The sequence below is a fragment of the Xanthobacter variabilis genome (genome assembly GCF_043831965.2).
Lineage (GTDB): Bacteria > Pseudomonadota > Alphaproteobacteria > Rhizobiales > Xanthobacteraceae > Xanthobacter.
Map to the genome: position 1 here is coordinate 3,061,403 of NZ_CM195533.1, position 55,944 is coordinate 3,117,346.

55 protein-coding genes and 1 tRNA gene (2 of these 56 only partly in view) are annotated in these 55,944 nt (G+C 66.8%); 30 read left to right on the plus strand and 26 right to left on the minus strand.

What is annotated here, in order from left to right; all coding sequences use genetic code 11:
- From V5F26_RS13300 to V5F26_RS13320, 5 genes are all read right to left on the minus strand, one after another.
- On the minus strand, positions 1–698 hold the 5' portion of the coding sequence (locus V5F26_RS13300; protein ID WP_394946147.1) for an alpha/beta fold hydrolase. It extends 190 nt beyond the left edge of the window; the window shows 698 of its 888 coding nt (coding positions 1–698); its start codon is at positions 696–698; the stop codon falls past the left edge of the window.
- Positions 699–701: 3 nt separating this feature from the next.
- Positions 702–1,667, minus strand: a complete 966-nt coding sequence (locus tag V5F26_RS13305) for a TauD/TfdA dioxygenase family protein (protein ID WP_394946148.1) — start codon at positions 1,665–1,667, stop codon at positions 702–704.
- A 119-nt stretch (positions 1,668–1,786) separates the two neighbouring features.
- On the minus strand, positions 1,787–2,797 hold the full coding sequence (locus V5F26_RS13310; protein WP_394946149.1) for an ABC transporter substrate-binding protein: 1,011 nt from the start codon (positions 2,795–2,797) through the stop codon (positions 1,787–1,789).
- A gap of 16 nt (positions 2,798–2,813) precedes the next feature.
- Positions 2,814–3,659 carry an ABC transporter ATP-binding protein gene (locus V5F26_RS13315; protein WP_394946150.1) on the minus strand — a complete coding sequence of 282 codons (846 nt, stop codon included), beginning with the start codon at positions 3,657–3,659 and terminating at the stop codon, positions 2,814–2,816.
- The gene (locus tag V5F26_RS13320) at positions 3,656–4,468 is read right to left on the minus strand and encodes an ABC transporter permease (protein ID WP_394946151.1); all 813 of its coding nucleotides are present in this window, start codon (positions 4,466–4,468) and stop codon (positions 3,656–3,658) included. Before V5F26_RS13320 ends, V5F26_RS13315 begins: the two co-directional genes overlap by 4 nt.
- A 143-nt stretch (positions 4,469–4,611) precedes the next feature.
- On the opposite strand from V5F26_RS13320, the gene V5F26_RS13325 reads away from it, so the two are divergent.
- Positions 4,612–5,343 carry a Crp/Fnr family transcriptional regulator gene (locus tag V5F26_RS13325; RefSeq protein ID WP_394946152.1) on the plus strand — a complete coding sequence of 244 codons (732 nt, stop codon included), beginning with the start codon at positions 4,612–4,614 and terminating at the stop codon, positions 5,341–5,343.
- Positions 5,344–5,631: 288 nt separating this feature from the next.
- Here the strand turns inward: V5F26_RS13325 and V5F26_RS13330 are convergent.
- The 7 genes from V5F26_RS13330 to V5F26_RS13360 form a co-directional block, all read right to left on the minus strand.
- A tRNA-Pro gene (locus V5F26_RS13330) sits at positions 5,632–5,708 on the minus strand.
- Positions 5,709–5,925: 217 nt separating this feature from the next.
- A complete protein-coding gene (locus V5F26_RS13335; protein ID WP_394057061.1) occupies positions 5,926–6,315 on the minus strand; it encodes a lysozyme inhibitor LprI family protein in 390 nt (129 codons plus the stop codon).
- 135 nt (positions 6,316–6,450) lie between these two features.
- Complete coding sequence (locus V5F26_RS13340) at positions 6,451–7,647, minus strand: amidohydrolase family protein (RefSeq protein WP_394946153.1); 1,197 nt, start codon at positions 7,645–7,647, stop codon at positions 6,451–6,453.
- 120 nt (positions 7,648–7,767) lie between these two features.
- Positions 7,768–8,541 carry a ferredoxin--NADP reductase gene (locus V5F26_RS13345; protein WP_234050222.1) on the minus strand — a complete coding sequence of 258 codons (774 nt, stop codon included), beginning with the start codon at positions 8,539–8,541 and terminating at the stop codon, positions 7,768–7,770.
- A 31-nt stretch (positions 8,542–8,572) separates the two neighbouring features.
- Entirely contained in the window at positions 8,573–8,905 is a 333-nt protein-coding gene (gene fdxA / locus V5F26_RS13350) for a ferredoxin FdxA (protein WP_234050223.1), read from the minus strand.
- Between the two features lie 194 nt (positions 8,906–9,099).
- The gene (locus V5F26_RS13355; protein ID WP_394946154.1) at positions 9,100–12,675 is read right to left on the minus strand and encodes a molybdopterin cofactor-binding domain-containing protein; all 3,576 of its coding nucleotides are present in this window, start codon (positions 12,673–12,675) and stop codon (positions 9,100–9,102) included.
- Positions 12,668–13,204, minus strand: coding sequence for a (2Fe-2S)-binding protein (locus tag V5F26_RS13360; RefSeq protein WP_394946155.1), 537 nt, complete (start codon positions 13,202–13,204; stop codon positions 12,668–12,670). The genes V5F26_RS13355 and V5F26_RS13360 overlap by 8 nt, the downstream gene beginning before the upstream one ends.
- Before the next feature lie 318 nt (positions 13,205–13,522).
- Here V5F26_RS13360 and V5F26_RS13365 point away from each other — a divergent pair, with 318 nt between their 5' ends.
- From V5F26_RS13365 to V5F26_RS13405, 9 genes are all read left to right on the plus strand, one after another.
- Positions 13,523–15,019: a 6-hydroxynicotinate reductase gene (locus tag V5F26_RS13365; RefSeq protein WP_394946156.1), complete on the plus strand. Its 1,497-nt coding sequence runs from the start codon at positions 13,523–13,525 to the stop codon at positions 15,017–15,019.
- A gap of 3 nt (positions 15,020–15,022) precedes the next feature.
- The gene (locus V5F26_RS13370) at positions 15,023–15,961 is read left to right on the plus strand and encodes a UPF0280 family protein (RefSeq protein ID WP_394946157.1); all 939 of its coding nucleotides are present in this window, start codon (positions 15,023–15,025) and stop codon (positions 15,959–15,961) included.
- Complete coding sequence (locus tag V5F26_RS13375) at positions 15,954–16,538, plus strand: amino acid synthesis family protein (RefSeq protein ID WP_234050228.1); 585 nt, start codon at positions 15,954–15,956, stop codon at positions 16,536–16,538. The genes V5F26_RS13370 and V5F26_RS13375 overlap by 8 nt, the downstream gene beginning before the upstream one ends.
- Complete coding sequence (locus tag V5F26_RS13380) at positions 16,535–17,119, plus strand: amino acid synthesis family protein (protein WP_234050229.1); 585 nt, start codon at positions 16,535–16,537, stop codon at positions 17,117–17,119. Before V5F26_RS13375 ends, V5F26_RS13380 begins: the two co-directional genes overlap by 4 nt.
- A gap of 75 nt (positions 17,120–17,194) precedes the next feature.
- On the plus strand, positions 17,195–18,379 hold the full coding sequence (locus tag V5F26_RS13385; RefSeq protein WP_234050803.1) for an ABC transporter substrate-binding protein: 1,185 nt from the start codon (positions 17,195–17,197) through the stop codon (positions 18,377–18,379).
- A gap of 98 nt (positions 18,380–18,477) precedes the next feature.
- Positions 18,478–20,373 carry an ABC transporter permease gene (locus V5F26_RS13390; RefSeq protein WP_234050230.1) on the plus strand — a complete coding sequence of 632 codons (1,896 nt, stop codon included), beginning with the start codon at positions 18,478–18,480 and terminating at the stop codon, positions 20,371–20,373.
- Positions 20,370–21,152 carry an ABC transporter ATP-binding protein gene (locus V5F26_RS13395; protein ID WP_234050231.1) on the plus strand — a complete coding sequence of 261 codons (783 nt, stop codon included), beginning with the start codon at positions 20,370–20,372 and terminating at the stop codon, positions 21,150–21,152. Before V5F26_RS13390 ends, V5F26_RS13395 begins: the two co-directional genes overlap by 4 nt.
- A complete protein-coding gene (locus V5F26_RS13400; RefSeq protein WP_394057051.1) occupies positions 21,149–21,853 on the plus strand; it encodes an ABC transporter ATP-binding protein in 705 nt (234 codons plus the stop codon). The genes V5F26_RS13395 and V5F26_RS13400 overlap by 4 nt, the downstream gene beginning before the upstream one ends.
- A 26-nt stretch (positions 21,854–21,879) precedes the next feature.
- Positions 21,880–22,344: a MarR family winged helix-turn-helix transcriptional regulator gene (locus V5F26_RS13405; protein ID WP_234050233.1), complete on the plus strand. Its 465-nt coding sequence runs from the start codon at positions 21,880–21,882 to the stop codon at positions 22,342–22,344.
- A 24-nt stretch (positions 22,345–22,368) separates the two neighbouring features.
- Here the strand turns inward: V5F26_RS13405 and V5F26_RS13410 are convergent, their stop codons facing one another.
- The 4 genes from V5F26_RS13410 to folB all read right to left on the minus strand — a co-directional run bounded on the left by V5F26_RS13410 (position 22,369) and on the right by folB (position 27,166).
- Positions 22,369–23,631, minus strand: coding sequence for a mechanosensitive ion channel family protein (locus tag V5F26_RS13410; protein ID WP_394946158.1), 1,263 nt, complete (start codon positions 23,629–23,631; stop codon positions 22,369–22,371).
- 181 nt (positions 23,632–23,812) lie between these two features.
- A complete protein-coding gene (locus V5F26_RS13415) occupies positions 23,813–25,426 on the minus strand; it encodes an acyl-CoA synthetase (protein ID WP_394946159.1) in 1,614 nt (537 codons plus the stop codon).
- Positions 25,427–25,633: 207 nt separating this feature from the next.
- Positions 25,634–26,626: a class 1 fructose-bisphosphatase gene (locus V5F26_RS13420; RefSeq protein ID WP_234050236.1), complete on the minus strand. Its 993-nt coding sequence runs from the start codon at positions 26,624–26,626 to the stop codon at positions 25,634–25,636.
- A gap of 99 nt (positions 26,627–26,725) precedes the next feature.
- Positions 26,726–27,166 (minus strand): dihydroneopterin aldolase, encoded by a 441-nt coding sequence (gene folB / locus V5F26_RS13425; RefSeq protein ID WP_234050237.1) that lies wholly within the window; start codon positions 27,164–27,166, stop codon positions 26,726–26,728.
- Between the two features lie 221 nt (positions 27,167–27,387).
- On the opposite strand from folB, the gene V5F26_RS13430 reads away from it, so the two are divergent.
- The 13 genes from V5F26_RS13430 to V5F26_RS13490 all read left to right on the plus strand — a co-directional run bounded on the left by V5F26_RS13430 (position 27,388) and on the right by V5F26_RS13490 (position 37,976).
- Positions 27,388–28,086 (plus strand): HisA/HisF-related TIM barrel protein, encoded by a 699-nt coding sequence (locus V5F26_RS13430; RefSeq protein WP_394946160.1) that lies wholly within the window; start codon positions 27,388–27,390, stop codon positions 28,084–28,086.
- A gap of 315 nt (positions 28,087–28,401) precedes the next feature.
- The gene (locus tag V5F26_RS13435; protein WP_234050239.1) at positions 28,402–28,701 is read left to right on the plus strand and encodes an ArsR/SmtB family transcription factor; all 300 of its coding nucleotides are present in this window, start codon (positions 28,402–28,404) and stop codon (positions 28,699–28,701) included.
- Positions 28,698–29,762, plus strand: a complete 1,065-nt coding sequence (locus V5F26_RS13440; RefSeq protein WP_394057042.1) for a permease — start codon at positions 28,698–28,700, stop codon at positions 29,760–29,762. Before V5F26_RS13435 ends, V5F26_RS13440 begins: the two co-directional genes overlap by 4 nt.
- 15 nt (positions 29,763–29,777) lie before the next feature.
- Complete coding sequence (locus V5F26_RS13445) at positions 29,778–30,014, plus strand: thioredoxin family protein (RefSeq protein WP_234050241.1); 237 nt, start codon at positions 29,778–29,780, stop codon at positions 30,012–30,014.
- A gap of 213 nt (positions 30,015–30,227) precedes the next feature.
- Positions 30,228–31,211: an ACP S-malonyltransferase gene (gene fabD / locus V5F26_RS13450; protein WP_394946162.1), complete on the plus strand. Its 984-nt coding sequence runs from the start codon at positions 30,228–30,230 to the stop codon at positions 31,209–31,211.
- A gap of 196 nt (positions 31,212–31,407) precedes the next feature.
- Entirely contained in the window at positions 31,408–32,151 is a 744-nt protein-coding gene (gene fabG, locus V5F26_RS13455) for a 3-oxoacyl-[acyl-carrier-protein] reductase (protein ID WP_394057038.1), read from the plus strand.
- A gap of 287 nt (positions 32,152–32,438) precedes the next feature.
- The gene (locus V5F26_RS13460; protein WP_234050244.1) at positions 32,439–32,675 is read left to right on the plus strand and encodes an acyl carrier protein; all 237 of its coding nucleotides are present in this window, start codon (positions 32,439–32,441) and stop codon (positions 32,673–32,675) included.
- A 174-nt stretch (positions 32,676–32,849) separates the two neighbouring features.
- On the plus strand, positions 32,850–34,112 hold the full coding sequence (fabF, locus tag V5F26_RS13465) for a beta-ketoacyl-ACP synthase II (protein WP_234050245.1): 1,263 nt from the start codon (positions 32,850–32,852) through the stop codon (positions 34,110–34,112).
- Positions 34,113–34,194: 82 nt separating this feature from the next.
- Positions 34,195–35,349: an endolytic transglycosylase MltG gene (mltG, locus tag V5F26_RS13470; protein WP_394946163.1), complete on the plus strand. Its 1,155-nt coding sequence runs from the start codon at positions 34,195–34,197 to the stop codon at positions 35,347–35,349.
- A gap of 52 nt (positions 35,350–35,401) precedes the next feature.
- Complete coding sequence (locus V5F26_RS13475; RefSeq protein WP_394057035.1) at positions 35,402–36,328, plus strand: YicC/YloC family endoribonuclease; 927 nt, start codon at positions 35,402–35,404, stop codon at positions 36,326–36,328.
- A 92-nt stretch (positions 36,329–36,420) separates the two neighbouring features.
- Entirely contained in the window at positions 36,421–37,026 is a 606-nt protein-coding gene (gene gmk / locus V5F26_RS13480) for a guanylate kinase (RefSeq protein ID WP_234050804.1), read from the plus strand.
- Positions 37,027–37,103: 77 nt separating this feature from the next.
- Positions 37,104–37,403 (plus strand): hypothetical protein, encoded by a 300-nt coding sequence (locus tag V5F26_RS13485; protein WP_234050248.1) that lies wholly within the window; start codon positions 37,104–37,106, stop codon positions 37,401–37,403.
- A gap of 90 nt (positions 37,404–37,493) precedes the next feature.
- Complete coding sequence (locus tag V5F26_RS13490; RefSeq protein ID WP_394946164.1) at positions 37,494–37,976, plus strand: ion channel; 483 nt, start codon at positions 37,494–37,496, stop codon at positions 37,974–37,976.
- Positions 37,977–38,199: 223 nt separating this feature from the next.
- Here V5F26_RS13490 and guaB read toward each other — a convergent pair whose 3' ends face one another.
- Together guaB and V5F26_RS13500 are read right to left on the minus strand one after the other, a co-directional pair.
- Positions 38,200–39,711 carry an IMP dehydrogenase gene (gene guaB / locus V5F26_RS13495; protein WP_234050250.1) on the minus strand — a complete coding sequence of 504 codons (1,512 nt, stop codon included), beginning with the start codon at positions 39,709–39,711 and terminating at the stop codon, positions 38,200–38,202.
- Positions 39,712–39,959: 248 nt separating this feature from the next.
- Positions 39,960–40,448 (minus strand): L,D-transpeptidase family protein, encoded by a 489-nt coding sequence (locus V5F26_RS13500; RefSeq protein ID WP_509210510.1) that lies wholly within the window; start codon positions 40,446–40,448, stop codon positions 39,960–39,962.
- Between the two features lie 170 nt (positions 40,449–40,618).
- Here V5F26_RS13500 and V5F26_RS13505 point away from each other — a divergent pair, with 170 nt between their 5' ends.
- Together V5F26_RS13505 and panB are read left to right on the plus strand one after the other, a co-directional pair.
- On the plus strand, positions 40,619–41,185 hold the full coding sequence (locus V5F26_RS13505) for an NnrU family protein (RefSeq protein WP_394057028.1): 567 nt from the start codon (positions 40,619–40,621) through the stop codon (positions 41,183–41,185).
- 86 nt (positions 41,186–41,271) lie between these two features.
- Positions 41,272–42,111: a 3-methyl-2-oxobutanoate hydroxymethyltransferase gene (panB, locus tag V5F26_RS13510; RefSeq protein ID WP_394057026.1), complete on the plus strand. Its 840-nt coding sequence runs from the start codon at positions 41,272–41,274 to the stop codon at positions 42,109–42,111.
- A 94-nt stretch (positions 42,112–42,205) separates the two neighbouring features.
- Here panB and V5F26_RS13515 read toward each other — a convergent pair whose 3' ends face one another.
- A complete protein-coding gene (locus V5F26_RS13515; RefSeq protein WP_394946166.1) occupies positions 42,206–42,763 on the minus strand; it encodes a TetR/AcrR family transcriptional regulator in 558 nt (185 codons plus the stop codon).
- Positions 42,763–43,230, minus strand: a complete 468-nt coding sequence (locus V5F26_RS13520) for a nuclear transport factor 2 family protein (RefSeq protein WP_394946167.1) — start codon at positions 43,228–43,230, stop codon at positions 42,763–42,765. Before V5F26_RS13520 ends, V5F26_RS13515 begins: the two co-directional genes overlap by 1 nt.
- A 212-nt stretch (positions 43,231–43,442) precedes the next feature.
- Between V5F26_RS13520 and thrC the strand changes: the two genes are divergently transcribed.
- The 3 genes from thrC (at position 43,443) to V5F26_RS13535 (ending at position 46,901) form a co-directional block, all read left to right on the plus strand.
- Positions 43,443–44,855: a threonine synthase gene (gene thrC, locus V5F26_RS13525; protein ID WP_394057022.1), complete on the plus strand. Its 1,413-nt coding sequence runs from the start codon at positions 43,443–43,445 to the stop codon at positions 44,853–44,855.
- 7 nt (positions 44,856–44,862) lie between these two features.
- Positions 44,863–46,149 carry a M16 family metallopeptidase gene (locus V5F26_RS13530; RefSeq protein WP_394057020.1) on the plus strand — a complete coding sequence of 429 codons (1,287 nt, stop codon included), beginning with the start codon at positions 44,863–44,865 and terminating at the stop codon, positions 46,147–46,149.
- 128 nt (positions 46,150–46,277) lie between these two features.
- On the plus strand, positions 46,278–46,901 hold the full coding sequence (locus tag V5F26_RS13535) for a GNAT family N-acetyltransferase (protein ID WP_234050258.1): 624 nt from the start codon (positions 46,278–46,280) through the stop codon (positions 46,899–46,901).
- A 64-nt stretch (positions 46,902–46,965) separates the two neighbouring features.
- On the opposite strand, the gene V5F26_RS13540 is transcribed toward V5F26_RS13535, so the two are convergent.
- From V5F26_RS13540 to V5F26_RS13555, 4 genes are all read right to left on the minus strand, one after another.
- Positions 46,966–48,888 (minus strand): AsmA family protein, encoded by a 1,923-nt coding sequence (locus V5F26_RS13540; RefSeq protein WP_394946169.1) that lies wholly within the window; start codon positions 48,886–48,888, stop codon positions 46,966–46,968.
- Positions 48,889–49,180: 292 nt separating this feature from the next.
- Complete coding sequence (bfr, locus tag V5F26_RS13545) at positions 49,181–49,660, minus strand: bacterioferritin (RefSeq protein ID WP_234050260.1); 480 nt, start codon at positions 49,658–49,660, stop codon at positions 49,181–49,183.
- Between the two features lie 137 nt (positions 49,661–49,797).
- Positions 49,798–50,067: a (2Fe-2S)-binding protein gene (locus tag V5F26_RS13550; RefSeq protein ID WP_234050261.1), complete on the minus strand. Its 270-nt coding sequence runs from the start codon at positions 50,065–50,067 to the stop codon at positions 49,798–49,800.
- 173 nt (positions 50,068–50,240) lie between these two features.
- A complete protein-coding gene (locus tag V5F26_RS13555) occupies positions 50,241–52,721 on the minus strand; it encodes a PAS domain-containing protein (protein ID WP_394946170.1) in 2,481 nt (826 codons plus the stop codon).
- 198 nt (positions 52,722–52,919) lie between these two features.
- On the opposite strand from V5F26_RS13555, the gene V5F26_RS13560 reads away from it, so the two are divergent.
- Both V5F26_RS13560 and V5F26_RS13565 read left to right on the plus strand, forming a co-directional pair.
- Positions 52,920–53,459: a phasin family protein gene (locus V5F26_RS13560; RefSeq protein ID WP_394057011.1), complete on the plus strand. Its 540-nt coding sequence runs from the start codon at positions 52,920–52,922 to the stop codon at positions 53,457–53,459.
- A gap of 236 nt (positions 53,460–53,695) precedes the next feature.
- Complete coding sequence (locus tag V5F26_RS13565) at positions 53,696–54,166, plus strand: phasin (protein WP_234050264.1); 471 nt, start codon at positions 53,696–53,698, stop codon at positions 54,164–54,166.
- A 113-nt stretch (positions 54,167–54,279) separates the two neighbouring features.
- Here V5F26_RS13565 and V5F26_RS13570 read toward each other — a convergent pair whose 3' ends face one another.
- A complete protein-coding gene (locus tag V5F26_RS13570) occupies positions 54,280–55,452 on the minus strand; it encodes a vWA domain-containing protein (RefSeq protein WP_394057009.1) in 1,173 nt (390 codons plus the stop codon).
- Between the two features lie 64 nt (positions 55,453–55,516).
- A protein-coding gene (locus V5F26_RS13575) for a metallophosphoesterase family protein (protein ID WP_394946171.1) crosses the window boundary here: on the minus strand, positions 55,517–55,944 show its 3' portion. Its footprint extends 334 nt past the window's final position; only the last 428 of its 762 coding nucleotides appear in the window; the start codon falls outside the window, past its right edge — the gene reads right to left on this strand; its stop codon occupies positions 55,517–55,519.

Here is a 55,944-nt window from a genome sequence, read left to right on the forward strand (position 1 = left end):
ATGGCTGGCAGCGTCGCCAGCCTTTCCTCCAGCCCGGCATAGGCGGCATCATCGGGGGCATGCCCCCAGCGCTGCCGATAGGCATGCACCGTCACGGCGAGCCAGTCGGCACCGGCGAATCCCGCGGCAACTTCCGCGAACGCCCTGTCGGGCACCGTCCATCCCGGAGACCAGACCCGCCACAGATGACGACAGAAGGCCTCACGGTCGGCGGCGAGAGCGGTGGCCCCCTGCGGCAGGCAGAGGAACCACTGATACCAGTAATTCTGAGCCTGCTTCAGGGCCGGAGTTCCCGTTACGCCATAGCCGACCGACAAGGCGACCAGGGCGCCGACCCGTTCAGGTGCCAGAGCGCCGAGCGCATAAGCCGTGCGTGCCCCCCAGTCGTGACCGACGACGGCGAAGCGGCGGATGCCCAGCCCGTCCACCAGGGCCAGGGCATCGGCCGCAAGCGCGCTGACCTGCCCGGATCGCGCCGTCTGCGCCGAGAGAAAGCGCGTTAGCCCGAACCCCCGCAGATGGGGCCGCAACGTGCGCCAGCCCGCCGCATTCAGGGCGGCGGAAACAGGGGTCCAGCATTGCGGCCCATCAGGCCAGCCATGCAGCAGCAGCGCGACGGGACCGGACAGGGGTCCTTCATCCGCGAAGTGAATCTCCAGCCGGTCGGTGGCGAGGCGCCGCCACGTATCATCCACCATGGATCACAGGCCGTAAGCGACTTTGGAAACGCGCCCGTCGCCATCGACAGCGGCAAGGGTGTTTGCCACCCCCTCCGCTCCCGCCGTCAGCTCCGGCAGGTCGAAAGTGACGCGCTGGTTGACGCGCCGGGACGGCCAGTAATCGGCAAGGGCATAATGCTGGGTGGCGTAATTGTCCCAGATGGCGATGCCGCCCTTCTCCCATTTATGAGTATAGGTGAACTCCGGCTGGCGGATCCACTGGGCCAGGAAGGAGAGGATGGCGCGGCTCTCCGTCCCCGATAGGCCGTTGATCTGGCGGGTGAACGTCTCGTTGACAAAAAGGAATTCCTTGCCCGTGCGCGCCTGCTGCCAGACCACTGGATGCACCACCGGCTTGAACTTGCGGATGGAGTTGATGAGCACATCTTCCCCAAGATTCGCGAGATAGGAGCGCCACTGGCTCACCTCCCAGGTGTGGGTGGCATCAAGGTCCCTGAGATAGGCCTGGAGGCCCGGCGACAAGGCCCGAAAAGCCTTGCTCATGGAGGACCATGCCGTGCCGCCACCAACCTCCGGCGTCTCGGTGATCTGGATCACCGTTCCGGCCGGCGGGTTGGGCAGCCAGGTGAGATCGGCATGCCAGTGGTCCACCGAGGCCGGGTGGTCGGCATCATTGGCCAACACTTCGATTTGCGGGTGCCCATCCTTGCGCGGGAAATAGGCGCCCTGCGCCACCGGGCCGAAGACGGAAGCCAGCTCAAGATGCCGCTCGGGCGTGATGTCCTGCGGCGGCAGGAAGATCACTTCGAAGTCGTCCAGCGCCTGGCGAAGCTCTGCGCTCACCTCTGGCGACAGGGGCCGGGACAGATCCAGTCCCTCGATATGGGCGGCGAAATTGGGCAGCTGCGGTACGGGCCGGATATGCTTGTAGCGCTCTTGCGTATTGATGAGCGTGGTGGCCGATTTGGCTGTCTTGTAGGCAAGCATGGGTTTTCTCCCAATGGCGCGTCTTGAGGCGCAGCGGGTTGCGGCCCGCGCGTGGAAAACGCGTGCGTTCATGAGATTGGCGGGGGCTCCGAGTGGGGGCGAGTGCGGGGCGCGCCGGCTCAGGCAATGGCGGACAGGAAGATTTTCGGGTCGAAATAGGTTTCGGCGCGGATGGGATTCTTGATGGCGCCGACTTCCTGATTGAAGTCCGTCACCTGATTGAGCCAGCGGACGATGGAGCCATCACGGTAATATTTGGGCCATTCGCTGGTTGGGTAATACTTGATGAGCGTGGCCTGGCGCTGCAGCTCGCTGGCGGTGAAGTCCTTGTACTTGTCGCGTGCAAGAATGGCGAAGGCCTCATCCGGTGAGGAAAGCAGGAAATCATTCGCTTTCGCCCAACCCCGCACCAGCCGCTTCAACAGGGCGGGATTTTCCGAAATCAGGCCATTGCGGGCGGACCAGCCATCCACAACGGTGGCATCGGGAAAATCGATGGATGTGGCCAACAGCACGGCATCCTTGCGGCGCTCGCGGATGGGCGTATCCAGCGGCACCCAGAGCACCACGGCGGGAACAGCGCCGGAGATGAAGGCCGCGACGGCCTGATCCAGTCGCTGGTGCACGATTTCCACATCCCGCGTGCTGTCGAGCCCCGCGCCTTTCAGCGCCCGATGCAGGAAGAAATGGGCCGTGGTGCCGCGCGTGGTCGCGACCTGCTTGCCCTTGAGATCCGCGATGCTCTTGATGCCGGCCGCCGGATCCACCCAGATCTGGGCGATGCCTGTTTCCAGGCCGTTGATCAGGAAAACCTCACCCTGGCCGCGGGCCGGGAAATTGGAGATGACCGCCCCCGTGGTCACCACGTCCACGCTGCCACCGGCCAGGGCCTGATAGGCTTCAAGGCCGGTGATGAACTGCACGGTCTCAAGCTCCAATCCCTCCTGCCGGAAGGCTCCGAGATGTTCCCCGAGCCACAGATGACCATCGCAGGACAGGGTGTGCAGATAGCCGACCTTCAGCTTCTCCGGCCCGGCGGCGAAGGTACGCCGGGGCGCGAGCGGGGCGGCGGCAAGAGCAAGGCCAGCTGCGGCGGTGAGCGACAGGAGGCGGCGTCGGGAGAATTTCATCGTTTTGGTCCGGGTTTCAGGCGGTGATGCGGTCTTCGCGCTGCTGGCGGGCGTATTCTTCCATCACGCGGACGCGCAGATGGGCCTGCAGGCGGGTGAATTCCGGGGTTTCGAGCACGCGCTCGTCGCGCGGATACGGAAACGGCACGTCGATGACTTCGGCGATCCGGGCAGGGCGCGCGCTCATCAGCACGATGCGGGAGGACAGATAGAGCGCCTCGTCCACCGCGTGGGTGATGAGCAGCACCGTCTTGCGCTCCTCCTGCTGCAGGCTCAGCAAAAGATCCTGCATCACCAGGCGGGTCTGGGCGTCGAGCGCGCCGAACGGTTCGTCCATCAGCAGCGAGCGCGGATTGACCGCATAGGCCCGCGCCAGGGCCACGCGCTGGCGCATGCCGCCGGAGAGCGTGTTGGGCAGCGCATCGGCAAAATCGGCGAGCCCCATGCTTTGCAGGTAATGGGTGCAGATGGCGTCCCGGTCCGCGAGGCGCGCGCGGTTGGCGCTCAATGAGAGGCCGAAGGCGATGTTCTCCCGCACCGTCAGCCAGGGAAACACGCCATATTCCTGGAATACGACCCCGCGCTCCGGTCCAGGAGCGGCAATCGGCCGGCCGGAAAACGTCACGCTGCCCGATGTCGGCCGGGCCATTCCCGCTGCGAGCTTGAGCAAGGTCGTCTTGCCGCATCCCGAAGGGCCGATGAGCGAGACGAATTCACCCGGCCGCAGCGTGAGGCAGACGTTGCGCACCACCCATCCGCCATGGGGAATGCCGTCATAGCGAACCGAAACGTCGTTGAAGCGGATCTCGCCATCGAGGGCGGAGGCCGGGGCTGAGCCGGCCGGAGGGGGGAGGCGCGTCACGGGCGGATCCTTTCCTGCCAGCGCACCAGCCGGTTGCTCAGTCGCACCAGGGCGAAGTCCATGAGCATGGCGGTCAGGCCGATGGTGATGAGGCCGAGATAGATGGTCTCGATCTGGAAGTAGGAGGCGGCGACCTGGATCATCGAACCCAGGCCGAGCTGGGCGGAGACCAGTTCGGATGCCACGAGCGTCATCCAGCCGACACCGAGGGCGACGCGGGCCGCCGTCAGCACATGGGGCAGGGCCAGAGGCAGCACGACCCGGCTGAACAGCTCGCGGTCATTGGCCCCGAGGGCGCGTGCGGCCTGCACATAAATGGGCGGAATCCGAGAAATGCCCTCATAGAGCACCACGACCGCGGTGAAGAAGGCGGCGTATCCAAGCACCAGTGCCTTCGCCAGCTCCCCAATCCCGAAATACAGGATCATCAGCGGGATCAGGGCGATTGGAGGCAGGGCGCGAAAGAAGTTGAGCATGGGCGTGAGCACGCGCCGGGCGCCGACATACCAGCCAAGGGCAAAGCCGACCGGAACGGAAAGCGCCACCCCGGCGGTGACGCTCACCAGCACGCGCAGGCTGGATGCGGCCCAATGCAGCGGCAGCTCACCATCGCGAAAAAGCTCGAAGCCCCGCTGCAGAACGGCCAGCGGAGAGGGCACTAGGCCCGCATACTTCGCGCTCAGAGATCGCACGGCCACCCACGCCAGCAGCAGGATGACCCAGGGCAGCGCCAGGGCCAGGCTCCAGAGCAGTCCGCGAAAGCGCAATGGCCCCCGCGCCCCGGGCACGGCCACTCCGGTGGCCCTCATGACATCCCCGTCACTCATTGTGTTTGCTCACTTCTGCCGGGCCAGACCCGTTCGATGCGGCTTCATGTTAGAGTCGCTGAAAGCCGCAATCTGTCGCCTGCGCGACATTTGTCATTAAAATGATCAATTTTATAGATTTTAATATGGCCGAAGCCCCGCAGGTTCCCTGGTACTGGCAACCCTTCGACCTGTTTGCCGGGGTGGCCACCGAGGCTCGCGCCGTGATGGAGCGCGCGAGCGAGCGGCGGATCTATCTGCGGGGAGAGAGCATCATCGCCGCCGATGATCCGGCGAGCCATGTGTTCTGGCTCGAAACGGGCCTCGTGAAGATCTTCCATCTCTCCGCGCAGGGGGAGGTCACGATCTTCTGGTTCTGCATGCCGGGAGACTGGTTCGGCGCCGGCGGCATATCGGGCGCGCTTGAGCAGGCGGTATTCGGCCAAGCCATGGAGCGCAGCATCGTGCGGGTGTTGACGCGCACGGATTTCGAGCAGGTTCTGCAGGCCTATCCCGGCCTTGCCCTGAACATGATTCGGCAGGTCAGCGCGCGCCTGCGCATCGCCTGCGACACCATGGTGGACCGCACCGTGCAGCACACGGATGCCCGTCTCGCCAGCACCCTGCTGCGGCTGGCCCGCAATTGCGGGGAGCCGCGCGGCACCGAGATTCCCTTCCGCGTGTCGATCACGCAGCAGGAGCTCGCAGACATGGTTGGCGCCTGCCGGCAGACGGTCAACCGCATCCTGAACCGCTTCCAGCAGGAGGGCCTGCTACGCCTGGAAGGCCGCAGGCTCGTTCTGATGAGGCCGGATGCCCTGCAGACGTTGCTTGAGACGCGCGCCAGCATGCCGCCACCGCCCGCGATGAATCTTTAGGCGCTCAGGCGTGCCGGCGTTTCAGCTCTGGGAGGGCGGGTGACCGCTATCGAGGGCTTGGGTCGCAGGCCCTGCGGCGGTCGGGGAGCCTGCAGCGTTCCCGAGTGGCCTGGGCATGCCGTGCGTGGAAAACGCTTGAATGCGATGCGCCGGGGCGCTGCCATAATGGCGTCAGATCGCAAAGGAGAGCTTCACCTCTCCCCGCCAGGGATTCAGGAGAGTGGGTGATCTCGCAGCCGGCTTTCGCGGATGGCACGGGCTCGGACGCGCACCGAAACCGGTGAAATTTGGTCGGAGCAGCAGGATTTGAACCTGCGACCCTCTGCTCCCAAAGCAGATGCGCTACCAGGCTGCGCTATGCTCCGACATCAGGGATGAACGGCGCCATTCCTACATTTCGCGAAGGCGATGCGCAAGGGCGGCGAACGCGAGAGGGGAACAGAAGGGAGACGAACGGCATGCTCCGGGACGCGAATCCCCGAAAAATCCCCGAAGTGCGTCCACGATCTGTTCTCGTCAGGCTGAGCGGATGCGCGGGGGTTTTTCGCGGTCGCGACCACCCAACGCGCTCGAGGAAGGACTTCAGTCGTGTTCAAGCTCAGCCGCGCGGCGCATGATCTGCTTGATCTGACACAGCAATGAATCCGTTGCGCCGGCAGAGCCGGTTCCTGGGGTAGGACGGCATTCGTCGTCGCGCCACTTGATCCAGGCCCGTTCCGCTTCTTGCAGATGATGTCGCCCCTCAGGCGACAAACGCGCCATGGCATCATGGTAAGCCATGGTCAGGCGAGCATCTTGATGCTTCACCTCCTGTCCCATGCACCTTCTGATGTCGGACATGCTCTGAGCATCATCCAGGCAACGGCCATACTGCAGGCTTTGGTCCGTGAACTGATAGGAGTGGCTCAATTCGCCGGCTTTAGCTGGCAGTATCGTAAGGGCAATTGATACGATAAGGGCACGTGCGCGCATGAGGCAGCCGAGAGATCGTTTGCACCCTGACCCTATGCCGTGGCCATCTTAGCTCCAAGGGAGCCAGAATCACCCGGTGATCGCCCGACGAAGGCATCATTATACGTAATGCCTTCGTCGGGGAGGCGCTGGGCGTTACTTCACGATGGTGGGCATCCGCGTGGCGGGCGGGGTGTTGCGCGAGCGTTCGGTGCGCACCATGCCGTCGATAATGGTCATGCCGATGCCGGGCAGGTCGCCGAGGGACACGCTCTCCAGCAGCGTCTTGCCGGCGGAGTGCTGGGCCGTGTCCATGATGACGAAATCGGCGGTGCGCCCCACTTCGATGATGCCGCAGTCGAGATTGCGCATGCGTGCCGTGTTGCCGGTGGCGAGGCAGAAGGCCTGCTCGGCCGGCAGGTCGCCCATGGAGGAGAGCAGGGAGATCATCCGCAAAATGCCCAAGGGCTGCACGCCCGAGCCGGCCGGCCCATCGGTGCCGAGAATCACCCGGTGCAGCTCGCCCATCTCCCGCGCGGTGCGCAGGGTGAAGAGGGCGGAGCGCTCATTGCCGTTGTGCACCAGCTCCAGGCCGCGCTTGCAGCCCTCGCAGATGCAGCGAATCTGGCTGTCGGGTAGCGCGGTGTGGCCGCCATTGATGTGGCCAACCACATCGGCGTCCGTCTCCAGCACCACGTCCTTGTCGATGAGGCCCGAGCCGGCGATGGAAGGGCCGCCCGTGTGAATGGTGGACTGGATGCCGTACTTGCGGGCCCAGTTCACCATCTTGTTGGCGGTGGGCCCATCCTTCACGCCGCCGAGCCCGATTTCGCCCAGGAGCTTCACGCCGGCGGCGGCCAGCTCCTTGAAGTCGTTCTCTTCCATCTCGTGCTCGATGACGGGGGCTCCGGCATGGAGTTTCACGCCGCCGGGGCGGAAGGCGGAAAAGGTGCGCTGGGCGGTGATGGCGAGCGCCTTGATGCCGATGACGTCACGCGGGCGGCCGGGATAATGCACCTCGCCCGCCGAGATCATGGTGGTGACGCCGCCATGGAGCGAGGAATCGATCCAGTTCATCTGGCTCTGCCGGGGGGTCCAGTCGCCCGCCACCGGGTGCACATGGCTGTCGATGAGGCCGGGCGTCACCGCCGCCCCGCCCGCATCCACCGTGGTGGTGGCGCCCTCGGTGTCGACGTCCTTCAGCCGACCGATGGCGGTGATGCGGCCGTTCTCGGCGACGATGGTGTCGGCATCCAGGAGCGGCTTTTCAAGGTCGCCGCTGATGAGAAGGCCGATATTGCGGATGACGAGCTTGGTCGGGCCCTTGGGGCCGGCCGGGGCGTCGTGAGCCATGCTTTATTCTCCGGAAGGTTCGAGCCGGAGAGGCAAGGTCGACCCCGGCCATTTGTTTGTAAGCATATGAATTCTAGGCCCGGCGGAGGCGGATGGGAACCGCCCCCGCGGGGAAAATTTTCAGCGTTCGGCGAAGGCTTTTTCCAGCACGAAGTCACCCGCCTCGCCGTGATTGCCTTCCACGAATCCAAGGGTTGTGAGCCGGCTTTTCAAATCCACCATCATCTGGGGCGAGCCGCACAGCATCACCCGGTCGCGGGCCTTGTCGAGGGGCGGCAAGCCGATGTCTTCATAGAGCTTGCCGCTGTCCATGAGGGTGGTGATGCGGCCCTGGTTGCGGAATTCCTCGCGCGTCACGGTGGGGTAATAGATGAGCTTGGCCTTTACTTCCTCGCCCAGGAATTCGTGATCGCGCAGCGCATTCACCATCTCCTCGCCATAGGAGAGCTCGCCCACCTGCCGGCAGCCGTGGACCAGCACGATCTTTTCGAAGCGGTCATAGGTCTCCGGGTCGCGGATGATGGAGAGGAAGGGCGCGAGGCCGGTGCCGGTGCCGAGCAGATAGAGGTTGGCGCCGGGATTCAGATTGTCGATGACGAGGGTGCCCGTGGCTTTGCGGCCGACGATGATGGGGTCGCCCTCTTTGAGGTGCTGCAGGCGCGAGGTGAGGGGGCCGTCGGGCACCTTGATGGAGTAGAACTCCAGCGTCTCCTCATAATTGGGGCTCACCACGGAATAGGCGCGCATCAGCGGGCGGCCATCCACCTTGATGCCGATCATGGTGAATTCGCCGTTTCGGAAGCGGAAGCCCGCGTCGCGCGTGGTGGTGAAGCTGAAGAGGCGGTCGGTCCAGTGGCGCACGCTGAGCACGCGCTCTTCCATCAGGTTGCTCAAGTGAGGGCTCCGGAGGTTCTGATTTGAGGGGTCAAGCCGCGGCCGGCGTGGGGGAGAGCAAAGGGCGCTTGCCCTCCTTGCCGTTCCATTCCTCGGCGTCGGCGGGCGGGTCGATCTTTTCGGTGATGTTGGGCCACTGGGCCGCATATTCGGCATTCAGCGCGGTCCACTCGGCGGCGCGCGGGTCGCTGTCGGGGACGATGGCGGAGGCGGGGCATTCCGGCTCGCACACCCCGCAATCGATGCACTCGTCGGGGTGGATCACCAGCATGTTCTCGCCGGCATAGAAGCAGTCCACCGGGCACACGGCCACGCAGTCCGTGTATTTGCAGCGGATGCAGTTCTCGGTCACCACATAGGCCATGGAAAGCACGCCTTTTCGCTGGGTTATTTTTGTTTGTGTACGAATGAAATTAGGCGCGCTCACCGTCACCTGTCAACGCAGGAAAAGCCTTTCGGTGCGGACATTTCAGGCAGGTGTGCCGCGCTCTTGTGCACAGCGCGGCGCAGGGCCCTGGTGAAGCCCCGCGCCGCGCTCATGCTCTTCGCCCGAAGGCGTCAATGGCTTCCGGGATTGGCCCGCAGCCGGGCCACGGTTTCCTCGATCCCGGACCAGACCGGTGCCTCGGGCGCGAACTTGGCCCGCAGATAGCGCACCAGCGCGGTCACCTGTTCGTCGCTCATGCTGTCACGGAAGGCGGGCATGTCGCCCAGATCGCGGGCGGCGGGGTTGGGAATGCCGTCCAGAATCACGCGGATGAGGTTGTCAGGCCGCGCCGCGTGCACATTGGTGTTGAGCGCCAAGGCCGGGCGCGCGCCGAACAGGGTTGGGCCGCTGTCCGAATGACAGGCGGCGCAGGCACCCTCATAGAGCCGGCCACCGAGCGAATCGAGCGGTCGCAGGGAGGCGCTGGCCTTGGCCTGCAGCTCCGCGGCGCGCGCGACGGGCTCGGCCTGGGCCGGCGGGGCGAAGGAGGCGAGATAGGTGGCCATGGCGCGGATGTCCGCGTCAGGCAGGGCCGAAAGCTCCTCGACCACTGGCGCCATGGGGCCGGCGGCGGTGCCGTGGAAGCGCGAGAAGCCCGTGCGCAGATAGGCGAACAGCTCGTCTTCGGTCCATGGAATGGGGGCGCTGGACAAGGCGTTGAGGGCAGGGGCCTCCCAGCCGTCCACCATGCCGCCGGCGAGCGTGGCCGCGCCGGTCTTCTCCGCGCCGAGCAGGTTGCGCGGGGTGTGGCAGGCACCGCAATGGCCGAGCCCCTTCACCAGATAGGCGCCGCGATTCCATTGGGGCGAACGCGTCGCGTCCGCCTGCATCTGCCCTGGGCGCAGAAACAGGGTGTTCCAGCCGGCCATGAGGGGGCGGATGTTGAAGGGGAAGGCCATCTGCGCGGCAGGCGTCGGCGCCACCACGGGGGCCTGCGACATCAGGAAGGCATAGAGCGCCTGGAGGTCCGTGTCCGAGGTACGGGTGAAGGAGGTGTAAGGGAAGGCCGGGTAGAGATGGTGCCCGTCCCGAGAGATGCCCTCGCGCATGGCGCGCTCGAAGGCGGCATAGGACCAGCGGCCGATTCCCGTCTCCGGATCAGGCGTGAGATTGGTGGAATAGACGGTGCCGAAGGGCGTCTCCATGGCCCGCCCGCCCGCATTGGCCACCCCGCCCGGGATGGTGTGGCACACCGCGCAGTCGCCCAGCGCTGCGAGCTGGCGTCCGCGGGCGATCATCTCGGCGGAAAAGGACGAGGGGTCTGGCGGGGAGATGGGCGCGATGGCGCCGCGAATGGGCAGGGCCACGGCTGCCATGCCCAGCGCGCCGGCCAGCGCCGCGCCCGCCAGCGCGAACCAAGAGCGTTTTTTCGGCGCGGGCGGCGGCTCTTCCGGCGGAATGGGATTGCCGAGGGCGGCGCGCACCCGCTCGGGCGTGAAGGGCGGCTCGCGCAGGCGCACGCCGGTGGCATCGAAGATGGCGTTGGCGATGGCGGCGGCGGAGGGAACTGAGGCCGATTCGCCGGAGCCCAAAGGCGGATCATCCGGGCGCGGCATCAGCACCACGTCGATCACCGGCACTTCGGGGAAGGTGAGGATGGGATAGGCGCCCCATTCCTTGTCCGCCACTTCGGTGTCGGTGAAGCTCACCTCCTCCTTCAGCGCGCGGCTGGTGGACTGGATGACGTTGCCGTGGATCTGGTGCTCGATGCCCGCCGGGTTGATCATCAGCCCGGAATCCTGGCCCACCACCACACGCTTCACGGCCACATCGCCGGTGCGGGTGTTCACCTCCACTTCGGCCACCCAGGCGGACCAGGCGGCGCCATAGCCGGGGAACTTGGAATGCACGTAAAGGGCATAGGCAAAGCCTTGCCCGCGCACCACGTCGCCGTCCACCACCTGCTGCCGGGGCCCGGTGCGATGCTGCCAGCCCGCGCGCGCGGCCACCTCCCTCACCAGGTCCACCGCACGCGGATCGTGCAGGTAGCGCAGGCGATATTCCACCGGATCGACCCCGGCGGCGGTCGCCAGCTCGTCGATATAGCTTTCGTGGGCGAAGGAGTTGGGCAAAGCCGAGACGCCCCGCAGCCATGCCGCCCGCACGATGGGCGCCATGTCGTGCACCCGCACGCGCAGATTGTCATAGGCGTAAGGCGGAATGGCCGTGCGGTCGCCCATCTCCATCACGGGATTGTTCGCCGGCACCCGGCCGGTGAGCAGCAGCGCCAGCGTGGTGGCGGCGTTGGAGGGGTAGCGGGTGGCGAAGTCATAGGCGGCCGGCGTGCCGTCCGGGTTGAGCCCACCGGACACTTCCATGAGTTGGGCCGCGCCCTTGGGCTCCCACGCATGCTCCTGCTCACGGGTGAGCTGCACCCGCACGGGGCGACTCACGGCGCGCGAAAGCAGGGCGGCATCGGCGGCCACATCGTCCGCGCAATTGCGGCCATAGCAGCCGGCGGCCTCGAAGCGTAGCACCTCGATATTCTCTTCCGGAATGCCGAGGAGCACTGAGATGTCGAGCCGCAGGGGATAGGGATTCTGCGTGCCGGACCAGATGGTGGCGAAGCCGTCGCGCACATCCGCCACGGCGCATGAGGGGCCGATGGAGCCGTGCATCTGGAACGGCCACACATAGGTGCGGTCCATGGGCACGGCGGCTGCCGCGCGGGCGGCCTCCACATCGCCCTTATCGTGCAGGGTGCGGGTGACGGAAGGATTGGCGCGCAGGGCGGTGGCGATATCGCCCAGCGGGGGCAGGGCGGGCGGCGCCTTCCATTCCACCTTCAGCACGCGGGCGGCCTCGGCGGCCTGCTCCTCGCGGTCCGCCACCACGCCCACGAAATCGCCCATGGTGACCACCGCCACCATGCCCGGAATATGGGCGATGGACGCTTCGTCCACCGCGATGAGGCTCTTGCCGATGAAATCGCCGGCATCCACCCCCGCATAAGGCGGGCGCACCACGCGGCCATGCAGCATGCCGGGCACGCGGACATCGTGAACATAAGTGAAATTGCCGGTGGCTTTCGCGGGAATGTCCACCCGCGGCATGCGCTGGCCGACGATGCGATGCTCCGACACCGGCTTCACCGCCACATCCTCGGACAGGGTGAGGCGATCGCGGCGGCCCTTCAGCAGCGCGGTATAGGAAATGCCGGCATTGGCGCCGGCGCCGCCATGCACCACGCCATCGGTCACCTTGAGTTCGTCCACCGGCCGGCCCAGCGCCTCGGCGGCGAGCGCCAGCAGGTGGTGGCGCGCCTGGGCGGCGGCGAAGCGCAGCGGCACGGCCGACACCTGGATGCTGTCGCTGGCGATGGTGGCGCCCTGGTTGGGCGTGCCCGAGGTGTGGCCGAGCACCATGGTGACAGCCGACAGCGGCACATCCAGCTCTTCCGCCACGATCTGCGCCAAAGCGGTGCGGATGCCGGTGCCGAGGTCCACATGGCCGTTGAAGGCGAGGATGCGGCCTTCATCGTCCAGGAATAGGAACAGGTCGAGGGCACCTTCCGGCGGCGGCGCTGTAGGCACCAGGCCCTTCACATGCCGCGCGGGGCGAAGGATCGCCAGGGTTCCCGCCGGCTCCAGAAGCTCGGCGGGGGTGGGGGTCGGCTCGGAGATGGGGCCGGGCGCGGCATCACTCATCGCGGGGCTCTTCCTGCTGCCCGCTGGCAGCGGTGTCGCCGGCCGGCGCTGGGCTCAGCGCCTGGGCGGCGGACATCACTGCGGCGAGGATTTCCACATGGGTGCCGCAACGGCACAGATTGTACCGCAACGCCTCGCGCACCTCTTCGAGAGTCGGGTCGGGATGGCGCAGCAGGAAGGCGGTGGCGGTCATGATCATGCCATTGAGGCAGTAGCCGCACTGGGCGGCCTGGGCGGAGATGAAGGCGGCCTGGACCGGGTGCGGCGCATCAAGGGTGCCGAGTCCTTCCAGGGTGGTGATGGAGCGCCCCTCGGCGGTCTTCAGCGTGGCGACGCAGGCCCGCGCCGCCACCCCGTCGATGAGCACGGTGCAGGCGCCGCATTCCCCCAGGCCGCAGCCGAATTTCGGGCCATTGAGGCCGAGGTCGTTGCGCAGCACATAGATGAGCTTGGTGTCACGCGGCAGGTCGAAACTGCATGCCACGCCATTGACGGTGAGCACGACTGGCGCGCCGGAATCCGAGGCCATCTCAGGCGTGCCCTCCTGCCCGTCGGCGGAGCGGCCGCTTGCCCCTAACTATGTGCAGTGCAATATTTTTCCGGGTCATCATCTCGGCCGCTCTGAAGGTGCGGGAGCCCTGTTGTCTTTCCAGATTGTTTCTGTACCAATGAAACTCGTCAAGCGCCGTTTGGCCGAAGATGCCCTTTCAGGCAGCGTGCCCATTCCTTGTGCTTGACAGGATCGCGGCAGCAGATTTCATTGGTGTACATATGAACTGATCCGGTGGCCGAACCGCCGGACCCCGGGCCTTCCAGGTTCCTGCCGAGAGTGACGAGCGAGAGCGATATGGGTGAACAAGAGACCATGGGCGCGCGGCCTGCCGGCGATGAGAAGATCCGCTGCGATGCGTGTCCGGTCATGTGCTACATCAAGCCCGGCATGACCGGCGCCTGCGACCGCTATGCCAATCACGCGGGCGAACTGGTCCGTGTCGATCCCCATGTGGTCCTCGATCGCACCCTGGCCCAGGGCGGGGCGATCGTGCCGTTCAATCGCGGCGGCGACTGGGACGGCAAGCTGGTCTCCACCCCCGACACCTTCGTCACCGCCATCGGCGCCGGCACCACCTATCCCGACTACAAGCCCGCCCCCTTCATCGTCTCCGCCGAGGTGGATGGCGTGGACATGGTGACCGTCGTCACCGAAGGCATCTTCAGCTATTGCGGCGTGAAGGTGAAGATCGACACCGACCGCTTCCTGGGTCCGGAGCAGGCCACCGTGCGCGTTGACGGCGAGGCGGTGGGCCATGTGACGACGTCCGAATATGGCTCGCAGATGCTGTCCCTTGGCGGGGTGCACCACCTCACGGGTGGCGGCAAGAAGGAAGGCCGCGTCACCTGCGAGGCGCTGCTGGATCTGTGCAATGGCAAGGCGGTTGAGCTCTCCATCGACGGCGGCTCCACGGTGGTCGTTGAGGCGGGCAAGCCGCCGATCGTGAACGGCATTCCGGAAGAGCGCATGCGCGTCGGCTGCGGCTCCGCCACCATCGGCATGTTCGCCAAGCAGTGGTTCGACAAGGCGGACGAGGTGGTGGTGGTGGACGACCACATCACCGGCGTGCTCTCCGAGCACCAGGCGGGCAAGCTCCTGGGCGTGCGCGAGACCGGCATCAAGATGAAGGGCCGCCGCTCCACGCCCGGCCGCTACTTCCAGGTTGCCGAGCCCGGCACCGGCTGGGGCGGCACGGATATTTCCGACCCACTCTCCATCATCGGGCCGTTCGACCCTAAAGTGGCCTGGCTGGGGCTGCGGCTGTTCTTCATCTCCACCACCGGCGAGCACGCGGCCTATTATGAGCTGGACGATGCGCTGGTGCCGGTGGCCAGGGAGATGCCGGCGGAACTCGCGGCTTCCGCCCAGCGGGTGAAGGACAATTGCGAACCGGCTTTGTCCACGGTGCTGTTCATGGCGGGCGCGGGCGGCTCCCTGCGTGCCGGTGTCACCGAGGATCCGGTGCGGCTCACGCATTCGGTGAAGGACGCCATCACCTATGTCACCTGCGGCGGGGCGCCGGTCTATGTCTACCCCGGCGGCGGCATTACCTTCATGGTGGATGTGACGCGCATGCCCGAGAACGCCTTCGGCTACGTGCCTACCCCGGCGCTGGTGGCGCCCATAGAGTTCACCCTGCGGCTGGCCGATTACCAGACCCTCGGCGGGCATATGTCCGAGGTGCGGCCGCTGGCCTCACTGGCCGGTGAGGAAAGCGTGAAGCCGCTGGCCCCGCGCCCCGACAATCCCTGGCCCCTGGCGCCCCAGGCGGCCAAACGGTCCCACGGCTGAGCCATGGCTGCGCAGCACGCTCCCTCCCGCTCCGAACGGCACGCGCCCCAGGCGGCGATGCTGCCCGATGGACGCCGCCTGCACCTGCAGGATGGGCCCATCGACCTCATCGTCGAGGCGGTGGGCGAGGGGGAGGCCGTGCGGCGGGCCTATGAGGCGGCCGTGGCGCGCTTCACCGGCCTGCTCGACGCGCTGTGCGCCGAGCTCGCGGCCCTGCGGGCGCCGGCGGGGGCACATGGTCCGGCCTTCGTCCACCCGGTGGCGCGACGCATGGGCCAGGCCGTGGCGCCGTTCGCGTCCGACGTATTCATCACGCCCATGGCCGCGGTGGCGGGGGCGGTGGCCGAGGACATTCTCTCGGCCCTGGTGCTGCCGGGCATCTCGCGGGCCTATGTGAACAATGGCGGAGACATCGCCCTTCACCTGCCGCAGGGCGCGCGCTTCGCGGTGGGGCTGGTGGACCAGCCCGAGCGGCCACGGCTGATCGGCGCGGCCGAGATTGACGCCGATGGGCCAGTGCGCGGCGTGGCCACCAGCGGCTGGCGCGGGCGCAGCTTCTCGCTGGGCGTTGCCGATGCGGTGACGATCCTGGCGCCCAGCGCGGCCGTGGCCGATGCTGCGGCAAGCGTGGTGGCCAATGCGGTGGACCTGCCGTGGCACACGGGCGTTGTCCGCGTGCCGGCGTGTGAATTGCTGCCGGAAAGCGATCTCGGCACTCTGCCGGTGACGCGCTACGTGCCCGAGCTGACGGCCGCCGAGCGCGCCGAAGCCCTGGATGCCGGCCTTGCCGTCGCGCGGGATCTCGCCGCGCGCGGGCTTATCTGTGCCGCGGCCCTGCATGTGCAGGGCGAGACGGTGAGCACGGGGGATGGCCTGCTGCCTCTCCTCTCGCCGATGGCCGCTCGACCCTCACAACCACAAGAAGAGTCTGCCCATGCCTGAGGTCAAAGTCCGCAAGCGCCTTCTCATCACCGAGGAGATTTTCCACGAAGGCGGCCCCGTGGCCGCCGTGCCGCACAAGCGCGGCGCCATCATCAGCGTGATCGAGAACCCCTTCGCCGGCCGCTATGTGGAAGAGATCGCCGGCTTCATGGATGATCTCCAGCCCCTCGGCATCGCCATGGCGCGCGACCTGCTGGCGGCCCTCGGCGGCGATGCTTCGGCCATTGACGGCTACGGCAAGGGCGCCATCGTCGGCGCGGGCGGCGAGCTGGAGCACGGGGCGCTGTGGCACGTGCCCGGCGGCTATGCGATGCGCGAGATCCTCGGCGACACCAGGGCCATCGTGCCGTCCACCAAGAAGGTGGGCGGGCCGGGCACCCGGCTCGACGTGCCGGTGACCCATGTGAACGCGTCTTATGTGCGCAGCCATTTCGACGCGATGGAAGTGGGCGTGCCCGATGCCCCCAAGGCGGACGAAATTGCCCTGGTGCTGGTCATGAGCTGCGGGCCGCGCGTGCATGCTCGCGTGGGCGGGCTCGCGGCGGCGAATATCAAGGGTGAGGACGGACTGAGATGAGTGCGAAGATCCGCAAGATCGTCACCATCGTCGAGGAGACGCACAAGGAGATGGGGCGCCCCGTCTCCCCGCCCACGCGGCGTGCGGCGGCCCTCGCCGTCATCGAGAACCCCTTCGCCGGGCGCTATGAGGAGGACCTCACCGACCTCATCGCCATCGGCGAGGAGCTGGGGGATATCTTGACCCGCAAGGCGGTGGCCGCCCTCGGCATCGAGGGGGACAAGGCGCAGAGCTACGGCAAGGCGGCGCTGGTGGGCGAGAATGGCGAGCTGGAGCATGCCGCCGCCCTCCTGCACCCCAAGATGGGCACGCCCGTGCGCAAGGTGCTGGGCAAGGGCGCGGCCCTCATCCCCTCGTCCAAGCGTCGCGGGGGGCTCGGCGCGGAGCTGGACATTCCGTTGGGGCATAAGGACGCGGCCTATGTGCGCAGTCACTTCGACGGCATGCAGGTGAGCATCAACGACGCCCCACGGGCCAATGAAATCGTGGTGGCGGTGGCCGTCACGGATTCGGGGCGTCCCCTGCCGCGGGTGGGCGGGCTGACGGCCGCCGACATCAAGGGCGAGGACGGCCTGCGTTAAAGTCGCGTCGGTTCGACGTGCGCGTGCTTGTTACGGTGCATCGAAAAAACCAGAGGGGATGACCGGATGAAACGGATGTTGGGACTGGCGTTCGCGGCGGTGCTGATGGCTTCGGCGGCGGCGCGGGCCGAGGGTGAGATCAAGGTCGGGGAGATCAACTCCTACTCGGCCTTGCCGGGCTTCACCGACCCTTATCGCAAGGGCATGGAGCTGGCGCTCAAGGAGATCAACGATGCCGGCGGCATCAAGGGCAAGAAGCTCGTCATCATCTCCAAGGATGACGGCGGCAAGCCCGGCGAGGCGCTGACCGCCGCCAACGAGCTGGTCTCGCGCGACGGCGTGGTGATGATCGCCGGCGGCTTCCTTTCCAATGTGGGCCTGGCGCTCTCCGATTTCGCCAAGCAGAAGAAGGTGGTGTATCTGGCGTCCGAGCCGCTGACCGACGCCATCGTCTGGTCCAAGGGCAACGACTACACCTTCCGCCTGCGGACCTCGAACTACATGCAGGCCGCAATGCTGGCCGAGGAGGCGGCAAAGCTTCCCGCCAAGCGCTGGGCCACCATCGCGCCCAACTATGAGTTCGGCCAGTCGTTCGTCGCCGTGTTCAAGGACCTGCTGAAGAAGCGCCGGCCGGATGTGGAGTTCGTGGCCGAGCAGTGGCCGCCGCTGAACAAGATCGATGCCGGCCCGGTGCTCCAGGCCATCGACGCCGCCAAGCCCGAGGCCATCCTCAATGCCACCTTCGCCGGCGACCTGGTGAAGCTGGTGCGCGAGGGCAATACCCGCGGCGTGTTCAAGGACCGCGCGGTGGTGAGCTATCTCACCGGCGAGCCGGAATATCTCGACCCGCTGAAGGGCGAGACCCCGGAAGGCTGGATCGTCACCGGCTACCCCTGGTACTCCATCAACACGCCCGAGCATAAGGCGTTCCTGGATGCCTACCAGCAGCTGAACAAGGACTATCCGCGCCTGGGCTCCATCGTCGGCTATTCCACGGTGAAGAGCATTGCCGCCGTTCTCAACGCCACTGACGACCACTCCACCGAGGGTCTGGTCAAGGCCATGAAGAACCTCAAGGTTTCCACCCCGTTCGGCGAGATCGTCTATCGCGGCGCCGATCACCAGTCGACCCTCGGCGCCTTCGTGGGCAAGACCGCCCTGAAGGACGGCAAGGGCGTGATGGTGGACGTGGTGTTCAAGAAGGGCGCGGATTACCTGCCCAGCGAGGAAGAAGCCGCCAAGATGCGCCCGGCGAACTGAGCGCAGCCTTCGCAATACAAGACCGGCCTTCCGCCCTTGATGGCGGGAGGCCACAAGAAAAACAAGACCTTCCATCCCGGTGAACGAAAGGCGAAGCCGTGGACTTTCTCCTGATCCAGGCCCTGAGTGGGCTGGCCAGCGCCGCATCCCTGTTTCTGGTTGCGTCGGGCCTGTCGATCATCTTCGGCGTCACACGCATTGTGAATTTCGCCCACGGCGCCTTTTACATGCTCGGGGCCTATGCGGCCTTCACGCTCACCGATCGCTTCGCCGGGCCGCTGGGCTTCTGGGGCGGGCTTCTGGTGGCAAGCCTCGCGGTGGCGGCCGTCGGCGCGCTGATGGAGGTGGTGCTGCTGCGGCGCATCTACCAGGCGCCCGAGCTGTTCCAGCTTCTCGCCACCTTCGGCGTCACGCTGATGGTGCAGGACCTCGTGGTGCTCATCTGGGGCCCCGATGATCTCATGGGCCCCCGCGCGCCCGGCTTCACCGGCGCCTTCAGCCTGTTCGGCCGCCTGGTGCCCACCTATGACATTCTGCTGATCCTGCTCGGGCCCGTCGTGCTGGGCCTGCTGTGGCTGCTGTTCCACCGCACCCGTTGGGGCGTGCTGGTGCGCGCCGCCACCCAGGACCGCGAGATGGTCTCCAGCCTGGGCGTGAACCAGAAGTGGCTGTTCACCAGTGTGTTCGCCCTTGGCGTGTTCCTGGCGGCCCTGGGCGGCGCGCTGCAGATCCCGCGCACCACCGTGACCCACTATATGGACCTGTCCATCATCGTCGAAGTGTTCGTGGTGGTGGTCATTGGCGGCCTGGGCTCGGTGACGGGTGCTTTCGTCGCGGCGGTGCTGGTGTCGGAGCTGAACGCGTTCGGCATTCTGGTGCTGCCGAAGATTTCCATGATCACCGTGTTCCTGGTGATGGCGGTGGTGCTGGTGGTGCGGCCCTGGGGCCTGTTCGGCAAGCCCGATGCCGCGCCCCGCGCCAGCGCCGGCATCTCGGTACGGCCGTGGAAGCCCATGTCCGCCCTGGAGCGGGGCGGGGTCGCTCTGGTGGTGCTGCTGGCGGCGCTGCTGCCCTTCGTCTCCGGTAGCTACGCGCTCAGCGTCGGCTCGGAAATCCTGGTGTTCGTGCTGTTCGCCGCGAGCCTCCATTTCATGATGACGGTGGGCGGGCTCGCCTCCTTTGGTCACGCCGCTTATTTCGGCCTCGGGGCCTATGGCGCGGCTTTCGCGGTGACCTATTTCGGCGTGCCGATGGAAGCGGCGCTGGTGCTCGGCCCGGTGCTGGGGCTCGTGGGGGCGGTGCTGTTCGGCTGGTTCTGCGTGCGGCTTTCGGGCGTCTATTTTGCGATGCTCACGCTGGCCTTCGCGCAGATCACCTGGTCCATCGCCTTCCAATGGGTGGAGGTGACGGGTGGCGACAACGGCATTCTCGGCATCTGGCCGTCGGCCTGGGCATCCACTCCGCAGGGCTTCTACTGGCTGGCGCTGGGCGTGGTGGTCGTGGGCGTCGCGGTGCTGCGCATGCTGGTGTTCTCGCCCTTCGGCTTCGGCCTTCGGGCGGCCCGTGACAGCGGTCTGCGCGCCGAGGCCATCGGCATCGACGCCAAGCGCACCCAGTGGGCCGCCTTCGTGGTGGCGGGCACCTTCGCCGGCATTGCCGGGGCCCTGTTCGCCTTCCTGAAGGGCAGTGTGTTCCCCGAGACCCTCGCCATTCCCATGTCGGTCGACGGCCTGGTGATGGTGCTGCTGGGCGGCATCGAAACGGTGTCCGGCGCGGTGGTGGGCGCGGTGGTCTACAAGGCGCTGGCCATCTGGCTCATGAGCCAGACGGAGCTCTCCAAGCTGGTGCTCGGTGGCATCATCGTCCTTCTGGTGGTGGCGTTCCCGAAGGGTATCGTCGGCTTCATCGAGGATTGGCGTCATCGCCGTCCTCCGGCGCCCAACGGCGCCGGCCCCGAGGCCATGGGCATCGCCAAGGTGGAGGCCGCGCAATGACTTCGCTGCTCGAAGTGAAGGGACTGGTGAAGTCCTATTCGGGAGTGCACGCGGTGCGCGGCGTCTCCTTCAGCCTGGAGGCGGGCGAGATCCTCGCCCTCATCGGCCCCAACGGCGCCGGCAAGAGCACCTGCTTCAACATGCTGAACGGGCAGATCCGCCCCAATGCCGGTTCCATCAAGCTGGATGGCCAGGAGATCGTGGGCCTGCCGCCGCGCACCGTCTGGCGGCGCGGCGTGGGCCGCACCTTCCAGATCACCGCGACCTTCTCCTCCATGACGGTGCGGGAAAACGTGCAGGTGACCTTGCTTTCCTATCACCGGCGCCTGTGGTCGGGGCTGGGCTATGCGGGGGCGGCCTATCGCGAGGAGGCGGATGCGCTCCTCTCTCTGGTGGGCATGGAGCAGCAGGCGGACCGGCCCTGCGGCGAGCTTGCCTATGGCGACCTGAAGCGCCTGGAGCTGGCCGTTGCGCTGGCCAACCAGCCGCGCCTTCTGCTGATGGACGAGCCTACCGCCGGCATGGCGCCGAAGGAGCGGGTGGAGCTGATGCGCCTGACCGCGGAGATCGCCCGCAAAAAGGACATCGGCGTGCTTTTCACCGAGCACGACATGGATGTGGTGTTCGAGCATGCGGACGCGGTGATGGTGCTGAACCGGGGCGAGCTGATCGCCCGCGGCTCGCCGCAGGAAGTGCGGCGTGATCCCCATGTGCAGGCCATCTATCTGGGTGAGGGCCTGCTCTACGATGCCAAGCACCGCGAGGAGGCCGTGCAATGAAGCTCGAAGTCTCGGGACTCAACAGCTTTTACGGCCAGGCCCACATTCTTTTCGATGTGGGCTTCGAGGTGGGCGAGGGCGAGGTGGTGGCCCTTTTGGGCCGCAACGGCGCCGGCAAGAGCACCAGTTTCCGCTCCGTGGTGGGCCTGGTGCCCAACCGCTCCGGCAAGGTGGTGTTCGAGGGCGAGGACGTCTCGCGCCTTCCGCCCTACGAGATCGCGCGGCGCGGCCTTGGCTATGTGCCGGAGGATCGCCGCATCTTCACCGAGCTGACGGTGGAGGAGAATTTCGAGGTGGGCCGGCAGGAGGCGCGCCCCGGCGTCGCCACCTGGACGCCCGAGCGCATCTACGCCCTGTTCCCCAACCTGGGCGAAATGCGTAAGCGCCCCGGCGGCCACATGAGCGGCGGCGAGCAGCAGATGCTCACCATCGGTCGCACGCTGATGGGCAACCCGTCCATGGTGCTGCTCGACGAGCCCTCGGAGGGCTTGGCGCCCAAGATCGTGGAACAGATGGCGGATGCCATCATGACCATGAAGAAGGAGGGGCTCTCCATCGTGATCTCGGAGCAGAACCTGCATTTTGCGAAGCTGATCTCGGACCGCGCCTATATCATCGAGAAGGGGCGGATCCGGTTTTCCGGCACCATCGGCGAGCTGGAGGCCAATCCGGAAATCCGCGACGCCTATCTGGCGGTCTGAGCGGCCGGGCGGGAGGAACGAAAAGCGTGACCACGAAGCCCCCATCCGGTGCGCGGCGCCGGCGGACGAAGGCGTCCTCGCCCGCTTACGCGCTCGACACCCAGGTGGGCTTCGTGCTGCGCCAGGCGATGCAGCGCCACACCACCATTTTCGGCGCGCGCATGGGGGAGGACCTCACCGCCACCCAGTGGGCGGCGCTCGCCAAACTGTTCGAGATCGGTGCGTGCTCGCAGAACCTGCTGGGCCGGCACACCGCCATGGACGCGGCCACCATCAAGGGCGTCGTGGACCGGCTGGCGAAGCGGGCCCTCGTGGAGACCCGCCCGGACCCGGACGACGGCCGCCGCCTCGTGGTCGCCCTGACGGCGGAGGGCCTGGCGCTCGTGGAGCGCTGCATTCCCGTCGCCAACGAGATCACCGATGAAACGCTGGGGCCGCTGTCCGCCGAAGAGCGGGAGTTGTTTCTGGCGCTGCTGGACCGCCTGAAATAAGCGCTGCGCGCCGGCGGGCGTGCCTCAGCTGCTACGCGGGCCTTCGGGCATCGCTGGGGCACCTTGGGGGGTAATGGCGCCGGGGTTGCCGTCCGCGGCGATCTCCGGCCGGGCGCCTTCCGGCGGCTGGAACACCTCCGGCCTGCCCTCGGGCAGCGATTCCACATAAAGTGAGGTGGAGGGGAAGGCGAAGCCGCTGCCGGCACCCAGCACAATTTCCATGATCTTGTAGGCGAGGCGCTCCTTGACGAGGAGCCATTCGCCCCAATTGGTCGTCTTCGTGAAGCAGTAGACCATGATGTTGATGGACGAAGAGCCAAACGAGTCGATCCGCACGAATGTGGAAGCTGTGCGATAGGGCACAAAATCCGGGCAGGTGTGGATGTAGCTTTCAATCCCGTCGCGGATGGTCTTGAGCTGGTCGATGGTGGTGGAATAGGGGACGCCGATCAGCCAATAAATACGCCGCCGCCGCATCTGGCTGTAATTGATGACCGCGTTGTCGGCCAGGTCCGAGTTTGGAACCTGCACGGCTGAGTCATCGAACTGGCGGATCCGCGTCGAGCGGAAGCCGATGCTTTCCACCGTGCCTTCGATGACGCCCTCGACCTTCACCCAGTCGCCATATTGAAACCGCCGTTCGAGCAGGATGAGCACGCCGGAGATCAGGTTCTTGAACAGGGCCTGCGCGCCCAGGGCGACAGCCGCGCCGGCAATGCCCATGCCCGCGAGGAGCGGCCCGATGCGGATGCCCCATTGCTGCAGGATGGCCGCGATGGCGAAGAAGGCCACGAACGATTTCAGCGCCTTGCGGATCCAGTCGATCACCGAATCCGTGAGCTTGCTGGACCGCGGCCGCAGCTGCTCGGTCAACGGCGTGATCACGGCGATGATGGCCCAATAGACGGCAATGATGAACAGCGTTTCGACGATGTGCTGGGAGAAGAGCTTCTCGTAGCTGTCCTCGTTGAACTTGATGACCTCGAAGGCGAGAAAGCTGCCGAGTACGATGGACAACAGCTCCACCGGCCCCTGCAAGGCGTGCTGAAGGTCATCCCGGAAGGCGTGGCTTTTGCCGCCGAACAGCCGTCCCGCAATGATGAAGATGAAATGCCGTACAGGCTTGCGGGAGAAGAACAGGATGAAGAATACGATGGCTGCGGCAATGACCCGGTCGAAGGGAAAGGCCTTCACGCCCGTGAGCAGCTCGGCGAGAATGTTGACGATGGAATGGTACAAGCCGACGAATGTGGCCGCGAAATCAGCGAAAACATAGCCTCCCGGCATGAAGGGGCCTTTCCTTGGCAAGCTCCGACGGTATCCACCGGGACAGGCGCCCTGCGCGCGACCATGCCCATGCCCGGCGGTCGGGAGGCGCGAGGCATCCCGACTGTTCCCGCGAGTTTAGCCGGGCGTGTGGCCGCCCGCCAACTCCGCCGGCCTGCCCTGGTGGGCGAATGCTGCGCATTCAGCCCAGGGCCCGCAGCTCGCGCCGCAGGATCTTGCCTGTGGCGGTCATGGGCAGTTCCTGGGTGAACGCCACCTGGCGGGGGTATTCGTGGGCGGAAAGGCGGGCCTTCACATACTCCTGCAGCTCGGTGGCCAGCTCGGGCGTGCCGCTGAAGCCCGGCTTCAGCACCAGCCAGGCTTTTACGGCCTCCGTGCGCACCGGGTCGGGTACCCCTACCACGGCCGCCATGGCCACCGCCGGGTGCTTCAGCAGGCAGTCCTCGATCTCCCCCGGGCCGATGCGATAGCCGGCGGAGGTGATGACGTCGTCCGCGCGGCCCACATACCAAAGGTAGCCGTCCTCATCCTGACGGCCGCGATCGCCGGTCAAAAGAAAATCGCCGGCGAACTTCTGTGCCGTGGCTTCCGGGTTGCGCCAATATTCCAGCATCATCACCGGGTCACCCTTGCGCACGGCGATGTTGCCTTCCTCCCCCACCGGCAGCTCGTGCCCTTCGTCGTCCACGATGCGCACGTCGTGGCCGGGCATGGGCTTGCCCATGGCGCCCGGGCGAATGGGGAAGAAATTGGAGTTGGAGCCGACGACGAGATTGCACTCGGTCTGCCCGTAAATCTCCCGCGCCTCCACGCCCAGCCGTTCGGCCACGAAGGCGCCCAGCTCAGCGCCCAGCGTCTCGCCGCCGGTGAGCAACGAGCGCAGCTTCAGATCCCGCTTTCGCACATCCGCCTGCCGCAGCAGCTTAAGGGCCGTGGGCGGTAGGAACACGTTGCGCACGCCGTGGTCCGCCATCAGCGCCATGGCGGCTTCCGGATCGAACTTCCTGGCGCGATACGCCAGCACCGGCACGCCCAGGTGGAGGGTGGGGAACAGCACGTCGAACAGCCCGCCGATCCATGCCCAGTCCGCCGGCGTCCAGTGGAGGTCACCGGGTTGCGGCATGCCCTGGTGGATCACCTGGAGGCACGGCAGGTGGCCCAGCAGCACGCGATGCCCGTGCAGGGCGCCCTTGGGATTGCCCGTGGTGCCCGAGGTGAAGATGATGATGCCCGGATCATCAGGGCTGGTGTCCATCGGCGTGAAGCGGTCGGAGGCGGCGTCCAGCGCGGTGTCGAACAAACGGGCGTGGCCGGCGCCGAGATCCGTGCCGGTGATGAAGACGTGCTCCAGCTCGGGCAGCCGGTCCCGCACGCGCTCCAGCTTGGCGAGGCCGGAAAGGTCTGTCACCAGCGCCCGCGCGCCGGAGGCCGCAAGGCGGTATTCCAGTGCCTCGTCTCCGAACAGGGTGAAGAGCGGCACGGAGATCATGCCCGCCTTGAAGGCGCCGATATGGGCAATGGCCGTTTCCGGCGCCTGGGGTAGGAACACTGCCACCCGGTCGCCCCGCCCCAGGCCGGCGGCCACAAGGGTGTTGGCGAAACGGTTCGTGAGGCGCTTCAGCTCGTCGAAGGAATAGGTGCGGGTGGCTCCGCTCTCCTCCACGAAGATCAGCGCCGGCTTGCCCGAGCCATCCGCATGGGCATCCGAACAGGCGACGCCCATGTTGTAGCGCGCGGGAATGGCCCAGGTGAAAGCGCGCCGAAGGGAATCATAGCAGGGGCTGGACGAAGACATGCGTTTCCTCCGCATGGCGCCGTTTCATCTCGGGCCGGCCGGGCGGAAGGGCTCCGCGAGGGCCGGCGCCGGCGGGCGCCTTCTGTGCGTTCAGGAAACGATCGAACGTTTTTTTATTGGGCCGGTCAAGGGAGGAAAAGCAAACGGCGCCGGTGGGAGACCGGCGCCGTGGATATCGCTTCGCTTCCCTGCGGAAAGCCGGGGTCGTCAGTAATAGGAGGCGATCTTCTCCACCTCGGCCTTGGAACCGAACACCAGGGGAATGCGCTGGTGGATGTGGTGGGGCACGATGTCGAGGATGCGGGTCTTGCCGTCGGTTGCGGCGCCCTTGGCCTGCTCGGTGAGGAAGGCGACCGGGTTCGCCTCATAGATCAGGCGCAGGCGGCCATTGTCATAGCCTTTGCGCTTGTCCGCCGGGTAGATATAGACGCCGCCGCGGGTGAAAATGCGGAAGGCATCGGCCACCATGGAGCCCACCCAGCGCATGTTGAAATCCTTGCCCCGCGGGCCGTCCTTGCCGGCCAGGCAGTCGTCGATATAGGCCTTCATGGGCCCGTGCCACTGGCGCACATTGGACTGGTTGACGCCATATTCCTTGGTCTCGGCGGGGATCTCCACCGCCGCGCGCGCCAGGAAGAAGTCGGCCTTCTCCCGATCGTAGACGAACACCTGGGTGCCCTCGCCCAGGGTCGAAACCAGGATGGTCGCGGGGCCATAGGCCAGGAAGCCGGCGGCCACCTGGTGGCTGCCGGTGCGCATGACAGCCGCCGCCGGATCGGCATGCGCGGCCGCGTCATAGGGCAGGATCGAATAGATGGTACCCACCGACACGTTGGTGTCGATGTTGGAGGAGCCGTCGAGGGGGTCCACCGCCACCACGAGACGGCCGGTCTCATTCACCGGAATGAGCTCCTCGCTCTCCTCGGAGGCCAGGAAGGCGACCTGCGTGCCCTTCAGGGCGGAGACGATGCGCTCTTCGGCGATGACGTCGAGTTCCTTCTGCGCGTCGCCGCCGGCATTGGGGTCGGTGCCGCGGATCTTGGCGAGGCCTTCCTCGAGCGGGCCGCGCGCCACCAGATCGGCGATGCCGACGCCGGTGGTGGCGATGGTGCGCACCGCGCCGGCCACCGCCTGGCGCTCCGCGTCCGTCCCCGCCCAGCGATCGAGATACGCCTGAAGGGTCACGATCTCACTCACCATCATCTCCTTGGCACAGCCGGCGGCCCGCGCCGCCGGCGCCGTTATGGCGCAAGGCGGGCCGCACGGCAAAGCAATTACCGCCGGGTCAGCGCAGCCGGCTCAGCGCTGGCGGATGATCTCGATGCCCACATCCCCGAACACGCCGGTTACCGGAGCGCCGGGCTTGTGCACCACCACGCGCACCTGCTCCAGCAGCGCGAAGTGATCCAGAAGGCGGGTGGCGATGCGCTCGGCCAGGGTCTCGATGAGGTTCACGGGGTCGTCGTTCACCACCGCGGCCACGTGCTCGTAGACCTGCTGGTAGGAGATGGTGAGGGCCTCGTCATCGGCCCAGGCGGCGGGGCGGGTGTCCAGCCACCAGTCCACATCCACCACGAATCGCTGGCCCAGCTCCCGTTCCGCGTCATGCACGCCATGACGGGCGAAGAAGGGCAGGGCGCGCAGGAACAACCGGCCCGATTGGGCGGGCTTGCCGGCGGGCAGGGTATCGGCGGCGGCGGAAGGGTCGGCCAGCAGGTCGGGTTCGTCAGGTGGTGTCATTCACGCCTCGCGCGCGCAGCAGAACGCCGGTTTGCGCGGAAGCTCGGCCACATGGGAGCTGCCAGGCCCTCCATTCCAGGCGGAATGGGAGGAGGCCGGCCCGGGTGCCGCGCGCACCGTTGATTTCGTGTCTTCCTATTGTTTTCCTCGGAACCTTTCAACGGATCATCCATTCACCCCGCCCCGGTTCCGAGCCGGCGGGTGAGCAAGGCCCCGGCACGATGCAGCTTATTCCGGTCATCGATCTCAAGGGCGGGCGCGTGGTTCATGCCCGCCGCGGCGTGCGCGACAGCTATGCACCCCTGCAAAGTCCGCTCTGCGCCTCTTCATCGGCGGTGGACGTGGCGGCCGGCTTCCTGGCCCTGGCCCCGTTCCGCACACTCTATATCGCCGACATCGACGCCATCACCGCCAAGGGCGACAACGCCGCCGCCCTCGCCCATCTGCGGCGGGCGTTCCCGAGTGTCGAGCTGTGGGTGGATGCGGGTGAGGACATGTCGTTCCAGGTTCGGGCCCGTGCCGCGGCGGGTCTGGGCGTGAGCGTGGTGGGGACGGAATCGCTCAAGGATAACGGCCATGTTCCGGAGGTGCTCCGGGAAGAAGTGATCCTCTCCTTGGACCACGACGCCGCAGGCCCCCTCGGCCCAGCTGTGGTGCACGCGGATGCCGCCGCGTGGCCTGCGCGGATCATCGTGATGACCCTGGCCCGCGTCGGCTCCGGGGAGGGGCCGGACCTGGACGCGCTCTGCCGGGTGCGCGCCCGGCGCCCGGATTGCGCGGTTTTCGCCGCCGGCGGGGTGCGCGGCCCGGGCGATCTGGAGGCGCTGGCGGAGGCAGGAGCGGCCGGCGTGCTGGTCGCCAGCGCGCTGCATGATGGCCGCATCGACGGCGCTTGCGCGCGAAAATGGATTGAGCGCTGATCTGCCGCCCTGAGGTCGCGCTGCGCCATCGTCGCGCGGGCAATCGCCGGCGGGAAAAGAGAGGCGGGGGCTTCCCCGGGACCCGCTCCTGCCCGCCTGTCCGCTCCGCCGGGGTCGGGTCGGTATCCCCGCAGGGCGCTGGGGCGGCGCCGTGACAGCGGCTCCGACTCCGGTGATTCGTGGGCTCGGACATCCGCTGCCCCTTCCGCGAACAGCGTCCGCCGTCCGGTGGCGCGGTCGTCCTCCGCGAGAAAAACACGGAGCGCTTCCTAAAATGCGCTTGCGCGCATATGCGCATCTTCCTAAATTCCAGCCATGCAGTCCGCGCTCGATCTTCTCTCGGCCTTGGCCGAACCCACGCGTCTCGGCGCTGTCCGCCTGCTCTGGGACGGGCGGGAGCATTGCGTTTGCGAGCTGATGCGTGTGCTCGGCGCTACCCAGTCGCGCATGTCGCGTCACATGGCGGTGCTCAAGCAGGCGGGCGTGGTGACAGACCGTCGGGACGCCCAATGGGTGCGCTATCGCCGGAATGCCGAGCTGCCCGCGGAGCATGCGGCCATCATCGAGGCCGTTCTGGCGAGCCTGGACAGTGTGGGTGACAGGAGGGCGGCATGAGTGCGGATGTGCCATTGCGCGGTCAGCAGCCGCAGCGGGATGCTTCGTCCCTCGTCTGGGGCGCGGCGACGGTGGCCGGCGTGGCCGTGTGGTTTCTGGTCTATTTCCAGCTCCAGCCTGTCTCGCGCTGGCTGGTGGCGCGCCTTGCCCTGGAGCCGGGCACGCGGCTGGCGGACGCCGTTGAGTTCTTTCTGTACGACACGCCCAAGGTGTTGATGCTGCTGACGCTGGTGGTGTTCGCCATGGGTGTCGTGCGCAGTTTCTTCTCGGCCGAGCGCACGCGGGCGGTGCTCGCCGGCAAGCGGGAAGGGCTGGGCAATATCGCCGCTGCCGGCCTCGGCATCGTTACGCCCTTCTGCTCCTGCTCGGCGGTGCCGCTGTTCGTGGGCTTCGTCTCGGCCGGTGTGCCGCTGGGCGTCACCTTCTCCTTCCTCATCGCGGCGCCCATGGTGAATGAGGTGGCGCTGGGCCTTCTGTTCGCCCTGGTGGGCTGGCAGGTGGCGGCGGTCTATCTGGTGTTCGGCCTTTCGGTGGCCATCGTCGCCGGCTGGGTCATTGGCCGCCTGCATCTCGAAGGCTGGCTTGAGGAGTGGGTGCGCAATGTGCGCGCCAACCCGGCCGAGCTGCCGCCGGACGGCATGAGCCTGAAGGACCGGGTCCGCGCCGGCCTGGACGCGGTGCGCGACATCGTCGGCAAGGTGTGGATGTGGATCATCGCCGGCATCGCCGCCGGCGCCTTCATCCACGGCTATGTGCCGCAGGACCTTCTCGCCTCCATCATGGGGCGCGACGCTTGGTGGTCCGTGCCGGCGGCCGTGGTGCTGGGCATTCCCATGTACTCCAACGCCGCTGGCATCATTCCGGTGGTGGAGGCGCTGCTGGCCAAGGGGGCGGCGCTGGGCACGGTCCTCGCCTTCATGATGTCGGTGATCGCCTTGTCGCTGCCGGAGATGATCATCCTGCGCAAGGTGTTGAGCCTCAAGCTCATCATCGTCTTCGTGGGCGTCGTCGGCACCGGCATCCTGGCCGTCGGCTTCCTGTTCAACGCCCTGTTTTCCTGACGAAAGAAGACCATCATGAAAGACGTGAAGGTGCTTGGTCCCGGCTGCTCGCGCTGCCAGGCGACCGCCGATATGGTGCGCACGGAAGCCGAAAAGCTCGGCCTCGACGTGAAGGTGGAGAAGGTGACCGACTACGCGGCCATTGCCGGCTACGGCATCGTTTCCACCCCCGGCCTCGTCATCGACGGCAAGGTGGTCCATGCCGGCGGCCTGCCGAAGCCGGAGGACGTCTCCCGCTGGCTTTCTGAATGATCGGCAGGGAAGGGCGGGCCATCGCTCCGTTCCTTCCCGCTGCTGATTGATGACGCGCGGGGGCCGTGAGGCGCCGCGCGCCCAGGCAAGTCGCAGCCGCGCCCCTTGGGCGTTTTCGCGCTTCCCGGCGCCCGGCCTTGACTCGCCCACATTCGGGGTGTCTCTGCGCTCTCCAATTTCAACCCAAGAGCCAAATCCCCGGAGGGCCGCCCCATGAGCGACGGACCGCGTTCAACCTCACAGACCGCCTTCATCTTCCCCGGTCAGGGCAGCCAGGCCGTGGGCATGGGCAAGGCGCTCGCCGATAATTTCGCCGCCGCGAAGGCGGTCTTCGACGAGGTGGACTCCGCCCTCAACGAGCACCTTACCCGCACCATGTGGGAAGGCCCGGCCGATACCCTCACTTTGACGGCCAACGCCCAGCCGGCTCTCATGGCGGTGTCCCTCGCCGCCCTGCGCGTCCTGGAAACCGAGGCGGGCCTTGATCTCGCCCGCGACGCCGCCTTCGTGGCCGGCCACTCCCTGGGTGAATATTCGGCCCTGGCCGCCGCTGGCGCGCTGACGGTGACCGAGGCCGCGCGGCTGCTGCGCATTCGCGGCCGTGCCATGCAGGAGGCGGTGCCCGTGGGCGAGGGCGCCATGGCGGCCCTGCTCGGGCTCGACTACGAGCAGGCCGTGGCCGTGGCGGCCGAGGCGGCCTGCGGCGAGGTCTGCGAGGCGGCCAACGACAATGCCCCCGGCCAGGTCGTGGTGTCCGGCACCAAGGCCGCGGTGGAGCGGGCCATTATCATCGCCAAGGAGAAGGGCGCCCTGAAGGCGATGCTTCTGCCCGTGTCCGCGCCCTTCCATTGCCGCCTGATGGCGCCTGCCGCCGAGGCCATGGAAGTCGCACTTTCCGGCTCCACCGTGATGACGCCGCGGGTGCCGGTGGTCTCCAACGTGCGCGCGTCTCCGGTGACCGACCCGGCCGAGATCGTGCGGCTGCTGGTGGAGCAGGTCACCGGTACGGTCCGCTGGCGCGAGAGCATTATTTATATGGCGGGCGCGGGCGTGAACCGCATGGTCGAGGTGGGGGCCGGCAAGGTGCTCTGCGGCCTTGTGAAGCGCATCGACAAGTCCATCTCGTCCACCAATGTGGCCACTCCCGAGGATGTGGCGGCCTATATCGCCGCGCGCAACGCGGCGCCGGTCGCCTGAGGCGATTCTCAAGCCGCCCGGGCCCGTCCCCGCTTGCGGGAGCGGGCCTTGTGGGGGCAAAAGCCCTTTCGGAGTGACGCAGGGGCGCGAAAGCGCCCCGCTGATGCGGGCTGGCCGCCTCTCTCGGCGGCCACGCATCCGATCCTTCATCGCCGGCATGCCTGCCGGACCAACCCAACATAAGGACTGGGGTTTCATGTTCGACTTGACCGGCAAGACCGCGCTTGTCACCGGTGCCACCGGCGGCATCGGCGGAGCCATCGCCAAGGCGCTGCACGCCCAGGGCGCGACCGTTGCCATTTCCGGCACCCGCAAGGAGGCGCTGGACACCCTGGCCGGCGAGCTGGGCCGCGAGCGCGTGGTGGTGCTGCCCTGCAATCTCGGCAACACGGACGAAGTGGAAAAGCTCGTTCCCTCCGCCGAGGAGGCCCTGGGCGGGCATATCGACGTGCTGGTGAACAACGCCGGCATCACCCGCGACAACATCTTCATGCGCCTTTCCGACGAGGCCTGGGACCAGGTGATCGCGGTGAACCTCACGGCGGTGTTCCGGCTCTCGCGCGCGGCGGTCCGCACCATGATGCGTCGCCGTTCCGGCCGCATCATCTCCATCACTTCCATCGTCGGCGTCACCGGCAATGCGGGGCAGGGCAATTATGCCGCCGCCAAGGCCGGCATGATCGGCATGTCGAAGTCACTGGCGCAGGAAGTGGCCTCGCGCGGGATCACCGTGAACTGCATCGCACCCGGCTTCATTGCCACGCCCATGACCGATGCGCTCAACGACAAGCAGCGCGAGAGCATCCTGAAGGCGGTGCCCGCGGCCAAGCTCGGCACGCCCGAGGATATCGCCGCCGCCTGTGTGTATCTGGCCTCCAATGAAGCCGCCTACGTGACGGGCCAGACCCTGCACGTGAACGGCGGCATGGCCATGATCTGAATTGCTGCACAGCAGCGCTCTCGCCCTCGCTGGTCAGGGCGCTGCGAGTGTGATACGAGCCGCACTGCCGGTCCGGATTCGAGGGCGCCTTCGGGTGGTCGCGATCCGTCACGCAGCGTCAGGAGACGTGTGGTGCGGCGCAGCGCCGGCGGGCAGAAGCGCCGGCGGCGTCAAAGTCCATGCTCCCGATGTAGACGAGGGGGCTGGGCACGGCGGAAAAAAGGCATTATGCCCACCTCCAGCTGCCGAACGGCAACGGGATTATCCGAACAACGAGGGTTGCATCGATGAGTGACATCGCCGAGCGGGTGAAGAAGATTGTCGCTGAGCATCTGGGCGTCGAACCTGAGAAGGTGACCGATGGCGCTTCCTTCATCGACGATCTCGGCGCCGACAGCCTCGACACCGTTGAGCTCGTGATGGCCTTCGAAGAGGCCTTCAACTGCGAGATCCCCGATGATGCCGCCGAGACCATTCTGACGGTCGGCGACGCCATCAAGTTCCTGGAGAAGAACGCGGCGTGAGCCGCGCCTGACGTTCAGGTTCCGGTCGCGCGGCGCCCTGCGCCCGCGGCCGTTGTTGTAATCGGCCCGCCGCCGTCCTAACGGCGCCGGGCCAGAAGGCCGGACGGGCGCAGACGGTGTGGCCGCCGGCCCTGAAGCTTGCACGCTTTTCGAGCGTCTGTCGGAGTTTTCCCCATGAGACGTGTCGTCGTCACCGGTCTCGGCATGGTGACGCCCCTCGGCTGCGGCGTGGAACCCACGTGGCGCCGCCTCCTCGCCGGCGAAAGCGGCGTGAAGGCCGTGACGCACTTCGATGTGTCCGATCTCGCGTGCAAGATCGCGGCGAGCATTCCGCGTGGCGACGGTTCCGACGGCACCTACAATCCCGACCAGTGGATGGAGCAGAAGGAACAGCGCAAGGTCGACGAGTTCATCGTCTTCGCCATGGCCGCTGCCTCTCAGGCCCTCGATGATGCCGGCTGGCATCCGTCCTCCTATGAGGATCAGATCAGCACCGGTGTGCTGATCGGCTCCGGCATCGGCGGCATCGAGGGTATCGCGGAAGCCTCCATCACCCTGAAGGAGCGTGGCCCGCGCCGGATCTCGCCTTTCTTTATCCCCGGCCGACTCATCAATCTCGCCGGTGGCTACGTGTCCATCGCCCACGGCCTGAAGGGGCCGAACCACGCCGTGGTGACCGCCTGTTCGACGGGCGCCCATGCCATCGGCGACGCTGGCCGACTCATCGCCCTGGGTGATGCGGACGTGATGGTGGCCGGTGGTACCGAATCGCCCATCAACCGGCTGGCGCTCGCGGGCTTCGCGGCCTGCAAGGCGCTGTGCACGGCCTTCAATGACGACCCCACCCACGCCTCGCGCCCCTATGATCGGGATCGCGACGGCTTTGTGATGGGTGAGGGCGCTGGCGTGGTGGTTCTGGAAGAGCTGGAGCACGCCAAGGCGCGCGGCGCGAAGATCTACGCCGAGCTGGTGGGCTATGGGCTTTCCGGCGACGCCTATCACATCACTGCCCCGTCCATGGACGGAGACGGCGCCTATCGCTGCATGTCCGCCGCTTTGAAGCGCGCGGGCCTGTCCGCCGACGAGATCGACTATATCAATGCGCATGGTACCTCCACCATGGCGGATGAGATCGAGCTGAAGGCCGTGGAACGGGTGCTGGGCAATGCGGCGGGCAAGACCGCCATGTCGTCCACCAAGTCGTCCATTGGCCATCTGCTCGGTGCGGCCGGTGCTGTCGAGGCGATTTTCTCGGTGCTCGCGATTCGCGATCAAACCGCGCCGGCGACGCTCAATCTCGAAAATCCGTCGGTGGAAACCCCGATCGATCTCGTGCCCCTGAAGCCCCAGGCGCGCAAGATCGACACGGTGCTGTCGAATTCCTTTGGTTTCGGTGGCACCAACGCGTCGTTGATCTTCCGGCGCTACGCGGCCTGAGCCTGCCCGGCTTCGTCCGCGTCCACCGCAAGGTCGCGGCAGCGGGCGCGCCAGATCGCCCGTCGCCGCGCGTGGGAGGCCCATGATGGACACGCCAGAAAACGAAACCGGCGATCGCGGTGTCGCTCCCGCCTTTCACGCCAAGCGCCGGGACAAGAACAAGCCCCGGCGACGGCCCTCCCAGGCCGCGCGCCACCCGGCCGTGACCATCGGCAGCGGGATTTTCACATTCCTGCTTTTCGCGCTCCTCGGGGGCGGGCTGGCCCTATGGTATGGCGAGCACGCCTATAATGGCGAAGGGCCGCTCACGGCTGAGAAAACGGTGCTCATCCCACGCGGTTCCGGCGTGCGCGACATGGCGGAGATGCTGGAGCGGGAAGGCGTCATCGACAATTGGCTGGTGTTCGTCCTCGGCCAGAGGATGATGCGCCCGGATGCCAGCATGAAGGCCGGCGAATACCTCTTCAAGCCGGGCCAATCCATGGCCAGCGTGGTCGACGCCATCGCCAGCGGCAAGGTGCTGGTGCATCAGGTGACCATTCCCGAAGGGCTGACGAGCCAGCAGGTGGTGCAGCGCCTCATGGCGAATGACATGCTCACCGGTACGCCGACGGTGCCGCTGGAGGGCACACTGCTGCCGGAGACCTACCGGATCCACCGCGGCATGTCGCGCGAGGAATTGCTGAAGCAGATGGCGGATGCCCAGCAGAAGCTGGTCAAGACGCTGTGGGAGAAGCGCGCGCCGGATCTGCCGGTGAAGAACCCGCAGGAGATGATCATCCTCGCCTCTATCGTCGAGAAGGAGACGGGGGAGCCGGACGAGCGGCCCAAGGTCGCGGCCGTGTTCATCAATCGGCTCAACAAGAAGATGCGGCTGCAGTCGGACCCGACCATCATTTACGGGCTGGTGGGCGGCAAGGGTTCGCTGGGGCGGTCGATCACCCGTGCCGATATCGTGTCGCCCACGGCCTACAACACCTATGCAGTCGACGGCCTGCCTCCGGGGCCGATTGCGAATCCCGGGCGCGAGGCGCTCGCCGCAGTCGCGAATCCGGCCCAGACCAAGGACCTGTATTTCGTGGCGGACGGCACCGGCGGGCATGCGTTCGCCGAGACGCTGGCCGATCACAATAAGAATGTTGCCCGCTGGCGTGCCATCGAGGCGCAAGGTGGCGCGACGCCGGGCGGTGCGGCGCCTACAACGCCTGCCGCGGCGCCCAAGCCGGCTGCCAACTGAACGCCGTCCTAACCGAAGAAGGCGCGCGGCCACCCCGGCCGCGTGAGTATCCATGAGCGAATCCTCCGCCGTTTCCGCGGCGCTTTCCGAAGCATCGCTGGCCAGCATGACCGCATTCGCACGCTCGACGGCGGCGACGGCGGGGTGGCGATTCAGTTGGGAGTTGCGCTCGGTGAACGGCAAGGGGCTCGACCTGCGCCTGCGGTTGCCGCCCGGGAGTGAGGATCTGGAAGCCCCCGTCCGCGCGCGCATGGGCGCGGCTCTCAAGCGTGGTTCCGTTTCCGCGACCCTTTCCGCGGTGAGGGAAGGCGAGGAGGTTGCGGTCCGTCTCAATGAGGCGGGGCTGGAGAGCCTGGCGCGCGCCGTTCAGCGCACCGCGGAAAGGCTCGGCGCGCCGGCACCGGATCTTGGGGCGCTGCTGGCGGTAAAGGGCATCGTGGAGGTGGGTGAGTTCGAGGAGAGCGCCGAAGAGCGCCAGGCGCGCAATGAGGCCTGCCTCGCCGCGTTCGACGTCGCGCTGAGCGACCTCGCGCGCATGCGGGAGCGGGAGGGGCAGGCCCTGGAGGCGGTGCTGATGAGCCGCCTCGATTCGATCGCGGCGCTCCTCGAGGCGGCCGAACGTCTGCCGGAGCGGTCGCTGGATGCCATTCGCAGCCGCTTGGCGGAGCAGGTGCGCGCGCTCGTCGAGGCTGGTCCGCAGCTGGATCCGGAGCGTCTGCATCAGGAAGCGGTGCTGCTGGCCACCAAGTCCGATGTGCGCGAGGAGCTGGATCGGCTGTCCGCCCATGTGGCTGCTGCGCGCGAACTGCTGGCAACGGGTGGCCCCGTGGGCCGGCGACTCGATTTTCTGGCGCAGGAGTTCAATCGCGAGGCCAACACCCTGTGCTCCAAGTCGAACGCAGTGGCGCTGACGCAGATCGGCCTTGACCTGAAGCTGCTGGTGGACCAGTTCCGCGAGCAGATCCAGAACCTGGAGTGACCGTGGTGAGTTCGCCTGCCTCCATCTCCCCCCATTTCTCCCTGCCGGGCTGGAAGCCGGGCACCGGCACCGGGCTGGCGCGCCGTGGCCTGATGCTGGTGCTCTCCTCGCCCTCGGGGGCGGGGAAGACCACCTTGTCGCGGCGGCTGCTCGAGGTCGATTCGCGCATCACCATGTCGGTGTCGGTCACCACGCGCCACCCGCGCCCCGGCGAGGTGCAGGGCAAGGACTATTTCTTCGTGGACGTCCCCACCTTCGAGCGGATGCGGGACGAGGGGGAGCTGCTGGAACACGCCGTCGTGTTCAACAATCTCTATGGCACGCCGCGCCGCGCCGTGGAGGAGGCCCTTTCCGCCGGCCGGGACGTGCTGTTCGACATCGATTGGCAGGGCACACAGCAATTGGGTGAAAGCGCCCAGCAGGACCTGGTGAAGGTGTTCCTGCTGCCGCCCAGCGCGGCGGACCTGGAGCAGCGCCTGCGCACCCGCGCCCAGGACACGGACGAGGTGGTGCACCAGCGCATGGCCAAGGCCTCGGACGAAATCAGCCACTATGATGAGTATGACTACATCCTCATCAACCACGAGGTTGAGGACAGTCTGGCCAAGCTGCGGGCGATCCTGCAGGCCGAACGGCTCAAGCGTCGGCGGCTGACGGGGCTGGCAAGCTTCGTGAAGCAGCTGCGGGACGCGCTCTGAGCACGCAGCTCTGACCTTACGAGAGTTTAACCTCACGCGCCGCAAGTCCGCCGGAATGTTCGGTGAGTCTTGCGCGCATGAAACAGCTCCTCAACGTCTTCGGCGGATTCGCCGGTCTCGCCGTGGCGGCCCTGGCGGGGTTCGCCCTGTTCACCCTTGTGGGTGGCCTCATCATCGTGGCCGGCGTGGTGGTCGCGGCGCTGTTGCTCGGCGGCGGGGTCTACGCCCTCATCACCGGCCGCCGGAGTTTCTCGGTGCGCCGCGGGACCTTCCAGGGCGTGCGCATTTTCGACCTGCGCACCGGCCGGCCGGTGGATACGCCGTTCGACAATGAAATGATCGACGTCACGCCGCCCAAGGGCGGCAAGGGGAACTGAGCAAGCCGCCCCCTGCTGCCCCCTGCCGTCGCCGGAAAAAGGCATTAGGCTCCACCCGACGAATCTTGGCCGGTTGGAGAGCGAGTGTCCATGTCCGAGGCGATGCGCTATACGAACGTCTTTATTGTTTGCATGGTCCTCGCCGTGCTGACGGTGGTGATACACATGGCGGGGCTGTATAAGCTGCGTCATTGGATCCACCGTCTGCTGCAGACTCAGAGCTTTCAGCATCACGTCATGCGCGAAACGCTGGTGGTCAGCGCGCTCGTCGTCGGCCTGTGCATCATTCATCTGACCGAGGTCTTGGCCTGGGCGGGCGGTTACATGGCCATGGCCGCCTTTGGCGACTTCGCGGACGCCTTCTATTATTCGCTCACGACCTATACGACCGTGGGGGCGGATGGCCTGAATATCGGGCGCAATTTTCGCATCGTGGCCGGGTTCGAATCGCTGCTCGGCCCGATGATGCTGGCGTGGTCCACGGCATTCCTGGTGGAATATGTGTCGCAGGTCCTCACCTCGAACAATCGGCGCTTTCAGGACGTGAGCCAGACACCGGACCAGCATCAATAAGTATCGCGCGCATGAAAAAAGGGCCGGCGGCTGGATGCCGCCGGCCCTTTTTTCATTTGAACCATCCCGCCATCTTCGGCCAGCGGCCCAAGAAGCATTGCCCATGGGCCGGGAGCCAGGGGGCTTGCCATCCCGTCCGCGGCAGACGGGCGATGCCTTTCGGCGCTCAGGCACTTCCGGCGCGCGCCCGGTTGGCCCCGGTCGAAGACCGAGGCCAATGGGTTCAGATGGAGGTGGGGTAGTTCGGGCTTTCGCGGGTGATGAGCACGTCGTGCACATGGCTCTCGCGCAGGCCGGCGGAGGAGATGCGCACGAAGCGCGCCTTCTCGCGGAATTCCTGCAGGTTGCGCCCGCCCACATAGCCCATGGCGGCGCGCAGGCCGCCGGCCAGCTGGTGGAGCACAGCGCCCACCGGGCCCTTATAGGCCACCTGGCCCTCGATGCCTTCCGGCACGAGCTTCAGGGTGTCGCGCACTTCCGCCTGGAAGTAGCGGTCGGCCGAGCCGCGGGCCATGGCGCCCACCGAGCCCATGCCGCGATAGGCCTTGTAGGAGCGGCCCTGATAGAGGAACACCTCACCGGGGCTCTCCTCGGTGCCGGCGAGCAGCGAGCCCACCATCGCCGCGGAAGCGCCAGCCGCCAGCGCCTTGGCGAGATCGCCGGAATACTTGATGCCGCCATCGGCCACCACGGGGGTACCCGTGGCCAGGGCGGCCTCAACGGCGTCCATCACGGCGGTGAGCTGGGGCACGCCCACGCCCGCCACGATGCGGGTGGTGCAGATGGAGCCGGGCCCGATGCCCACCTTCACCGCGTCCGCGCCGGCGTCGATGAGCGCCTTGGCGCCCTCGGCGGTGGCGATGTTGCCGGCCAGGATCTGGGTCTTGTTGGAGAGCCGCTTGATGCGGTCCACCTGGTCCAGAACCTTCTTGGAATGGCCGTGGGCGGTGTCGACCACCACCAGGTCCACGCCGGCGTCGATGAGGCGCTCGGTGCGCTCGAAGCCGTCCGGGCCCACGGTGGTGGCGGCGGCGACGCGCAGGCGGCCCTGCTCATCCTTGGCGGCGCTGGGGTAGGCCACCGCCTTCTCGATGTCCTTCACGGTGATGAGGCCGACGCAGCGATAGTCGGCGTCCACCACGATCAGCTTCTCGATGCGGTTCTGGTGCAGCAGGCGCTTGGCATCGTCCTGGGTCACCTCGCCTTCGCGCACCGTGATGAGCCGCTCCTTGGTCATCAGCTCCGAGACCGGCTGGTCCGGATTGTGGGCGAAGCGGACGTCGCGATTGGTGAGGATGCCCACCAGCCGGCCCGGCATGTTGCCGAACGAGCGCTCCACCACCGGAATGCCAGAGATGCCATAGCGCTTCATGAGGGCCAGGGCGTCGGACAGGGTCTCGTCGGGATGGATGGTGACGGGGTTCACCACCATGCCCGATTCGTACTTCTTGACGATCTTGACCTGTTCGGCCTGCTGCTCTGGCGTGAGGTTGCGGTGGATCACGCCGATGCCGCCGGCCTGGGCCATGGCGATGGCGAGACGGGCTTCCGTCACCGTGTCCATGGCGGCGGAGATGATGGGCAGGTTGAGGGTGATGGACTTGGTGAGCTTGGTCACCGTGTCCACTTCGCCGGGCATCACCTCGGACGGGCCGGGGGTGAGGAGCACGTCATCGAAGGTCAGGCCTTCGCGGAACGGGCTGGCGAGGGAGGCAGACGAGAGGGGCGCAGTCATGGCCAACTCCTGTTGGCGACGCCCGGAATGCGCGTCGCGCGACTTCAGTCGGAATGGGGGGACCGTTGCGACTTGCGTCGCCGACTTTCGTCGCGGCTCTCATTTCGAGTTGGCAGTGGCCGATACCATGGGTGCGCGACGAAAAGAAGACCTGTCACGCGGAGTTTTCGCGCAATCGAGCCATGCAGCAAGCGCATGAGATGGGCTGATGCCTTCCACAAGAACGCAATTCTTGCGAGTCCGAGGCCTCAGCGGGTGATTTGGATCAGGGTGTTGCCGGGGCCGTAGCTTTCAATAAGCCCGTAGAGGGTGGCAGCATTGCCCGGGTGCAGGCGGATGCAGCCGTGGGAGGCGGGCGCGCCGAGCTGGTTGACGGCGTAGCTGCCATGGATCGCGTAGCCGCCCCGGAAGAACACCGCATAGGGCATGGGGGAATTGTAGTATTTGCGGGAAAAATAGCGGCGGTACAGGCGCTGCGGGCGATACGTGCCGGTGGGGGTGACATAACCGCGCCGGGCCGTGGAAACCGGCCAGCTATAGCGCGGTACGCCATTCACCGAGACCACCATGCGCTGGCTGGAAAGATCCACCCGCGCCAGCACGCCCGCCTGCGCCACGGAGCTGAAGCCGGCGCAGGACAGGATGAACACGGCGAGAGCGATGAGCCCTGCCGCAAGGCCGGGCCGGCGCGCCAATCGCCTCTTACCCCAGAAGCCCATGTCATTCCCCTCCGTCACGCATACTGTCACGATACCGCCGCAACGCAAGCGCGAGTGGCGGGGCCGGTGCGTGTGCGCGTGGCGTGCCTGCGGCCCGCCTGCTGGGGGCTTCCCCTTCGGTGGTCTTGCCGGGGTGCGGGGTGTCGTGCTCTTGAAGCGGCTCGCATGATGCCGGCGGAGGTCGTGCCATGGTGATGATGCTGTTGGGTCTGGTCGTCTTCGTCGGAACCCATGTGGTGGCGAGCATGAGGGGGCTGCGCGCCCGGCTCATCGCATCCGTGGGGGAGGGGCCGTACAAGGGTTATTTCTCGTTGCTGGCTGCGGGCGGCGTGGCGCTGACCGCCTATGGATATCTGCTGTGGCGGGCGTCCGGTCCGGCGGTGATCTGGGATCCGCCGCTGGCGCTGCGGCACGTCACCCTGCTCCTGATGCTCCTGGCTTCCATCGTCGGCGTGTCGGCGTTCGTGCCCAGCCACATCCGCACGGCGCTGAAGCATCCGCTTTTGGTCGCGGTGAAGACCTGGGCATTCGCGCATCTGCTGGCCAATGGCGATGCCGCTTCCATGGTGCTGTTCGGCGCGGTGCTGGCGTGGGCGGTGTATGATCGCATCGCGATGGCGCGCCGCGGCACGAAAATACCGCCCGCGCCGGCGGGCTGGACGGGCGATGCCCTTGCGGTCGGGGGCGGGGTGGTGCTCTATGCGTTCCTCGCCTTCCTGTTCCATCCCTATGTGATCGGGGTGCCCGTCATGTGACGCGGCCGGCAACGGGGGCCGGGGCGGCAGGGCCCGGGCGAGCTCAGGGCAAAGGTGCCCGCGCAAAAAAGCTATAGAGGAACGTCATGTCCAGCCAGGCAGAGAGCCGTCGCATCACAGCGCCGGAAATCCAGGCCCGCAAGGGAGGCGAGCCCATCGTTTCGCTGACCTCCTATCATGCCCACACCGCGCGTCTGCTGGACCGCCACGTGGACGTGATCCTGGTGGGCGACAGCCTGGGCATGGTGATGCACGGGTTGGAAACCACGGTGCCCGTCACCGTCGAGATGATGATTGTGCATGGCCGCGCCGTGGTGCGTGGCACCAAACGCGCGCTGATCGTAGTGGACCTGCCGTTCGGCAGCTACGAGGCCAGCCCCACCGAGGCCTTCCACACTGCCGCCCGGGTGCTGAAGGAAACCGGCGCCGGCGCCGTGAAGCTGGAAGGCGGGCGCCGCATGGCGGAGACGGTCCGCTTCCTGGTGGATCGCGGCGTGCCGGTGATGGGGCATGTGGGGCTCACCCCCCAGGCCATCAATACGCTTGGCTCGTTCAAGGCGCGTGGCCGCGATGACGCCGAGGCGTCCATTATCCTGGACGATGCCCGCGCCGTGGCGGAGGCTGGCGCCTTCTCGGTCGTGCTTGAGGCGATTTCCGAGCCGCTGGCCCGCCGCATCACCCAGGAAGTGGCCGCGCCAACCATCGGCATCGGCGGCTCGTCCGCCTGCGATGGGCAGATTCTGGTGCTGGAAGACATGCTGGGCCTGGGCGACCGGGTGCCCAAGTTCGTGAAGAAATACGCGAATATGGGGCCGGAGATCGAAAAGGCCGTGGCCGCGTATGCGGATGAGGTGCGCTCGCGCGCCTTCCCCGGCCCGGAGCACGTCTACGCGCCGCGCCTGGTGCAGAAGGCCAAGGCCTCCTGAACCCAAGGCCTCCTGAAACGCCGGCTGCTGGCCGGCGCGCTATCCATGAGGAGCCGGGCCCGTCCCGGCTCTTTCTGTCTTCGCCGCCTCGCGCTCAGGTGAGCAGGCGGCGCTCCAGGCGCTTGAGCGTGCGAGTGAAGACATCCGGGTCGTGGAGTGCGCGGGCGAGGGTCAGGGCGCCCTGGATGGCGAGCACGCCGTCTTCCGCCCGCTCCGCCGCCTCCGCATCGGCAAGGCCGGCGCGGCGCAGAGCGCCTGTGAGTGCGTCGCGCCACGCGGCGAAATAGCCCTGCACCTTGTCGCTGAAACGGTCCCGGGTATCCGAGAGGGCGAACACGCCGACAAGGCACACCCGCCGGCCGGAGCGGAAATAGGCGTCCACCTTCCCCAGCATGTCGCGGATGGCGGCTGGCGCGTCCTCGCCCTCGCGCAACGGGGCGAAAACGTGGGCCTCGAACCAGGAGTCGATCTCGGCCAGCACGGCGGCGGCCATTTCCTCCTTCCCGCCCGGGAAGAAGTGATAGAGCGACCCCTTGCCGAGCCCGGTGCGGGCCGTGATGGCGGCCAGGCTCGCGCCCTCGAAGCCGTGCTCGCGGAAGACTTCCCCCAGCATCGGCAGCACGTCCGCCCGCTCCATCACGATCCGCGCCATCACATCCCCAGTTCGGTGAGGCCCGGATGGTCCGCCGGGCGGGGTCCCGCCGGCCACAGGAACTTGCGCTCCTCGCTCCGGATCGGAACGTCGTTGATGGAGGCTTCGCGCCGCTGCATCAAGCCGTTCCCGTCGAATTCCCATTGCTCGTTGCCATAGGAGCGGAACCAGGCGCCCGCGGCGTCGTGCCACTCATATTGGAAGCGCACGGCAATGTGGTTGCCCGCGAAGGCCCACAGCTCCTTGATGAGGCGGTAGTCCTGCTCGCGCGCCCACTTCGCCTCAAGAAAGCGGACGATGGCCTCGCGGCCGGAAAGGAAGTCGGAGCGGTTCCGCCAGCGGCTGTCCGGCGTGTAGGCCAGCGAGACGCGCTGGGGATCGCGCGTGTTCCAGGCGTCTTCCGCCATGCGGACCTTCTGCGCGGCGGTGTCGGTGGTGAACGGGGGCAAGGGCGGACGAGATGTCATGATGTGTACCTAATGGTTTTACATGTACCATTAGGTACACACGGCGAGCTGCGCGTCAATGGCGAGGCCCCGGGGAGGGGGCGAATCGGCTATCGCTGGCTGATACGCGCGGCTCGCGGCCGTGAAGCCTTTCCCGCGACGCGGCTTGCGTTTAGGTTGAACCACCTGACCGTCATCGGAACGATGCGGCGAAGAACTCCGGCGAGGATCTTTTGCGTTACGTCTCCACCCGCGGTGAAGCCCCGGCCCTGTCCTTCTCCGATGCCCTGCTCGCGGGCCTCGCCCGTGATGGCGGCCTGTATGTGCCCGAGACCTGGCCGACCCTTTCGCACGAGGCCATCGCTGCTCTCGCCGGCCAGCCCTACGCCGCCGTCGCCAAGGCCGTGATTGCCCCGTTCGTGGCCGATGCGCTGCCCGAGCGGGCGCTGGAGCTGATGATTGCCGATGCCTATGCCGGCTTCCGCCACCCGGCGGTGACGCCGCTGGTGCAGGTGGGGCCCAACCGCTTCGTGCTGGAGCTGTTCCACGGGCCGACTCTGGCGTTCAAGGACGTGGCCATGCAGCTGCTCGCGCGGTTGATGGATAATGTTCTAAGCGCCCGCGGTGCCCGCGCCACCATCGTCGGCGCCACCTCCGGCGACACGGGCAGCGCCGCCATCGAGGCCTTCCGCGCGTCCGATGCCGTGGATGTGTTCATCCTGTTCCCCCACGGCCGTGTGTCCGAGGTGCAGCGCCGGCAGATGACCACGGTGGCCTCGCCCAATGTGCACGCCATCGCGCTTGAAGGCACGTTCGACGATTGCCAGGGCCTGGTGAAGGCCATGTTCAATCACCACAGCTTCCGCGATGAGCTGGCGCTGGCGGGGGTGAACTCCATCAACTGGGCGCGGATCGTCGCCCAGGTGGTCTATTATTTCTATGCGGCGACGGCGCTGGGTGCGCCCCATCGCGAGGTGTCGTTCGTGGTGCCCACGGGCAATTTCGGCGACATCCTGGCGGGCTGGGTGGCCAAGAAGATGGGGCTTCCCATCCGCGATCTCGCCATCGCCACCAATGTCAACGACATCCTGGTGCGCACCCTGGACACCGGCCGCTATGAGGTGAAGGGGGTCATGCCCTCCATCTCGCCGTCCATGGACATCCAGGTGTCCTCGAATTTCGAACGCCTGTTGTTCGATGCGGTGGACCGGGACGCCGGCGTGGTGCGCGGGCTCATGGCCTCGCTCGCCCAGTCCGGCAGCTTCACTCTGCCGAAGGAGGCGCGGGCCGCCATCGCCGCGGACTTCTCCGCCGCCCGCGCCGACGAGCCGGAAACGGCCTCTACCATTGCCCGGCTCTACAAGAGCGCCGGCTATCTGGTGGACCCGCACACTGCGGTTGCCTTGACCGTGGCGGACAAGGTGGAGCATGCGGCCAAGGTGCCGCAGGTGGTGCTTTCCACCGCCCACGCAGCCAAGTTCCCCGATGCCGTGGCCGCGGCCACGGGCCATCGCCCGCCGCTGCCGGCGCACATGGCGGACCTGATGACGCGGAAGGAAACTCTCACCGTTCTTCCCAACGATCTCGCCGCGGTGGAGGCCTTCATTCGCGGCCGCGCCCGCATCGCCGCCGGCGCGGCGGCGTGAGGTAAACATGGGCGTGAAGCTTTCGACCCTCGACAACGGAATTACCGTCGTCACCGATTCCATGGAACACCTGGGCACGGCGTCGCTGGGCATCTGGGTGGGCACCGGCGCCCGCGACGAGCGGGAGGACGAGCACGGAATCTCCCATCTCCTGGAGCACATGGCCTTCAAGGGCACACGCCGGCGCACCGCCCGGCGCATCGCTGAGGAGATCGAGCAGGTGGGCGGCGACATCAACGCCGCCACCTCCGTGGAGCAGACGAGCTACAATGTGCGGGTGCTGGGCGAGGATGTGCCACTCGGGCTCGACATCCTGGCCGATATCCTCACCGAGCCGGCCTTCGCGCCCGACGAGCTGGCGCGCGAGAAGGGCGTGATTGTCCAGGAGATCGGGGCCGTGATGGACACGCCCGACGACTTGGTGTTTGACCTTTTCCAGGAGCGGGCCTTTCCGGAGCAGGCGGTCGGCCGCTCCATTCTCGGCACACCGGATACCGTGCGCGGCTTCAACCGCGATCAGCTCGGTGCCTATCTCGCGCGCACCTATCGCGGGCCGCGCATGGTGGTCGCCGCCGCCGGCGCCGTGGACCACGACCAGGTGGTGGAGGAAGCCGCCAAGCGCCTGAAGTCCATCGATGGCGCGGCCAAGCCGGAGCTGCCCAAGGCGGCCTATACGGGCGGCCTTCAGCTTTGCCCACGCGAGCTGGAGCAGGTGCATGTGCTGATCGGGCTGGAGGGCTGCTCCTATCTCGATCCCGGCTATCATGCGCTGCAGGTGCTCACCAACGTGCTGGGCGGCGGCATGTCCTCGCGCCTGTTCCAGGATGTGCGGGAGGAGCGGGGGCTTTGCTACTCCATCTACTCCTTCCACTGGAGCTATGCGGACACCGGCTTGTTCGGAATCTATGCGGGCACGGACCTGAGCGATGTGGGAGAGCTTTCCCAGGCCTTGATCGACCAGCTGTTCGCCGCCGGCGAGACCATCACCGAGACCGAGGTGGCCCGCGCCAAGGCGCAGATGAAGGTGGGCCTCTTGGCGGCGCTCGAAAGCTCTGGTGCGCGGGCGGACCAGCTCGCCCGGCAGATGCTGGGCTTCGGCCATGTCATCCCGGTGGATGACATCGTCGCCAAGGTGGATGCGGTGGATGTTGCGGCGGTGCGGCAGGCGGCGCACACTCTGGTGTCGCAGGGGCGGCCCACGCTCACCGCCCTCGGTCCCGAGGCCGGCCTCGACCCCGCAGTGAAGGCGGTGGAGCGCCTTGCCGCCGCGGGTTCGCGCGCCGTGCCGGCCTGAGTACGCAACAGTTTGCGTGATCTTTGCGCTTAAGGGGTGTGCGGGTTTGAATGAGGTTTGCCTGGCGCCGGCGCGGATCGGCGCCGGCGATGCAAGGTCCAACCGACGAGGCATCGAGTGCGTCGATCATGTGGCCGCTGAGTACGCTCTTCGCGCCGGAAGTGCTGCCCACTGTTGAAGGCGAGAGGGTGTATCTGCGCGTGCCGCAGATGAAGGACTTTCCCGCCTGGCATGATGTGCGCGCGGCAAGCCGGGGCTTTCTGACCCCCTGGGAGCCGATCTGGCCGGCGGACGACCTCACCCGCGGCGCTTTCCGCCGCAGGCTGAAGCGCTATGCGCGCGACATGCTGACGGATGAGGCCTATCCGCTGTTCGTCTTCCGCCGCTCAGACCATCAGCTTTTGGGTGGGCTCACCCTGTCGAACGTGCGGCGCGGCGTGTGCCAGGCCGCGAGCCTGGGCTACTGGATGGGCGCTGCCTATGCCGGGCAGGGCTATATGAAGGCGGCGGTCACGGCCATCCTGCCGGTGGCCCATGAGGTGCTTCACCTGCACCGGGTGGAGGCCGCCTGCATGCCCACGAACCAGCCCTCCATCCGCCTGCTGGAAAGCTGCGGCTTCGTGCGCGAGGGCTATTCGCGGCAGTATCTGTGCATCAACGGCGTGTGGGAAGATCACCTGATGTTCGCCCGCCTGCGTCAGGACGCCATCCGTCCCGTCCGCCGCCCTCGCGAGACCTCGGCGGCGCAGTGATCCGCCCGCGGCAGGCGGGACCAGGGACGGGCCGCTTTTCGGGGCAAGATCAGTTGACGCAAGATCAGTTGGCGGGAGCGCTGGCGGCATCGGAGGGCTGGGGCGCGACGGGCTTCACCAGCTTCTCGATCATCGTGTGAATCGCGGCCCCTGCCTTGCGGCTCTTCACCGCTTCCAGCAGCGGCTGGGCCGCGCCAGACCGTTCGATCAGGCTGAGCGGATCGGCCATGATACGGGGCGCGATCCAGGGCCCCTCGACAAGGAACGGCAGCGAAATCCCTTCTGACTCGTTGCCTTTGGGCGGGCTCTTCAGCGTCGCCTCGCCGGAAAGGTCAAGGGAGCGCTGGGCCACGTCAATGGTGCCATCCATGTCGAGATGCACCTGCCCCCCGTCGATGGCCATGGTTTCGACGGTGGCAAGGCCGTGGCGCAGGCTGGCCTGCACCTGCAACTGGGTGAAGGGGGTGCGCCCGCCGCGGGGATCTGCCGCCGCCGACAGGGGCTGGCGTTGAATGCGCCGCAACAGCTGAGCCACATCGAAGCCAACGATGTCTCCGCTGTCGCTGTTCAGGGCGACGGTGCCGGCGAGACTCTGGGCGATCTCTTGGGCGTTGCGGCCCTCTCCCTGGAGATCGAACTGCAGTGTGCCTGTCCCCTCGAATGCCGTCACCCCGGCAAGGTCGCCCAGCGCCTGCTCAAGGGAAATGTCGGAGCACTCCGCCTCCACGCGCATGGTGAGGCCGGAGGGGTCACCTATGCGCCCGGCCGAGCGCGGCGCGAGGGTCGCGGTGCCCCGGAGCATGCCGTTCCAGCCGCTGGTTTGTCCAAGGGCCAGCACCAGGCGGCCATTCGCCAACACGGCGCTGGCTGCCACGGTGGTAAAAGTCGTGTCCACCGCCGTGACCTGTGCGGCGGACAGGCGCAGATCCAGATCAAACTTGTCGAGGAAAGACAGATCGAATGGCTCGCGATCCCACTCGCGCCCATTGTCCCCCGTGAGCCGCATGCGCCCGTAGGGATTGAGACTGAGCTTGTCGGACGCGAAGGTGCCCTGCACGACAGGGCGCGGCGCGCTCAGCTTCACAAGCAGGCCGCCTTCGCTGCGATTGCCGTCGAGATCGACGACCGTATTGGCGAGCACCAGGCTATGCCCTTCCATGGCGACATGGGAGGTGAAGGAAAAGGCGCCCAGCCCACGGCTGGTGGGAGCCGGCAGACCCACCCAGTCGAGCCACGACCGCAGGGAATCCGCCTCCGCGCTGAGGGTGCCGTCCGCTGTGAGGCGCGTGGCGAAGCCGGCCTGCCCCCGGAAGCGCAGGTTCGCCGTGTTGGAGGCGAGAGACGCGCGCGTTGGGGTGAGGGTGCCGGCCAGGAAGGCCCGCACATCCTCCACGGAAAGGTGTGCTTCTATGGTGGATTCGCGCCAGTCGAACACCGCGGAGACATTCATTCCGGTGCCGCCGGTGACGCGATCGAAGCGCCCGACGATGCCGCTGACGAGTTCGCGGGTCAGTCCCCCCTCGGCGCGCCAGGCGATGGTGCCGTCGACGACGCGCAGCTCCGGGCCGTCCGGCGTTGCCAGAAATGGCACGATGCCCAGCTCAGGCGCGCGCCGCTCGCCGGTGAGTACCAGGGTCGGGCTTTCAAGCGTCACCTCGGACACGACAATGCGGCCGAACAGCAATGGCCATACGCTGATATGGCTCACCACCGCGTCCGCCTCCAGGGACTGGTCATGGGGCAGGGAGAAAGTGACCTTGCGCAGCGTAACGCGCGGTGAGGGCAAAAGGCGAAGGGTGGGCTCGCCGGACACCGTGACACCCTGCTCCGTCGTGCCTGCGACCGCAGCCAGCGCCGCCCGGCGCAGCTCGGCTGCGGGCACAAGCAGGGGCAGCACCACCGCCGCCGCAAGCAGGAGCAGTGCGGCGAGGCCTGCGACGGCCGTTCCAACCAGCACGAGGCGGCGGGTGTTTTCGCCCAGCGTCAATAGTCTCTCTCGAATGATCGGATCTCGGGAAAGGCGAAGCCCTTCCCACACATGCCCAGGGTGCTTCGGATGGGCGCCGGGCGCCGTCCGAAGCCGCGGGGCGCAAAGCCTGCGCCGTTGCCGCGGACACCTATTGGGTCGCGGTGACCTTCCGTGGTTTCTGTGTCCCTTTCATGGCTGCGCCAGGGGGCGCGCCGGGTTGCCCTAAAGCTGTTTGGAATCAGAGTGCTGGACGCAAAAAGCCCGGCGGAAGCCGGGCTTTTCAAGCAAAGCGGTCGAACTGCGAGACGACTCAGTCGTCGAGTTCCCCAATGTGGTGCTGCGCGTAAAGCTGCAGGCCGAGCTTGGCCACCAGGTCGAGCTGGGTCTCAAGGAAGTCGATATGGCCTTCCTCGTCAGCCATGAGCTCCTCGAACAGGTCGCGGCTCGGATAGTCCTTCACCGAGTGGCAGTAGGTCGCGCCTTCCTGGTAGAGGGCCCGCGCGTCCAGCTCGGCGGCGAGGTCCGCCTCAAGGATTTCCTTCACGTCCTGGCCGATCCGCAGCGGGTCGAGCACCTGCATGTTGGGGAAGCCATCAAGGAACAGGATGCGGTCCGTGAACTTGTCAGCGTGCACCATCTCTTCAATGGATTCCGCGCGCCACTTCTTCGCCAGGGCCTTGTAGCCCCAATTGTCCAGCATGCGGTAATGGAGCCAGTATTGATTGATGGCGGTCAGCTCCGAACGCAGCCCTCGGTTGAGGAACTCGATGACCTTCGGATCGCCTTTCATGATGTGCTCCTCATGCCTGGGACGGCATTCCCATCGTTTCTTTAAATTCGTGTTAGATGAATTCTAATTTAAAATCAATACTAGGAAACCACCGTACCCGAGGTGTCCCGGGGCCGGTGGCGGTGTGTTCGCAAATGCTATTCGGCGGCGACGAGACCCGTCAATCCGGCAACGGCGCAATCCTCCGCGCACTCGCCGCAATTGTGGTTCTGCACTTGATCCATCAAGGCGCGGATGGTGCGGGCACAGCGCCCGCACTGCGGTGCGCAGCCCAGGCAGCGATAGACCTCGCTCGGGGTGCGCATGCCCTGCGATGCCGAAACGGCATCGATAACCTGACGGTCTGAAACGACGTTGCACGAACAAACGATCATGGTATTGCCCAGATCAAAGCGATTGGAAGACATCCATAAAAACTGCTTCTGATTATCAATTTACGCAGAAGATCGCGGGCACCGTCAATAGCGCAATGGCGCGGAGCCTCGATTCAGAAATGCTCTAAGTTGAAATGGGCTCGCCGCACCGCACTCCTGCACCGCACAATGGCGCGGGAGGTCGGGCGCGGGAGGTCAAATGTGCGTCAGCGCGGAAGGCTGAGCTGGGTGGTCATCCCCATTTCGAGGCCGCGGCGCAGCTCGAAGGTGGCGCCCAGGGCCTCCGCCTCGGCCGCGAGGCGAGCGCGGCGCATGGGGCGGCCGGCGCGGCTGAAGCGGTCGGTGTCGGTCGCGGCTGACAAGGGGGCCAGGGCCGCCGCGTCGGCGACTTCGTCGACCGGCGGGCCGGCATCGCTGACCTGCAGGATGACGGGTGCGCCCTCGGTCAGCTCGTCACACAGAAGCGAGACGACAATTGCGGTGCGCACCGGCGCGCCGTCGAGGGCGTCCTCGACCATGAGGCGGACCAGCCGGGACAGGCGCGCGGGGTGAGTGATGACCGTCGGCACCTGGTCGATATCCGTGCGCACGGTGACATGGCGCCGGCGGGCGAAGGGCAGCACATAGGCGACCGCCGCAGTCACGATCGGGGCGACCTCGGTGGGCTCAGGCGAGGCGATGGCCTCGGGTTCCGCCAGGGCACCCAGGTCATCCAGGCACTTGCGCACGCGCTCCAGCGCGTCGCGAACCCCGTCCGGGAGGTCGCTCTCGTCATCGGGCGCATAGTCCGCCAGCGTGGCGAGGGAGGGGCTGAGGCTGTCGGACAGCCGCCTCGCCACCCGGTGAAGGCTGGGATCTGCGCTGCTGGCGGAGGAGGGCGCCTCCAGCTCGTCGGCGGTGCCGAGCAATTCCTGCTGCAGTTCCAGCACCGACTCGGGCACCGGCTCCTCTGCGGCGGGCTCGGGCTCCAAGGCGGCCGGTGGCTCCGGCGCTGCGGCAGGGGCGTTGCCCGAGGGTGTGTCCGGCTGCGGCTCGGGGCCGAGCACGAGGCAGAATTGCCCGGTGTCCTCACCCACCGGGGCAAGGCCGGCGAGCGCGTGAAAATCCTCTCCCTCGAAGGGGTGCACATGCAGCACACGGGGCCGGTTCCGCTCCTGCGAAGTGCTGGCGCGATCGAGCCAGCCAATGGCCTCGCCACGCGCCTCGGGTGCAATCACAAGGGTGATGGGCTGGCCGGCGAGCTCCACGGCGGAGAAGCCAAGGCGCGTTTCCGCGGCATTATTGGCAAACAGAATGTGGTGGCTGGAGTCGATCAGAAGGACCGGCCACGGCACCAGATCGAGCGCGGCCCGGCGCGGGCTCTCTTCTTCGTCGAGGGTCGCAGCGGCGGGCTCCGCCTCACGGCGGCGCAGCAGATGCAACTGTGCTTCGGGCCCATAGAACGTGGCCGGCACTTCGGAGGCGTGGACCGGCAGGTGCTCCCCCGAGGGGGTAAGGATGAGCCCCTCGCCGGCTTCATCTTCCTGCAGCACGCCGGGAAGGCCGCCGGCCGCCTCGATCGCCGTCAGGTCCGTCCAGCCCGACCATTGCAAAAAGGTGCGGTTCGCATGCACCAGGCGGCTGCGATCTTCCAGAAGGGTGGCGATGGGCAGTGCATCGAGGATGTCCGCGCCGGCCGGATGCTGGTTCGATAAAGGCGCGGGCTCGGCCGGGAGTGGGGACTCGTCCGGGTGTTCGGCAGGCATGTCGGCGCGTAGGGCTGCTTCCAGCGTGCGGCCGATCTCGTCGAAATAATTGCTCTCGCGCGGCGTCAACCCGCTGAAGGGAACCACATTGGACCAGGGCCGCTCGCTTGGGCGTTCCTGCGGCTTCGCGGCCACGGGCATGCGCACGTCGGCATCCGGCGTCACCTCGAAGGCGGCGGGCGTGGTCTCGGGGCCGGTGGTCCAGCGGCGCATCACGCCGAAGCCACGGGTGGCGAGGCGTCGGCGCGCGGCATCGAGCAGGGGCACGCCCCCCAGCTCCAGCTCCAGGATAACGGCACCGGGCACGGTGACATGGACGCCCGAGAAGCTTGCCCCACGCGCCAGGGCATCAGCCATGGCCTGTCCCGAGACGATTCGGCCGTCATGTTCGAGCTCGGGGAAAGTCGCGCCGATCCAGGCTTCCGCCTGGGCCCCAAGCGCGGAGGCGAGGGACGCGGAGAGACCGCGCAGCCGGTTCTCCGCATCGGTCTCGAAGGTGAAGCGCACGGAGGGTTCCTGCGGCTCCAGGGTCGTATTGGGCGCGGGCGGCTGCGGGGCCAGCGGAGCGGTGTCGGGCCGCGTCTCCACCGCCAAAGCTGGCTCATCGGCGAAGGCGGCGGGATCTGCGAACATCACCACCGGGGCGCCGGACACATCGAGCACGATGGCGCGGAACAGGCGCGGGGTGAGGCTGCGCGGCAGCCGCAGGCGCACCAGTGCGGCGGGGCGCCCGCGCCCTTCGGCGGCCGCTTGGGCCGCCTCGGCGATCTTCGGGGGAAGGTGATGGCCGACGGCGATGCCAAGCCGCACGCAGGCCGCCGTAACACCCAGCACCGCGAAAGTGGACACATCCACGACGAAGGAGGGCAGGTCCTCCCGGCGGAGGGGCGCGAGGCGAGGTTCCGTCAGGTCGAGCGCGCGGGCCTTCGTCTCCGTCATCATGTCCCGTCCGCTGTGGCCGCCGCCGTCGGGCGGTCTCGTGAATGCTGTTTCCGCTGAAATATGGCGCCAAACGGTTAACATGACGCAATCGCGGACATTTTGCCCGCATTTTCATATTGGCGAAGACAAGGCGCGCCATATTACAATCCTCTCGGCACGGCCCAGAGCGCCGTCCCCAATGCCCGAGGAGCAAGCGCCATGACGAAATTCGGTCCGAATCTGGAATTGCCGGCTGAAGTGCGTGCCGTCGCGGAAAAGAATGTCGCCCAGGCCCGCGAGGCATTCGAGACGCTCTTCAAAAGCACGCGCGATGCGGTTGGCGACAGCGAGGGCGGGCTTGAGGAAGTGCGCTCCGGTGCCAAGGACCTGCGCCAGAAGGCGATCGGCCTGATGGAAGCCAATATGGAGGCGGGTTTCGACTTCCTGCAGAAGCTCGTTACGGCCAAGACACCCCAGGAGATGCTCAGCCTTCAGGCCGAATTCCTCTCCAGCCAGGTGGAAAAGGTGGCCGAGCAGGCCAAGACGCTCGGGGCGGACGCCAAGTCGCTCGGCGAGACCGCGGCGCGCTCCTTCGACGAGCGGGCTCGGGTGCTGGCGGATCGGGTGCGGGACCTTTCCGCCGCTGCCGCCAAGAGCGCCCAGAGCGCGGCCGAGGATCTGAAGACCATGGGTGAAAGCGTGATGAACGAAGCCAAGGCCAAGGCTGGCCAGGCCTTCAATCCCACCCAGAAGGGCTGAGGCGTTTACCGCAGTTTTTGTTTTTATTGTGCGGCGCAAGATTGCTTTTGCGCCGCACCTCACCTTCGGCTATATCTAAAGCCGTCGAGGCAAGGCTCCGAACATCTCTATTTCGTGGCCGGTTTTCCGTTTTCCGAGGCTCCTTCCGTTGCGCGGGGGAGGAGTTCTGGAGATCGGCACCGGTTGGAGACCTGCTTTCCTGTGCGAAATGACCCCGCGCGCGGCCCGAGGATGAAATGAGCGATTCCTTCATCAAGGCGTATCAGGACCAGATCGAAGCTGCAAAGAAGGCCTTCTCGGCCAATGGCGTGCCGCCCGTCGAGGTGCCGCCGGCCGTCCGCGAGATCGCCGAGAAGGGCCTCGCCACGCTGCGCGAGAACTATGAGAAGCTGAAGGCTTCGGCCGAGCAGGTGAACTCGACCCTCGAGACCACCTATACGACCGCCAGCAAGGGCATTGCCGAGTACAATGCCAAGGTGCTGGAGGCCATGCAGTCGAACGTGAACTCCACCTTCGACTACTTCAATTCGCTGCTGCAGACCAAGAGCATGGCCGACGCTGTGGAGCTGTCCACCAGCCACGCGCGCAAGCAGTTCGAGACGGTCAGCGGCCAGGCCAAGGAGCTCACTTCCCTGGCGCAGAAGGTGGCTGCGGAATCTTCCGAGCCCATCAAGAGCTCGCTTGAGAAGAACACGCCGGCCGCCTGAGGGCCTCGGCCTGGTCAATCGACGCGTTTTCGCACGGAACATGGGGCGCCCTTCAGGGGCGCCCTTTTTCGTGGCGGCGTCGTAGCCGATCCCTTCTCTGCCGAGCCCCTCTCTCAGGTCAGCTCGCGCATGGCGGCGTCGATGCCCTCGACGGTGAGGGGGAACATGCGGTTTTCCATGATGTGGGCGACAAGCCGGATGGAATCCGTGTAGCCCCAGTGGCTTTCCTGAACGGGATTGAGCCAAACGGCGTTGGGGTAGGTGGCCAGCAGCCGATCCAGCCACACCTTCCCCGGCTCGGCATTGTTATGTTCTACCGAGCCGTTCGCATACATGATCTCATAGGGGCCCATGGACGCGTCGCCCACGAAGATCAGCTTGTAGTCGCTGCCGTACGTGTGCAGCACGTCTTGTAGCGCAATGCGCTCGCTGGAGCGGCGGGCATTGGAGCGCCACACGCTTTCATAGACGCAATTGTGGAAATAGAAGTGCTCCAGATACTTGAACTCTGAGCGTGCCGCCGAGAACAGCTCCTCGCATTGGCCGATGTGCCAGTCCATGGAGCCGCCGACATCCAGGAACAGCAGCACTTTTACCGCATTGCGCCTCTCCGGGCGGAGCTTTACGTCGAGATAGCCGGCGCGGGCGGTCTCGCGGATGGTGCCTTCCAGGTCGAGCTCTTCCGGCGCGCCCACGCGCGCGAACTTGCGCAGGCGGCGCAGGGCCACCTTGATGTTGCGCGTGCCCAGCTCCACCCCGTCGTCGAGGTCGCGAAACTCGCGCTTGTCCCACACCTTCACGGCGCGGAAGTTGCGGTTGCCGTCCTGGCCGATGCGGATGCCTTCGGGATTGTAGCCGTAGGCGCCGAAGGGGGAGGTGCCGCCGGTGCCGATCCACTTGTTGCCGCCCTGGTGTCGCTCCTTCTGCTCCTTCAGGCGCTCGGCCAGGGTCTCCAAGAGCTTGTCGAGCCCGCCCAGGGCCTCGATCTGCTTCTTTTCTTCCTCGGTGAGGTGCTTTTCGGTGAGCTTGCGCAGCCAGTCCTCGGGAATGGAGTGGCCCTGCTCCCCCAGCGCGGCTTCCAGCCCCTTGAAGCACTGGCCGAACACCTGATCGAACTTGTCGAGATGCCGCTCATCCTTCACCAGGCTGGCGCGGGCGAGGTAGTAGAAGGTTTCCACCTGGCGCCCGGCAAGGTCCCGATCCATCGCTTCCATGAGCGTCAGGTATTCGCGCACCGAAACGGGCACGCCTGCGGTCTTCAGGGCCTCGAAGAATGCAATGAACATGGCGCACGGCTCCTTCCCGCCGTAGTGAAGCACGATGGGGCAGGGGCCGCCACCGGCCGGGTCCTCAGGTGGAGAGGATGCCGCGGCTAGCTCCGTCGAGGACGAGGCACGTCAGGCGGCCGGAGAAGACCGCGCCGGTATCGATGCCGATGCGGTTGGCGCGCATGTCGGGCTCGTTCACCGGGGTGTGGCCGTGGACCACCACGTGGCTGAACGCCTCCCGGTGGTCGAGGAAGTCGTGGCGGATCCACAGGCAGTCGCGGCGCTTCTGGTCCTCGATGGCGATGCCCGGCCGCAGGCCCGCATGGACAAAGACGTAATCCCCGCTGACGAAGGTGGTGCCCAGCTTCTTCAGGAAGGTGACGTGGCTCTCGGGCATGGCCCGGCGCCAGCTTTGCCAAAGGTCGTGTTCCTCCAGCTCGTCGGCCGGCGTGGTGAGGGGCGGCAGGTAGGAGAGTGCCGCCGGCCGGCCGCCGACCGAGGTCCAGTGCA

Coding starts and splice junctions, on each gene's coding strand:
- V5F26_RS13365 (WP_394946156.1), top strand. CDS start 13,523: ATGGGTGAACAAGAGACCATGGGCGCGCGGCCTGCCGGCGATGAGAAG.
- V5F26_RS13565 (WP_234050264.1), top strand. CDS start 53,696: ATGAGCGATTCCTTCATCAAGGCGTATCAGGACCAGATCGAAGCTGCA.
- folB (WP_234050237.1), bottom strand. CDS start 27,166: ATGACACCACCTGACGAACCCGACCTGCTGGCCGACCCTTCCGCCGCC.
- V5F26_RS13380 (WP_234050229.1), top strand. CDS start 16,535: ATGAGTGCGAAGATCCGCAAGATCGTCACCATCGTCGAGGAGACGCAC.
- V5F26_RS13395 (WP_234050231.1), top strand. CDS start 20,370: ATGACTTCGCTGCTCGAAGTGAAGGGACTGGTGAAGTCCTATTCGGGA.
- V5F26_RS13375 (WP_234050228.1), top strand. CDS start 15,954: ATGCCTGAGGTCAAAGTCCGCAAGCGCCTTCTCATCACCGAGGAGATT.
- V5F26_RS13530 (WP_394057020.1), top strand. CDS start 44,863: ATGGGCGTGAAGCTTTCGACCCTCGACAACGGAATTACCGTCGTCACC.
- fabF (WP_234050245.1), top strand. CDS start 32,850: ATGAGACGTGTCGTCGTCACCGGTCTCGGCATGGTGACGCCCCTCGGC.
- panB (WP_394057026.1), top strand. CDS start 41,272: ATGTCCAGCCAGGCAGAGAGCCGTCGCATCACAGCGCCGGAAATCCAG.
- V5F26_RS13410 (WP_394946158.1), bottom strand. CDS start 23,631: ATGCCGGGAGGCTATGTTTTCGCTGATTTCGCGGCCACATTCGTCGGC.
- fdxA (WP_234050223.1), bottom strand. CDS start 8,905: ATGGCCTATGTGGTGACCGAGAACTGCATCCGCTGCAAATACACGGAC.
- V5F26_RS13370 (WP_394946157.1), top strand. CDS start 15,023: ATGGCTGCGCAGCACGCTCCCTCCCGCTCCGAACGGCACGCGCCCCAG.
- V5F26_RS13485 (WP_234050248.1), top strand. CDS start 37,104: ATGAAACAGCTCCTCAACGTCTTCGGCGGATTCGCCGGTCTCGCCGTG.
- V5F26_RS13560 (WP_394057011.1), top strand. CDS start 52,920: ATGACGAAATTCGGTCCGAATCTGGAATTGCCGGCTGAAGTGCGTGCC.
- V5F26_RS13490 (WP_394946164.1), top strand. CDS start 37,494: ATGTCCGAGGCGATGCGCTATACGAACGTCTTTATTGTTTGCATGGTC.
- fabD (WP_394946162.1), top strand. CDS start 30,228: ATGAGCGACGGACCGCGTTCAACCTCACAGACCGCCTTCATCTTCCCC.
- V5F26_RS13335 (WP_394057061.1), bottom strand. CDS start 6,315: ATGCGCGCACGTGCCCTTATCGTATCAATTGCCCTTACGATACTGCCA.
- V5F26_RS13320 (WP_394946151.1), bottom strand. CDS start 4,468: ATGAGGGCCACCGGAGTGGCCGTGCCCGGGGCGCGGGGGCCATTGCGC.
- V5F26_RS13305 (WP_394946148.1), bottom strand. CDS start 1,667: ATGCTTGCCTACAAGACAGCCAAATCGGCCACCACGCTCATCAATACG.
- V5F26_RS13415 (WP_394946159.1), bottom strand. CDS start 25,426: ATGTCTTCGTCCAGCCCCTGCTATGATTCCCTTCGGCGCGCTTTCACC.
- mltG (WP_394946163.1), top strand. CDS start 34,195: ATGATGGACACGCCAGAAAACGAAACCGGCGATCGCGGTGTCGCTCCC.
- V5F26_RS13325 (WP_394946152.1), top strand. CDS start 4,612: ATGGCCGAAGCCCCGCAGGTTCCCTGGTACTGGCAACCCTTCGACCTG.
- V5F26_RS13360 (WP_394946155.1), bottom strand. CDS start 13,204: ATGGCCTCGGATTCCGGCGCGCCAGTCGTGCTCACCGTCAATGGCGTG.
- V5F26_RS13515 (WP_394946166.1), bottom strand. CDS start 42,763: ATGGCGCGGATCGTGATGGAGCGGGCGGACGTGCTGCCGATGCTGGGG.
- V5F26_RS13520 (WP_394946167.1), bottom strand. CDS start 43,230: ATGACATCTCGTCCGCCCTTGCCCCCGTTCACCACCGACACCGCCGCG.
- V5F26_RS13550 (WP_234050261.1), bottom strand. CDS start 50,067: ATGTCTTCCAATCGCTTTGATCTGGGCAATACCATGATCGTTTGTTCG.
- V5F26_RS13555 (WP_394946170.1), bottom strand. CDS start 52,721: ATGATGACGGAGACGAAGGCCCGCGCGCTCGACCTGACGGAACCTCGC.
- V5F26_RS13460 (WP_234050244.1), top strand. CDS start 32,439: ATGAGTGACATCGCCGAGCGGGTGAAGAAGATTGTCGCTGAGCATCTG.
- V5F26_RS13420 (WP_234050236.1), bottom strand. CDS start 26,626: ATGGTGAGTGAGATCGTGACCCTTCAGGCGTATCTCGATCGCTGGGCG.
- guaB (WP_234050250.1), bottom strand. CDS start 39,711: ATGACTGCGCCCCTCTCGTCTGCCTCCCTCGCCAGCCCGTTCCGCGAA.
- V5F26_RS13570 (WP_394057009.1), bottom strand. CDS start 55,452: ATGTTCATTGCATTCTTCGAGGCCCTGAAGACCGCAGGCGTGCCCGTT.
- V5F26_RS13440 (WP_394057042.1), top strand. CDS start 28,698: ATGAGTGCGGATGTGCCATTGCGCGGTCAGCAGCCGCAGCGGGATGCT.
- V5F26_RS13340 (WP_394946153.1), bottom strand. CDS start 7,647: ATGGCTCACGACGCCCCGGCCGGCCCCAAGGGCCCGACCAAGCTCGTC.
- V5F26_RS13435 (WP_234050239.1), top strand. CDS start 28,402: ATGCAGTCCGCGCTCGATCTTCTCTCGGCCTTGGCCGAACCCACGCGT.
- V5F26_RS13310 (WP_394946149.1), bottom strand. CDS start 2,797: ATGAAATTCTCCCGACGCCGCCTCCTGTCGCTCACCGCCGCAGCTGGC.
- V5F26_RS13475 (WP_394057035.1), top strand. CDS start 35,402: ATGAGCGAATCCTCCGCCGTTTCCGCGGCGCTTTCCGAAGCATCGCTG.
- V5F26_RS13445 (WP_234050241.1), top strand. CDS start 29,778: ATGAAAGACGTGAAGGTGCTTGGTCCCGGCTGCTCGCGCTGCCAGGCG.
- V5F26_RS13505 (WP_394057028.1), top strand. CDS start 40,619: ATGGTGATGATGCTGTTGGGTCTGGTCGTCTTCGTCGGAACCCATGTG.
- V5F26_RS13400 (WP_394057051.1), top strand. CDS start 21,149: ATGAAGCTCGAAGTCTCGGGACTCAACAGCTTTTACGGCCAGGCCCAC.
- bfr (WP_234050260.1), bottom strand. CDS start 49,660: ATGAAAGGCGATCCGAAGGTCATCGAGTTCCTCAACCGAGGGCTGCGT.
- V5F26_RS13355 (WP_394946154.1), bottom strand. CDS start 12,675: ATGAGTGATGCCGCGCCCGGCCCCATCTCCGAGCCGACCCCCACCCCC.
- fabG (WP_394057038.1), top strand. CDS start 31,408: ATGTTCGACTTGACCGGCAAGACCGCGCTTGTCACCGGTGCCACCGGC.
- V5F26_RS13535 (WP_234050258.1), top strand. CDS start 46,278: ATGTGGCCGCTGAGTACGCTCTTCGCGCCGGAAGTGCTGCCCACTGTT.
- V5F26_RS13385 (WP_234050803.1), top strand. CDS start 17,195: ATGTTGGGACTGGCGTTCGCGGCGGTGCTGATGGCTTCGGCGGCGGCG.
- V5F26_RS13430 (WP_394946160.1), top strand. CDS start 27,388: ATGCAGCTTATTCCGGTCATCGATCTCAAGGGCGGGCGCGTGGTTCAT.
- gmk (WP_234050804.1), top strand. CDS start 36,421: ATGCTGGTGCTCTCCTCGCCCTCGGGGGCGGGGAAGACCACCTTGTCG.